This window comes from Nostoc sp. DedQUE08 (genome assembly GCF_034530895.1).
In the GTDB taxonomy this organism is placed as follows: domain Bacteria; phylum Cyanobacteriota; class Cyanobacteriia; order Cyanobacteriales; family Nostocaceae; genus Nostoc.
The window spans coordinates 57,672-110,520 of the sequence record NZ_JAVRCD010000003.1 but is presented as its reverse complement, the minus strand read 5'-3'; the positions used below and the strand labels follow the sequence as shown (position 1 = coordinate 110,520).

The 52,849-nt window shown below is 41.9% G+C and carries 45 protein-coding genes and 1 pseudogene (1 of these 46 running past the window's edge); 16 read left to right on the top strand and 30 right to left on the bottom strand.

Annotated elements, in window-relative coordinates:
• Positions 1–129: 129 nt before the first annotated feature.
• A complete protein-coding gene (locus RMY64_RS03020) occupies positions 130–501 on the top strand; it encodes a hypothetical protein (RefSeq protein ID WP_322686203.1) in 372 nt (123 codons plus the stop codon).
• A 48-nt stretch (positions 502–549) separates the two neighbouring features.
• Here the strand turns inward: RMY64_RS03020 and RMY64_RS03015 are convergent, their stop codons facing one another.
• From RMY64_RS03015 to RMY64_RS02955, 13 genes are all read right to left on the bottom strand, one after another.
• Entirely contained in the window at positions 550–1,488 is a 939-nt protein-coding gene (locus RMY64_RS03015; RefSeq protein WP_322699269.1) for a cation diffusion facilitator family transporter, read from the bottom strand.
• 318 nt (positions 1,489–1,806) lie between these two features.
• A complete protein-coding gene (locus tag RMY64_RS03010; protein WP_322699268.1) occupies positions 1,807–3,171 on the bottom strand; it encodes a hypothetical protein in 1,365 nt (454 codons plus the stop codon).
• Between the two features lie 130 nt (positions 3,172–3,301).
• Positions 3,302–3,667, bottom strand: coding sequence for a hypothetical protein (locus tag RMY64_RS03005; protein ID WP_322699267.1), 366 nt, complete (start codon positions 3,665–3,667; stop codon positions 3,302–3,304).
• 188 nt (positions 3,668–3,855) lie between these two features.
• On the bottom strand, positions 3,856–6,069 hold the full coding sequence (locus tag RMY64_RS03000; protein ID WP_322699266.1) for a xanthine dehydrogenase family protein molybdopterin-binding subunit: 2,214 nt from the start codon (positions 6,067–6,069) through the stop codon (positions 3,856–3,858).
• Complete coding sequence (locus tag RMY64_RS02995; RefSeq protein ID WP_322699265.1) at positions 6,066–7,049, bottom strand: xanthine dehydrogenase family protein subunit M; 984 nt, start codon at positions 7,047–7,049, stop codon at positions 6,066–6,068. The genes RMY64_RS03000 and RMY64_RS02995 overlap by 4 nt, the downstream gene beginning before the upstream one ends.
• On the bottom strand, positions 7,036–7,659 hold the full coding sequence (locus RMY64_RS02990) for a (2Fe-2S)-binding protein (protein WP_322671617.1): 624 nt from the start codon (positions 7,657–7,659) through the stop codon (positions 7,036–7,038). Before RMY64_RS02990 ends, RMY64_RS02995 begins: the two co-directional genes overlap by 14 nt.
• Positions 7,660–8,424: 765 nt before the next feature.
• Positions 8,425–8,766 (bottom strand): cupin domain-containing protein, encoded by a 342-nt coding sequence (locus RMY64_RS02985; RefSeq protein WP_322699264.1) that lies wholly within the window; start codon positions 8,764–8,766, stop codon positions 8,425–8,427.
• A 20-nt stretch (positions 8,767–8,786) separates the two neighbouring features.
• Entirely contained in the window at positions 8,787–9,971 is a 1,185-nt protein-coding gene (locus RMY64_RS02980; RefSeq protein WP_322699263.1) for a Gfo/Idh/MocA family oxidoreductase, read from the bottom strand.
• Between the two features lie 161 nt (positions 9,972–10,132).
• Positions 10,133–11,302, bottom strand: a complete 1,170-nt coding sequence (locus RMY64_RS02975; RefSeq protein ID WP_322671620.1) for a zinc-dependent alcohol dehydrogenase — start codon at positions 11,300–11,302, stop codon at positions 10,133–10,135.
• A gap of 164 nt (positions 11,303–11,466) precedes the next feature.
• A complete protein-coding gene (locus RMY64_RS02970) occupies positions 11,467–11,856 on the bottom strand; it encodes a hypothetical protein (RefSeq protein ID WP_322699262.1) in 390 nt (129 codons plus the stop codon).
• Between the two features lie 63 nt (positions 11,857–11,919).
• Positions 11,920–13,089, bottom strand: a complete 1,170-nt coding sequence (locus tag RMY64_RS02965; protein ID WP_322671622.1) for a zinc-dependent alcohol dehydrogenase — start codon at positions 13,087–13,089, stop codon at positions 11,920–11,922.
• A gap of 52 nt (positions 13,090–13,141) precedes the next feature.
• Positions 13,142–13,840 (bottom strand): SRPBCC family protein, encoded by a 699-nt coding sequence (locus tag RMY64_RS02960; protein ID WP_322688690.1) that lies wholly within the window; start codon positions 13,838–13,840, stop codon positions 13,142–13,144.
• A gap of 105 nt (positions 13,841–13,945) precedes the next feature.
• Positions 13,946–15,043: a DJ-1/PfpI/YhbO family deglycase/protease gene (locus tag RMY64_RS02955; RefSeq protein WP_322699261.1), complete on the bottom strand. Its 1,098-nt coding sequence runs from the start codon at positions 15,041–15,043 to the stop codon at positions 13,946–13,948.
• A 476-nt stretch (positions 15,044–15,519) separates the two neighbouring features.
• Between RMY64_RS02955 and RMY64_RS02950 the strand changes: the two genes are divergently transcribed.
• Positions 15,520–15,918, top strand: coding sequence for a DUF6335 family protein (locus RMY64_RS02950; RefSeq protein WP_322671625.1), 399 nt, complete (start codon positions 15,520–15,522; stop codon positions 15,916–15,918).
• Here RMY64_RS02950 and RMY64_RS02945 read toward each other — a convergent pair whose 3' ends face one another.
• From RMY64_RS02945 to RMY64_RS36740, 3 genes are all read right to left on the bottom strand, one after another.
• Positions 15,919–16,335 (bottom strand): response regulator, encoded by a 417-nt coding sequence (locus RMY64_RS02945; RefSeq protein ID WP_322671626.1) that lies wholly within the window; start codon positions 16,333–16,335, stop codon positions 15,919–15,921.
• Positions 16,336–17,099: 764 nt separating this feature from the next.
• Entirely contained in the window at positions 17,100–17,897 is a 798-nt protein-coding gene (locus RMY64_RS02940; protein WP_322699260.1) for a peroxiredoxin-like family protein, read from the bottom strand.
• A 206-nt stretch (positions 17,898–18,103) separates the two neighbouring features.
• Positions 18,104–18,295, bottom strand: a complete 192-nt coding sequence (locus tag RMY64_RS36740; RefSeq protein WP_416212131.1) for a transposase — start codon at positions 18,293–18,295, stop codon at positions 18,104–18,106.
• Positions 18,296–18,718: 423 nt separating this feature from the next.
• On the opposite strand from RMY64_RS36740, the gene RMY64_RS02935 reads away from it, so the two are divergent.
• Complete coding sequence (locus RMY64_RS02935; RefSeq protein ID WP_322671628.1) at positions 18,719–19,081, top strand: DUF2809 domain-containing protein; 363 nt, start codon at positions 18,719–18,721, stop codon at positions 19,079–19,081.
• 61 nt (positions 19,082–19,142) lie between these two features.
• Here RMY64_RS02935 and RMY64_RS02930 read toward each other — a convergent pair.
• The 4 genes and pseudogenes from RMY64_RS02930 to cobJ all read right to left on the bottom strand — a co-directional run.
• Positions 19,143–19,248, bottom strand: a pseudogene (locus RMY64_RS02930) (ISKra4 family transposase); the annotation flags it as partial.
• A gap of 129 nt (positions 19,249–19,377) precedes the next feature.
• Positions 19,378–20,424 carry a glycosyltransferase family 2 protein gene (locus RMY64_RS02925; protein ID WP_322671629.1) on the bottom strand — a complete coding sequence of 349 codons (1,047 nt, stop codon included), beginning with the start codon at positions 20,422–20,424 and terminating at the stop codon, positions 19,378–19,380.
• Between the two features lie 533 nt (positions 20,425–20,957).
• Entirely contained in the window at positions 20,958–21,200 is a 243-nt protein-coding gene (locus RMY64_RS02920) for a hypothetical protein (protein WP_322686229.1), read from the bottom strand.
• A gap of 41 nt (positions 21,201–21,241) precedes the next feature.
• Positions 21,242–22,960, bottom strand: coding sequence for a precorrin-3B C(17)-methyltransferase (cobJ, locus tag RMY64_RS02915; protein WP_322699259.1), 1,719 nt, complete (start codon positions 22,958–22,960; stop codon positions 21,242–21,244).
• A gap of 73 nt (positions 22,961–23,033) precedes the next feature.
• Between cobJ and RMY64_RS02910 the strand changes: the two genes are divergently transcribed.
• Positions 23,034–23,495: a PH domain-containing protein gene (locus RMY64_RS02910; RefSeq protein WP_322671631.1), complete on the top strand. Its 462-nt coding sequence runs from the start codon at positions 23,034–23,036 to the stop codon at positions 23,493–23,495.
• Here the strand turns inward: RMY64_RS02910 and RMY64_RS02905 are convergent.
• From RMY64_RS02905 to RMY64_RS02895, 3 genes are all read right to left on the bottom strand, one after another.
• Positions 23,492–23,713 carry a type II toxin-antitoxin system HicB family antitoxin gene (locus RMY64_RS02905; RefSeq protein WP_094351377.1) on the bottom strand — a complete coding sequence of 74 codons (222 nt, stop codon included), beginning with the start codon at positions 23,711–23,713 and terminating at the stop codon, positions 23,492–23,494. The genes RMY64_RS02910 and RMY64_RS02905 overlap by 4 nt on opposite strands.
• A gap of 34 nt (positions 23,714–23,747) precedes the next feature.
• Positions 23,748–23,894: a hypothetical protein gene (locus RMY64_RS02900; RefSeq protein WP_322671632.1), complete on the bottom strand. Its 147-nt coding sequence runs from the start codon at positions 23,892–23,894 to the stop codon at positions 23,748–23,750.
• 79 nt (positions 23,895–23,973) lie between these two features.
• Entirely contained in the window at positions 23,974–24,363 is a 390-nt protein-coding gene (locus tag RMY64_RS02895; RefSeq protein ID WP_322671633.1) for a hypothetical protein, read from the bottom strand.
• Positions 24,364–24,529: 166 nt separating this feature from the next.
• Here RMY64_RS02895 and RMY64_RS02890 point away from each other — a divergent pair, with 166 nt between their 5' ends.
• Positions 24,530–25,231: a DUF547 domain-containing protein gene (locus RMY64_RS02890; RefSeq protein WP_322671634.1), complete on the top strand. Its 702-nt coding sequence runs from the start codon at positions 24,530–24,532 to the stop codon at positions 25,229–25,231.
• On the opposite strand, the gene RMY64_RS02885 is transcribed toward RMY64_RS02890, so the two are convergent.
• A complete protein-coding gene (locus tag RMY64_RS02885) occupies positions 25,216–25,971 on the bottom strand; it encodes a TIGR04283 family arsenosugar biosynthesis glycosyltransferase (RefSeq protein WP_322671635.1) in 756 nt (251 codons plus the stop codon). The two genes, RMY64_RS02890 and RMY64_RS02885, sit on opposite strands and share 16 nt — an antisense overlap.
• A gap of 264 nt (positions 25,972–26,235) precedes the next feature.
• Entirely contained in the window at positions 26,236–26,724 is a 489-nt protein-coding gene (locus RMY64_RS02880; protein WP_322671636.1) for a rhodanese-like domain-containing protein, read from the bottom strand.
• A gap of 149 nt (positions 26,725–26,873) precedes the next feature.
• Here RMY64_RS02880 and RMY64_RS02875 point away from each other — a divergent pair, with 149 nt between their 5' ends.
• Both RMY64_RS02875 and RMY64_RS02870 read left to right on the top strand, forming a co-directional pair.
• Positions 26,874–27,761: a pirin family protein gene (locus RMY64_RS02875; protein ID WP_322699258.1), complete on the top strand. Its 888-nt coding sequence runs from the start codon at positions 26,874–26,876 to the stop codon at positions 27,759–27,761.
• Positions 27,762–28,096: 335 nt separating this feature from the next.
• Complete coding sequence (locus RMY64_RS02870) at positions 28,097–29,503, top strand: collagen-like protein (RefSeq protein ID WP_322699257.1); 1,407 nt, start codon at positions 28,097–28,099, stop codon at positions 29,501–29,503.
• Between the two features lie 389 nt (positions 29,504–29,892).
• On the opposite strand, the gene RMY64_RS02865 is transcribed toward RMY64_RS02870, so the two are convergent.
• The 3 genes from RMY64_RS02865 to RMY64_RS02855 all read right to left on the bottom strand — a co-directional run bounded on the left by RMY64_RS02865 (position 29,893) and on the right by RMY64_RS02855 (position 34,124).
• Positions 29,893–30,453 (bottom strand): nitrate transporter, encoded by a 561-nt coding sequence (locus RMY64_RS02865; RefSeq protein ID WP_322699256.1) that lies wholly within the window; start codon positions 30,451–30,453, stop codon positions 29,893–29,895.
• Between the two features lie 476 nt (positions 30,454–30,929).
• Positions 30,930–32,105 (bottom strand): patatin-like phospholipase family protein, encoded by a 1,176-nt coding sequence (locus RMY64_RS02860; protein ID WP_322699255.1) that lies wholly within the window; start codon positions 32,103–32,105, stop codon positions 30,930–30,932.
• Between the two features lie 699 nt (positions 32,106–32,804).
• The gene (locus tag RMY64_RS02855) at positions 32,805–34,124 is read right to left on the bottom strand and encodes a dihydroorotase (RefSeq protein WP_322699254.1); all 1,320 of its coding nucleotides are present in this window, start codon (positions 34,122–34,124) and stop codon (positions 32,805–32,807) included.
• A gap of 417 nt (positions 34,125–34,541) precedes the next feature.
• Between RMY64_RS02855 and lepB the strand changes: the two genes are divergently transcribed.
• The 5 genes from lepB to RMY64_RS02830 all read left to right on the top strand — a co-directional run bounded on the left by lepB (position 34,542) and on the right by RMY64_RS02830 (position 44,175).
• Positions 34,542–35,183: a signal peptidase I gene (gene lepB, locus RMY64_RS02850; protein ID WP_322671642.1), complete on the top strand. Its 642-nt coding sequence runs from the start codon at positions 34,542–34,544 to the stop codon at positions 35,181–35,183.
• Positions 35,184–35,597: 414 nt separating this feature from the next.
• The gene (locus RMY64_RS02845; RefSeq protein ID WP_322699253.1) at positions 35,598–36,383 is read left to right on the top strand and encodes an MOSC domain-containing protein; all 786 of its coding nucleotides are present in this window, start codon (positions 35,598–35,600) and stop codon (positions 36,381–36,383) included.
• A 534-nt stretch (positions 36,384–36,917) separates the two neighbouring features.
• Complete coding sequence (locus RMY64_RS02840; RefSeq protein ID WP_322699252.1) at positions 36,918–40,604, top strand: ATP-binding protein; 3,687 nt, start codon at positions 36,918–36,920, stop codon at positions 40,602–40,604.
• Positions 40,601–42,436: an EAL domain-containing protein gene (locus RMY64_RS02835; protein ID WP_322686182.1), complete on the top strand. Its 1,836-nt coding sequence runs from the start codon at positions 40,601–40,603 to the stop codon at positions 42,434–42,436. The genes RMY64_RS02840 and RMY64_RS02835 overlap by 4 nt, the downstream gene beginning before the upstream one ends.
• 266 nt (positions 42,437–42,702) lie before the next feature.
• A complete protein-coding gene (locus RMY64_RS02830) occupies positions 42,703–44,175 on the top strand; it encodes a response regulator (RefSeq protein WP_322699251.1) in 1,473 nt (490 codons plus the stop codon).
• Positions 44,176–44,246: 71 nt separating this feature from the next.
• Here RMY64_RS02830 and RMY64_RS02825 read toward each other — a convergent pair whose 3' ends face one another.
• Together RMY64_RS02825 and RMY64_RS02820 are read right to left on the bottom strand one after the other, a co-directional pair.
• The gene (locus tag RMY64_RS02825; RefSeq protein WP_322699250.1) at positions 44,247–44,921 is read right to left on the bottom strand and encodes a response regulator transcription factor; all 675 of its coding nucleotides are present in this window, start codon (positions 44,919–44,921) and stop codon (positions 44,247–44,249) included.
• Between the two features lie 162 nt (positions 44,922–45,083).
• Positions 45,084–46,181 (bottom strand): HAMP domain-containing sensor histidine kinase, encoded by a 1,098-nt coding sequence (locus RMY64_RS02820; protein WP_322671706.1) that lies wholly within the window; start codon positions 46,179–46,181, stop codon positions 45,084–45,086.
• A gap of 652 nt (positions 46,182–46,833) precedes the next feature.
• Here RMY64_RS02820 and kdpA point away from each other — a divergent pair.
• The 4 genes from kdpA to RMY64_RS02800 all read left to right on the top strand — a co-directional run.
• Positions 46,834–48,519 (top strand): potassium-transporting ATPase subunit KdpA, encoded by a 1,686-nt coding sequence (gene kdpA, locus RMY64_RS02815; RefSeq protein WP_322671648.1) that lies wholly within the window; start codon positions 46,834–46,836, stop codon positions 48,517–48,519.
• 673 nt (positions 48,520–49,192) lie between these two features.
• Positions 49,193–51,298 carry a potassium-transporting ATPase subunit KdpB gene (gene kdpB / locus RMY64_RS02810; RefSeq protein WP_322671649.1) on the top strand — a complete coding sequence of 702 codons (2,106 nt, stop codon included), beginning with the start codon at positions 49,193–49,195 and terminating at the stop codon, positions 51,296–51,298.
• 335 nt (positions 51,299–51,633) lie between these two features.
• Positions 51,634–52,236: a K(+)-transporting ATPase subunit C gene (kdpC, locus tag RMY64_RS02805; RefSeq protein WP_322686177.1), complete on the top strand. Its 603-nt coding sequence runs from the start codon at positions 51,634–51,636 to the stop codon at positions 52,234–52,236.
• 163 nt (positions 52,237–52,399) lie between these two features.
• Positions 52,400–52,849 carry the beginning of a universal stress protein gene (locus RMY64_RS02800; RefSeq protein WP_322699339.1) on the top strand. It continues 699 nt past the right edge of the window, so the window shows 450 of its 1,149 coding nt (coding positions 1–450); its start codon is at positions 52,400–52,402; the stop codon falls past the right edge of the window.

Here is a 52,849-nt window from a genome sequence, read left to right as displayed (position 1 = left end):
TGCCAATACATCGACCTGTTATCTTAAACTATCCTTTATAACCTTGCCCTATCTAAAAATTTCATCTTACTGATAACTTTTTTTGTTGTAATGGGTACGTTAAATGTACAACTTACTAAGTATGCATATATGCCTCCCCAAAATACAACAAACCGTTTGCGTCCTCTACTGATTAGTCAAGATATTGACTCATTCCACGGTTTACAAACCGTCAGCACTTACAACACAACTCGTGCTGATGCTTCATCTGCTAATTTACAAGAAGCTTATCAGGCAATGTTAATTTCTCAACAAACCGAAACCGAAAAATTAGCTTTATACCGTGCTGCTGCTGATGCTGCGCGATTAGCAGAATGGGAATTTCATAATGCCGTATTAGCGATGAAAGAAGTTGTGCGCGGGCAATATGGCTCAGATAGCGATCAAGCTCAAGCTGTGGGATTGAAAAAAAAATCAGACCGCAAGCGTCCTTCGCGGAAAAAGCAAGTTGCAATAGCGTAACCGCCTGCTGGAAGCGATCGCATTTGCAGTATTCGGCGTTGTATACAATTAATCTCTTGCGCTCATATCTTGCATTTGCTGATTGCTCGAACGCTCCAACTCCAAATCGTTCCAAGAAACTGGATCTTCTACAGGTTCCAAGTGAGTTGTAACGTGGGTTGAAGGCAGCACCCGAACAATAGCAAGCTCAATTGCTTCGCATAAATCATGCCCTTGTTGCACTGTCCAAGATCCAGGTACAAGAACATGAAAGGAAACAAAGCGACGGGTTCCAGCAGCGCGGGTTCGCAAGGCATGAAACTGGATGTCTTGACCTTTGTACTCGTTAAGGATGCTCTTGATTGCGTCAATTTCTTTTTTAGGTAAAGCTGCATCCAGTAAAGCGCTACTGGTTTCCCGCAGTATACGAAATCCTGTCCAAGTAATATTTGCTGCTACTATCAGTGCAATAATTGGATCGAACACGAGAGCGCCTGTTAGCTTGACGAGTAAGATTCCAACTACCACACCAGCCGAAGTCACCACATCAGTAAACAGATGGTGAGCATCAGCCCTGAGTGTGATGGAACGCAACCGTCGCCCTGCCCGTAGCAAGATAAAGGCAACAACACCGTTGATTGCAGTTGCAATGAGGGAGAGTGCCAACCCTAATCCCAGCTGTGTTAATGGTTCTGGATGCAGCAAGCGTCCCCAAGCTTCAACAGCAATGCTGATAGCGGCTATTACAATCAACGCACCTTCTGCACCACTGGAAAAGTATTCGGCTTTAGAATGCCCAAAGGCGTGTTCGGCATCGGCTGGTTTATCAGCATAGGTCAATGCCCATAGAGCAACCAAGGCTGCGACGAGATTTACAATTGACTCAATAGCATCTGAAAGCAAACCTACTGACCCGGTTAGCAGGTAAGCGCCAAATTTCAAGGCAATAGTGATGATTGCTGCTGCAATCGATAAGAAAGCGTAGGATCGGGCTGTTGGACTACTCATCTCGGTCGCGGACGTAATTACAGTGATTCCGAGCTAAGAGTACCAAATTTTACTTGAGCGGTCATCAATCTTGAGTCTTCTACTGATTGGTATTTCAAGACGCGATAAATTTAAGACGCGATAAATTTAAGACGCGATAAATCGCGTCTCTACAAGGGATCATTGCCGCGTATGAACTTCTTGCTCATACTATGTTGCGATCGCTAATCGGATGATTTAGCTTTCATCGTTTCGGCGTTGCAGTTGATGAGAGATGCGTTCGCGCTGTTCTGTAGCCAACCGTATACTTTGGTGTAATGACCAGAATAATCAGAAAGCTTATCTATTAGGTTTCCTTCTGTAGTGTGCCCTTACAGGGGTTCCATCTTCTCGATAATAAGTATCAATATATATATAATCACTTTGATTAGAAATATTCTCATATTCTTTTATTGAAACTGTTTTTTTGGTAGCAACTCGTTTAACAGATGGTTGTGGTGTTTTATAGGCGGGGCTAGTAGATTGCGCTCGATTAGTCTGGGAAAGATTTTTTATTTGTTCCTTTAAGCTAGTTATTTCATTAGATAGTGTCTGGCATTGTATTTGCAACTCTGAGTTCTGAGAATTTAATTGAGACTTTTCGCGTTGTAAATTCTTAACGTTAGATTCCTTGCTTCGGGCGTAATCACTGATATCTTGAATTCTTTTCTGTAAATCTGATTTCTGTTGATTCAGTTGAGACAATTGATTTTCTAAGTAACTAACTTGAGCTTGTTTTTGTCGATCAATGTCTTTTGAATTCTGAATATCTCTTTGTAAATTAGATATTGAATTTTGCAAGCTATCTATTTGAGCTTGTTTTTTTTGAGCTGACTCTGTTAAATCTTGGGTGTTCTTTCGTAAAACAGCTATATCAGCATCACGCTCAGATATAGCTTTATGTAGAGCAGAGATATTTTTAGTAAGATTAGAAATTTCCTGTATACGCTTATTTAAATTGTTAGTATTCTCTTGTCTACTTCTAAGTAAACTGTTAAATTGGTCAGATAAAAGACTGATTCGAGAACGTAACTCGTTAATGAGTGCTTGATAACTACTATCAGTTCTAGACCTGTCAGATCCTAAAACCAGTTTTGCTGATAAAACCTTGATTAAATCATCAATCTTATAAGCAAGACGAAGACGATATGGACTAATCTGATTAGCGTTTTGTGCTATTTCTACAGCTATTCTTTCAATTACTTCTGAAAGAATAAATTCTGAGGGTTGCTTGCTTCTTGCAAAAAGAACTAGATTAGTTACAATTTTATCGAGTCGTTCATAATCCTTTTCAGCCTGACTAGCTAAAAGAGAACGAACAACATTTTGTATACCTGCAAAAATTTGGTATCTTTTAGGTTTTCTAGGTTCTAATTCTTGGAGAATTTCGCTTCGTTTATACTCTAATGCCTCAAGTGTCCTTGCAATTTTTTCAGGATTTGCAGTAGGATCTTCACCAAAACGTTCTAAGACTCCTTCGTAAAGCCAAGCTTGAGACTCTAACTTATTCAGCTTTTGAACTTGCTGTTGATTATCTGGTTGAGAGAATATATCTGTTTTTTGTAACTTTTGTTGTAAGCTGTTAATCCTTGCTGAAATAGTACCTTTGAAACAAGCAAGCAATAACTCCAAGGCTTGACCAAAAGGAAAAGAATAGTCAGCCAACCAACCAAATAAAACCCAGAAAACTAGAGAGCCTATCAGAAATACGACTACTTTAACGTAGTTGCAAAACCTCTTAAGTAAGTTTCTATTGGCTTCCAGGTCTGAACTTTGTAGGTCAAAGTAAAACTGATTAACGAAAAAGTTGCTTACCTATTTGTTGACCTATTACCGTACCAGGATTGTTATTAACGTTGAGGTTTACACCTGATTGAGTATTCTGAGAGACATTAGAGGTATTCTGTATCTGCTGGTACTGAGTAACTAGTCTCTCTAAGTCCTCTTGAAATGTCTTGTCAGATTCAGCTTCACTCACAAGCGCAGCTTCTAAAAGCTTTGGTTCTTGTTTAGCCTTCTCAAGCTGAAGTCTCCCTTGAAATCTTGCTTTCAAGAAATCTAAGACATCTGTTCCAGCTTTCTCTAAAGCACCACCTGTAGCTTTATCAAGTGCATAAAGTACTATATTCACTGCTTGCAAAGCCAGCACAGATAAATCCATGTCTGTAGTAATCCTGATTTAAGCTCTATCAATTTATAGCACATTGCTAGTCGCCCACAGCAAACAGAGTTAAAAAGTGATTGTACCGACCGACAATGCAATCGCAAGTTAATCAACCTAATTGAGTTTAAACACAGGCGATCGCCGATCGTATGATTGAACTTTCATAGTTTCGGCGATCGCCATATCTACAGCAGCTTGTCTAAGGTAATTGGCAAATCGCGGACGCGCTTACCGGTGGCATGATAGACAGCATTAGCGATCGCCGCCGCAGTGCCGGTAATGCCAATTTCACCAATTCCTTTGACACCAAGCGGGTTGATATGTGGATCTTGTTCATCGACAAACAACACTTCAATATCAGGAACATCTGCATTCACTGGTACGTGATACTCAGCTAAATCATGGTTGACAACGCGTCCTCGGTTGGGGTCTGTTAGCGTATGTTCCATTAACGCCATGCCAATGCCATAAATAATCCCACCGATCAGCTGACTGTTGGCTGTTTTAGCGTTGAGGATGCGTCCTACGCCAAAAGTTCCCACCCAGCGCGTTATTCGCACTTCGCCTAAATCAGGCTCAACGCGTACTTCGGCAAACTGCGCTCCAAATGAGTGCATTGAGAACTTCTTTTGTTCCTCTCCAGGCTTGGCATCTGCACGCGCTTCGAGCATTTTCATCCCATGTCGTGCCAAGATTGCCTGATATGTTTCGCTAGCGGAGGATTTATTTTTTAAGAAAAAGCTGCCATCTTGAGCAATCACATCCTCAGCCTTTGAACTATAAAGCGGCGATTTTTGATCGGCAAGTGCTAGTTGCAAAAGCTGACTGCGTGCTTGATTTCCCGCTAAATGCACGGCTGAACTGACACTGGCGGCAGTTTGGGAACCACCAGAAATGGGGGTTTCTGGCATCTTGGTATCACCTAGTTCAAACCGCACTTTCTCAACTGGTAAACCGAGTGCTTCAGCTGCAACTTGAGTCATCACAGTATAAGTTCCCGTACCAATATCTTGCGAACCGCTTCGCACCACGGCTGTACCATCTGCCATAATTTGAGCGATCGCTGATGCTGGGGAACGGTTGGTAGGATAAGTAGCTGTCGCCATACCCCAACCAATCAAATAATTACCATCTCGCATCGAACGGGGCTGAGGATTGCGCTTTTGCCAGCCAAACTTTTCTGCCCCCAATTTGTAACACTCTCTCAGTGACTTGCTCGACCAAGGTATTTCTTTACTAGGATCGACTTCAGCATAGTTACGCAAACGCAACTCTACCGGATCGATATTGAGTGCATAAGCCAGTTCGTCCATTGCCGATTCTAAGGCAAACGACCCAGAAGCTTCGCCTGGGGCCCGCATATAGGTTGGTGTTCCTTGATCGACCTGAACCAGATGGTGGCTAGTTTCGATATTCGGGCTAGCGTAGAGCATTCGGGCGCTTTTACCAACAGGTTCGATAAATTCATCGAAAGTTGAAGTTTGCGAAATCCCGGTATGTCGCAAAGCAGTCAATTTGCCATCGCGGGTTGCGCCGAGAGAAACTTGTTGAATTGTCTCCGGTCGAAAGCCCACAGGCCCATACATCTGTATCCGTCCCAGAACTAATTTCACTGGGCGATTAACCTGTCGTGCTGCCATCGCCGCTAGCGGGACGTGCGACCAAGCCGACCCTTTGCAACCGAAGCCACCACCCACAAAGTAAGACATAATGCGAACTTTCTCAGGCTCAATTCCTAATACCCCTGCAACTTTTTGTTGAGCCTGAAAGATGCCCTGAGTTGCGTCATACAGCAGCAGTTCATCGCCTTGCCAAACTGCTGTTGTAGCATGAGGCTCCATCGGATTGTGATTTTCGACTGGCGTGGTATAAGTTTGCTCGACGCGGACAGCTGCCGCCGCTAGTCCCTGGCTGAGATTGCCATGCTCTAAATCGGGCGGTTCCTCTCTAGGGATTTTACCTTTAGGCAAGTATGCCTTAGCGAGATTGTCCCGCATATTAATGGTTGGTTTCTCTTCGTCATAGCGAACTTGTACCAGGGAGGCAGCATACATCGCTCGTTCAAAGGTATCGGCAACCACAACACCAATATGCTGACCGCTATACAGCACAATGTTATCTTGCAGGACTTGCAGCTTGCGACCGCCGCCCTTTTCTCCAGAAGCTTTGGGCGCGTTGAGGTGGGTAATTACTGCTAATACACCCGGTACTTGTTCCGCCGCCTTGGTATCGATTTGGGCTATTTTACCTTTGGCGATCGCACTTTGAATTGTCACGCCATAAGTCATTTTGGCGACCGGAAACTCAGCCGCGTAACGTGCGCCACCAGTCACCTTCAGGTATCCATCAACTCGATTTAGCGGTTTGCCGACAACTATATTTTTATCCCCAGTATTCATGCCATCCCTCCCACTGTTGTCAGCGCCTTAACAATTGTGCGTTTAGCCAGTTCGACTTTAAAGCCGTTGTATTTTTGAGGTTTAGCACCGGCGATCGCAGCCAATGCTGCTGCTTGAAATGTTGCTTGGTTTGCCGGCTTGTTCAAAAGTATTTTTTCCGCTTCCAAGGCACGCCAGGGCTTTGTGCCAACGCCACCAAGGGCAATGCGTGCCGAGCGAATAATTCCATTTTGAATATCTAATGCTGCTGCAACCGATGTCATCGCAAAGGCATAGGAGGCGCGATCGCGAACTTTTAAATAGTGCGATCGCCTTGCGAAGTTTAAAGCAGGTAAATCAACGGCAACAATTAACTCTCCGTGTTCTAAAACCGTCTCCCTTTCTGGCGTTTCGCCAGGTAGAAGATGAAAATCTACCAGCGGGATACTGCGCTCTCCTCTCGGCCCGCGGGTTTGCACAACGGCATCGAGTGCCACCATTGCCACAGCCATATCAGAAGGATGGGTGGCAATACAGCGATCGCTACCGCCAAGAATTGCATGGATGCGGTTATAACCCTCAATTGCCGGACAACCTGAACCAGGAACGCGTTTATTGCAGGGGAAAGCGGTATCGCGGAAGTAGTAACACCGAGTACGTTGCAGCAAATTTCCGCCGACACTTGCCATATTTCGCAGTTGCGGTGATGCCCCAGACAGCAACGCCTCTGCCAACACCGGGTAACGCTCCTGAATTATCGGATTATAAGCAACCTCGCTATTGCTTGCCATTGCTCCAATCCGCACACCGTTACCCTGCATTTCTATCTTGCTCAGTGGGAGTGGGTTAATGTCAACCAACTCTCTTGGATTCTGGACATTCAGCTTCATCAAATCGATGAGGCTAGTACCACCAGCGAGATACGAAGCTTGGGCATCTGGAGTAACCAACGCCACGGCATTTTCTGCCTGTCCTGCTTTCTTATAGCTAAACGGCTGCATCTTTTTTTCCCTCTAAGACATCGCGGACAGCAGCCACGATATTTGGATAAGCACCGCAACGGCAGATATTGCCGCTCATCAGTTCGCGAATGTCGGCATCTGATTTAGCGTGTCCCTCGTTCACCAAACCCACCGCCGAACAAATCTGTCCTGGCGTGCAGTAGCCGCACTGAAACGCATCGCGGGCAACAAACGCGGCTTGCATCGGGTGCAGATTATTTCCTTGTTCCAACCCTTCAATAGTTGTAATTTTTGCGTCGGTGTGCATAATTGCAAATGTCAGGCAGGAATTAATTCGTTGCCCATCAACCAGCACCGTGCAAGCACCACACTGGCCATGATCGCAACCTTTTTTAGTACCAATTAATCCTAGATATTCCCGAAGTGCATCAAGTAAGGTAACACGCGGTTCAATTTGCAAACTATGAGGTGTTCCATTCACTTGTAGCGTCACCTTCACAGTTTCAGAAGTGGAAGTTGCCAGCATTGGGGTAGTTTTTTTTACTTGAGTTTCTGCTACAGCTTTCTCTACAAAATTAGCGATCGTAGCCGCTACTGTGCTGAAGACCATCAATTGACCCAGCTTGCGGCGTCTTAAGACAAACCTCATTTGTTCGCTCCATTCTGTTTTTGTTAAAAATATTGAGTAATTATCTATGCTGAAATTATTGATAGAAAACCAGACTTACCAAAAAGCATTTTCTCTAAAAAGACATTGTTAATAGAATACAATTTCGTCTTGTTATGTCTCTCTATCAGAAGATTTATGCCATAAGTCTTATCTAGACCGATCAAATATAGAATTAATATCAAGTCCGGCTAATTAGTTATGATTTTTCCTCGTTCCCAGGCTTCGTCTGGGAATGCATTCATTGAGTCTCTGACTTAATATCTGACTGGAGGCAGAGCCTCTAAATCAGGCATTCCCATGCAGAGCATGGGAACGATAACAACGATAAAACAATGAAAAATCAAGCTTTTTTAGACTTATGTGTACACCGTAGCCTTATAAAGGGGAGGGAACCAAACTTCCTTAATCCCCCCTATATATTGGGGGGATTAAGGGAGGTAAAAATGTGAGAAAAATCATAGCCAAACACTTTTAAAACAACCTCTAAGCTGCAAAGCACAGTAAAAAGGAGAACAATATTCTTGTTCTCCTAAGAATGCTTTATATTCCATGTCATTGAAAGCGGCTATAGGTTTTTAGCGAGCGATCGCAAATCATATCATGTCCGCTTGATTGCTTATTAAACCCGAAGAACCCCACCCCGCCAAAGCTACGCCTTGTCTCCCCTCCCCGCCTGCGGGGAGGGGATTAAGGGGTGGGGTGCAATGACTGTGGAAATCATAACTAATTTATGCGAACATGATATCAGTTTTCGTCTCGCCCGTGAACTTGCGCAGGTGGACTAGTTGCTTCAACAGCAGTAAATGATTCTAAAATTTTATAGGTGTGACTAGCTCCTTTTGCTACTACCCAAGAACTCCCAGGTTCTAGTAAAATCGTTTGCCCTTCAATATGCAATTCTGCACGACCAGTAATTACATAACCAACAGTTTCATATTCTCTTGCTGTTGGCTCTTTAGGTTCGTTCGGTTCCTCATTTTCCCATAGGCGCATGGAAATGGTTTTGCCAGATGCAAGATATTTCTGACCAAGTTGGCCTTTAGGAGAATTGCTAGAGTCTACTTTGATAACGGTTGTATCAGACATATTTTTTGCCTCTTTTACTTTTAAACTTTGATTGTTTTGCCAGTGCGAGCTGCCTGGTAAATTAGTTGCATCAGCCTGACATCTTGCAAGCCTTCTTCTCCAGGAGTTTTGGGCTGTTTATTCGCCATGATGGACTCGGACAAATGATCCATCTCTAGGGCGAATTGGTTCTTTTCCTGAATATTCTGTTCTTCACTGCTGTTTTTGCGTTTGATTGTCAAGCGATGTTGGTAGTAGTCGGTAGCTGGATCTAACTCTAAGACTGCATCTGAACCAAAAACTTGGATACGCTTGGTATCTGCATAGCCGTAGCTTGACGTGCAGTTAGCAAGCACACCACTAGGAAAACGCAAAACGAAGTTGACATTTTCCTCAACTTCCCGAAAGCGGGGGTCGCCAGGGGTGCTGTACATCATGGCGCTAATTTCTTGTGGTTCCTCGCCTGTAATGTATCTAGCAGCATTCAAGCTGTAGATGCCTATGTCATAAAGAGAACCGCCGCCAGCTAGTTTTTTTTGTGCCCGCCAACGATCTGCGGGATCTTTGGGGTCGAGGTTGCGTCCGTGGTCAGAGGTTATGGTTTTTAGTTTACCGAGTTTGCCGCTTTGTGCAAGTTCGATCGCAGCCAGGTTGTAAGGTTCATATTGAGCGCGGTAAGCAATCATCAATTTGCGATCGCCTTTTTTGGCAGCATCAATCATTGCTTGGCATTCCTCGACAGTAATAGCCATTGGCTTTTCGCACATGATATGCTTACCAGCTTGGGCACCACGAATACTGTATTCGGCGTGTAACGCATTAGGTAAAATGATATAAATAACATCAACCTCCGGGTTATTGCGGATGGTGTCGTAGTTCTGGTAATTGTAGATATTTTTCGAGTTAACCCCGTATTGCTGGGCTATGCCTTCAGCTTTGGCGCGATCGCCACTGACTAGTGCTACCAACTTTGAACGCTTACATTCACCAAACGACGGAATAATCTGTTGCGTAGCAAATTTTCCCAAGCCAACAATAGCCCATCCTAACTTTTTTTCAGGAGGCATAGATGGTTCTTTGCCTGGTGCTGGCCCAGCTTGGGCTAAGGTACGATTAGGTTTAAAAATAGTACCTGCTACCCCAAAAGTACTGAGTGTAATTAACCCAAAACCTGCTTTGTGTAATATAGTACGACGCGTAAATTGTGATTTTAGTAAATCAAACATGGAAGGTTAGCTATTGGGGATTGGGCAAGGGGCATTTGTACTGCCCTTCAACTACGCTCAGGAACCGCGACTTGTACTGAGCGTAGTCGAAGTATGGGGCATTGGGCATTGGGCATTGGGATACTCTTGCCCATTCCCTATTCCCTACTCCCCACTCCCTATTAAGGTTTGAGTACAACTTTGATGCAGTTATCTTTCTTGTGTTTAAAAATCTCGTAGCCGTGGGGCGCTTGTTCTAGAGGTAAAGTGTGAGTGATGATAAATGTTGGATCGATATCACCGTTTTGGATGTGTTCTAGCAAAGGTTTTAGATACTTGTGGACATTCGTTTGTCCCATTTTGAAGGTTAATCCTTTGTTCATGGCAGCACCCATTGGGATTTTATCTAAAAAGCCACCGTACACACCCGCAAGTGATACATGACCACCTTTAGCAGCAGATACTATTACTTGCCGTAATGCCGTCGGACGGTCTGTTTCTAAACGTACTGCTTGCTTTACCTGGTCGTACATCGCCATAAAATCTGTGCCGTGTGCCTCCATTCCTACTGCATCAATGCAAGCATCGGGGCCACGACCGCCAGTCATTTCTTTGAGTGCTTCGCCAATATTCACTTCTTCGTAGTTGAGAACTTCTGCTTTGCCGTATTCTTTAGCCATTTGCAGACGTTCGGGAACGCGGTCAAAAGCGATAACACGTTCCGCACCTAGCATATATGCGCTTCTGATGGCGAATTGTCCGACTGGCCCACAACCCCAAACGGCGACAATATCACCGGGTTTGATGTTGCAGTTCTCAGCTGCCATGTAGCCTGTGGGAAAAATATCTGTTAGAAATAGCACTTGCTCATCCGTTAAACCATCGGGAATTTTGAACAAGCCTACATCGGCAAAAGGTACTCTTGCATACTCTGCTTGACCGCCAGCGTAACCGCCGAATAAATGAGAGTAGCCAAATAGACCTGCTGGCGAATGTCCCATTTGCTTTTCGACTAACCAAGCATTGGGGTTAGAGTTATCGCACAGCGACCATAAATCCCGATTGCAGAAAAAGCAGCTACCGCAAGATATAGTGAAGGGAACAACGACGCGATCGCCTACATTCACATTTTTAACTGCACTTCCAAGTTCTACGACTTCCCCCATAAATTCATGACCAAGGATATCGCCCTTTTGCATGGTGGGAATATAGCCGTCGTAAATATGCAAATCTGAACCGCATATTGCTGTGGAAGTAATTTTAACAATAGCATCACGTGGGTTAAGAATTTTAGGGTCGGGAACTGTTTCCACCCGCACGTCGTTTGCTCCATGCCAGCAAACTGCTTTCATAATTATTTAGTCCTTAGTTATAATTCCTGGATCGTTCGTATCAAGATAAATCCTGGATTTGTCTTAATTTTGAGACGCGATAACTATCGCGTCTCAATAACCGCTAAAAAGTTATTCAAGTATTCGACTCAAGATTTACTAACCCTTTAGCTGCTATCTCTGAGTTAGTTACTAGAAGGAGTGCGATAATAACCTTCTCTACTTCCTTCATATGATGAAGTTTTATCTGCACTTCTGTTTATACTAGGATCAAAAAACTCTTTTGTAGCTTCAGGAGGTTTTTCATCCAAGTTTAATTTTTCGCGGATATTATCAACAGCACCTTTGATTGGATTTTGTGATTTTTGGGTATTATTGATTTGGGTATCGTTTCTAATTTCACCTTGCCCATTTGGCGTTCCTTTGTAATAAGTACCCTCTGGACTTGTAACATCAGCTTGTGCTACATCAACGTAGCTAAAAGCCTGACCCAGTAAAAATATAAATCCTGCTAAGAAAACTACAAGGATTTGAGAAATACGAATATTTCGTAACCAAGAACTTAGTCGATTCATAAACAACCTCAATTGCATTATGTAAGGTGGACAAATTCAAAACACTGAATGACTATTTGCCATTTAGGGTTTAAGAACAACTTTGATACAGTTATCTTTTTTTTGTTGAAAGATGTGGTAGGCGTGGGGTGCTTGTTCTAGAGGCAATTGATGGGTGACAACGAAGGATGGATCGAGTTTTCCATCCAAAACCATCTGCAATAACAAATGCATATATTTCTGTCCATGCATTTGTCCCATTCTGAAGGTTAAGCCTTTATTAAAGGCTGCACCCAATGGTATTTTGTCTACAAAACCACCATAAACACCCATAATTGAAAGAGTCCCGCCTTTACGACAGGCGACCATCATTTCCCGCAGAACGTGGGGACGGTCGGTTTCCAATCTGAGCTTTTGTTTTGTCTGGTCGTAGAAGTCTTCTAAACCAACGCCGTGTGCTTCTAAACCAACAGCATCGATGCAAGCATCGGGGCCACGACCACCAGTCATCTCTTTCAACGCTTCGCCAGCATTAACTTCTTCGTAGTTAATCACTTCTGCTTTGGCAAACTTTTTCGCCATTTCCAGGCGTTCGGGAAAGCGATCTATTGCGATCACTTTTTCGGCTCCCATCATGTAGGCGCTAATCATGGCAAACTGTCCAACAGCACCGCAACCCCAAACGGCTACAGTATCACCCGGTTGGATATCGCATAATTCTGCACCCATATAACCTGTGGGAATAGCGTCGGAGATGAATAACAACATCTCATCCGGCAAATCTGGCGGAACTTTGACGACACCCACATCAGCAAAGGGTACACGGATATATTCGGCTTGTGCGCCTGCATAACCACCCAACATATGGGAGTAGCCATAAATAGCTGAGGTGATATTGCCAAACAATTTTTCTTGAATCCAACCTTTCGGATTGGAGTTATCGCACAATGACCACATATCACGTTGGCAATAATTGCAATTACCACAGCCAATTGTGGAAGGAACAACAACGCGATCGCCTATTTTTAAATTGTTGACTCCTCTGCCAACTTCCACGACTTCCCCCATGAATTCGTGACCAATAATGTCACCCTGTTGCACTGTGGGAATATAGCCGCCATAAATATGTAGATCGGAGCCACAAATCGCCGTGGAAGTAATTTTAATAATTGCATCACGCGGGTTAAGAATTGTCGGATCTGGTACTGTCTCTACCCGCACATCATTAGCACCGTTCCAGCAGACTGCTTTCATAATTATTAATCATTGGGCATTGGGCATTGGGCAAAGGACAAAGAACAAATAACTACTTACGTCCAGAAGGTTGACCTTCAGTTGTGGCGATTTCGCCTGCTTCCATTAGCATTTTGAAGCGGCGCAATTCATCACCAATTTGTTGTTCTGGTTCTTCACCAAAAAGTTTAGCTACGGTAGCTGCCAATGCTCCGCCTGGTGGGTTATACTCCAAAACAACCTTGACTTCCGTGCCGCGATCGCCTGGTGCTTTTTTGAAACGGACAAAACCAGAATTATCAATGTCTGCACCTTCTACTGAAGCCCAAGAAATAAATTCATTTTCCCGGTCTTCGAGAATATCTGCATCCCATTCTACGGTATTATCCAAAGGTGCATTGGCAATCCAATGAGAACGTTTTTCGTTGTACACCTTGACAGATTTGAGATGCTTCATAAAGGTGGGCAAATTCTCAAAGTCGTGCCAAAAGCGATACAATTCTTCTGCCGATTTATTGATAGTTACCGTCTTTTCAACTTTGATCGGCTGGTTTAGACCTATTGCTTCCTGTGCTTTCTGGATTGTGCTTTGCTTGGTTGCACCTTGATAAACCAAACCACCACCAGCTAAAGCCGTCAGCGCTCCTCGCAATGAACCTTGTCTTAAACCCATCAGCACCATCGCACCGCCACCGATAAGGGAAGCCCAACGCTCTACTTCACTAGCCTCTGGCTGGTTTGTACTTGATTTATCCCCTGATGTTGAAGTCACTTTTTATATCTCCATTACTGTAAATTCACCATAGAGGCGCAAATACCCTCTTCTTTCTTATGTGTTATTTGCGCCTTTTCGGTAGCCATCTACGTTCAAAAAACCTTACATTGACACAGCAGCCCCTGTTGTCGGCTTAGGAGGCTGAATCTGAGCGCCTATCCGCGCTCGATATAGTTCTACCAATCGTTGCTCATATTTCGATGAATCTTGGTAAATTTGTTTGAAAATAGCTGTTGCTACTGGGTCAGTGTACATTGCACACAAATTGCCAATATCGCCGATACCGGTTTGCACATCACCTAGAGCAGAACGTAACTGATATATATCATCACTTCCTGTCATGGCAGTTTTCACTTTGGCATACTGATTGGCAATATTTGCCCCTAAAGAGGGTTTTTCACCCAATCGGTCAAGATAAGTTTCTAGTTTTTCAATGTGGCGCTGTTTATGAGCAATTATTTCTTGGAAAACTGATTTTACTTCGTTATCTGATTCCTTTTCAAAGTAGTTCTCAAATGCTTCTAAAGAATAACGTTCACCAGCAAGAGCAGTATTTAAACCTTTGGCAATATCACCTTTAGTTGAGCCACCCCAAGCATCAGCCAACTTCCACCATTCAGCACTTGTGTCTTTTTCATTTGGCAATGCAGCATCTTTGCCACCATAACCCAAACGGCTTAAAATAGCTGTAGTGAAAATTGGCAAGTCTCCGGGTTCACGAGATGTAATCAAATTTCCGTCAACTACCACTGGCTCATCTAGATAATTTGCGCCAGCGTTAATCATGTCTTTGGCAATAGCGCTAAAACTAGTGGCTTGCTTACCTTTGAGCAAGTCACCTTCAATCAAAACTTGTGGGCCGTGACAAACAGCAGCGACTAATTTTCCTTGTTGTATAGCTTCTTGGACAAAGCGGACTGTGTTGATGTTTCGCCGCATTTGATCGGGAGCCATCCCACCGGGAATCACCACTGCATCGAATTGGGCTGCGATCGCTTCCGTTGTGGTACCATCGGCTTGTATGCTAAGTTTGCCGCGTTTCCCCTTATATTTTTCATTCATTCGGGAACCAAGGACTACTACCTCTATTCCTGCTTGTTTCAATCCATTATATGGAACTGTAAATTCTGCATCCTCTACTGCTTGTTCAATGAGGATAGCAACTTTTTTCTTACCGGAGTTATTGTTATGTTCAGTCATAAAATGGTATTACGTTTGTATTCTCTAGTCTTTAACTAACTACAACAAAAGTTAAATAAACAGATTATTTTTTGAATAAATAATCTTGAATTACTTATCATATTATCTGCCTTCACTACTCAAATAAGTTTGAGTATTCAATTGGTTATTTAGCATTCAGATATTTAAAAAGTATGAAAACGAGTTAAAATGCTAAACTTATCATCAAAATTTTATTTTGGTTGCCTATTTTTGCCAAACAAGAAATAGTTATGAGTGAAAAGTTCGCCAATGAATAATTTTGGTTTGATAACTTATAACTCATAACTTCAACTACAAGTTCCTTGACCATGAATTCATAGCTACAATCTTATGGCGCGATCGCTAGTTTAGCTTCGTACCCAGGGGATAGATTATTTTCTTAGCTATACACCTCTAGTTAGACAAATTGCTGACAAGAAAACGTTATTGTGAGAATGCAGAAAAGAGCTAGGATCATGGCAGAAAAAAATCATAATGACAAAATTAAAAGTAATGATTTGCCACAAGAGATTACCGAATCCTACGGTACTGGTGTAAAAGACTTGCCGGGATACAACATTGGCGGACGCTCAATAAAAGCAGAAAGAGACGAGTACACAGAAACTAGTCCTGAACTGACTGGTGGGGATGTTGATGCTTATTGGCAAGATGCAGATGCAGTTGGAGATGAAGCTGTTGGTGGTAGTACTTCCACTCCCGATCAAAATGTCACAGAGGACTTAGAAGCAGCAGTGGGGCTAGAAATGGCTGATTCTGAATTTCTGCATACCAACGATATTTTAGAGGATCGTGATGGCGATCGCTGGGAGTTAGATCCAAAATCTTCTGAAGATTATCAAGACCGAAGAGAATAACTACCAATTACAAGAAGCAACCAAATTAGCCACTATCTCAACTAGTTCTTCTGGAGCGATCGGTTTAGATATATGAGTGTCAAAGCCAGCTTCCAAAGCACGGATACGAGCCTCACTATCAGCAAAGGCTGTTAAAGCAATAGCCGGGACTCGTCCACAATTATTTGCTTTGAGCGCACGGAATTTGGAAATGAAAGTGTAGCCATCCTCCCCAGGCAACCCGATATCACTAATTAAAACATCGGGTTGCAATTCAGACAATACATTGCGTGCATCTGCTGCTGATATCACTGCTATAACTGTTGCTCCATCCATTTCCAAGACAGTAGTGATAAAAAAGCGAGTATCATCATCATCCTCAACTACCAAGATATCTAAACCAGTAAGAGTTCCAGAAGTTTGCATAATAAATGACATTTTATTTATCCTTACTTGCTATATTCGTAATTCGTAATTAAGAGAGTACAGAGCAAGCAGTGATTACAACTACGAATTACGTTAGCGAGTCCGCAAGCGTCATTATCAATTACGAATTATTATGACTTTTATACCCATTAGAGCTTCTTTTAGAGCAGATTTTAGATTTACAAAAGTAGATTGATGTGTTCAGAATATTGATGAGATACCGAAGCAGGCTCTTTTAACAAAAAATGATTTAATACCATAATTTCAAACATATAGCTTGATGGTTACTACTCCTTTATCTATTTTCCTACTGGAAGACCACTTCGCACAAATGAAATTCAAGTGTCGTTAGAAAAGTCCTCACTTATCTTGATTTTCAGCATAATTCAAAATTCAAGAGTCAGGAGCGATGCCCTGAGTCTGCTGTTCGCGGAGCGTCTGAACAAGAGGGTTTAAAACCCTTATTAAATCAAACGCGAACAGCGTCTCTAAAAGAGAAGATTTAGTCGTTTTCAATCAACGGCGGGTTTGTAGCGAGATCCCGCAGGGTATGCCCCACTCGTAGCGCGCCCATAGTCAAAGGCGGGCAAGATGCCCACTCTACAAGATTGGATAATTTATTTCTTGGAAGTCCCTTAAAAGATATATTTATGTTTATGTAGGTTGGGTAGAGTGAAACGCAACCCAACATTACCACCTTATTTATATGTTGGGTTACGCTATCGCTGCATCCAACCTACAAAACTACGGTTCTCAAGGTAGACAAGGTTTAGGAATTAGTGAGTTGAAGTAAAGCTATCCGTTTCAATCGAGGATAAAAATGATAAGGGCTGACTCATATTAGCAGCAAAGCCTAAAATTCCTGGATCTCGATGTTCGTAAAGTAACTGGCCTTTGGTATCAAACAGAAAAGTTCCACCACGCTGAGTTAAGTAGGCAGAATTAGGTACATAAGTATGCCAATTGCTGAGAACTTCAACCATATTCCGTAGCCGTAGAGTAGCCAATTCAAAGGGACGTTGAAACCCACTTCCGCCAGCTAATTGGAAAAACGAGCCTTTAAAAGCAGGTAAAGGAGTACCTTGAATAACTTCATCATCTTCAATAAGTTGAGGGGCTTGACGATCTCCCCTGTATCCCCGAAAAACTTCTTTTAGCGTTCCAGGACTTCCAAAGCCTGCACACATTAACACTAGATTTAGCCAAGCTTTGTGAGCAGGGGAAAGTCCAGGGAGAGGAAAATTGAGACCTGAATAAAGTTTGAGTTGGTGATGTAGTTCTCCATTAGGTTCAACAAATAAATTTTCCGGTGGAAATCCTGTATATTCACAAAATCTTATTCCAGAGGCGCGATTACCAATTCCCACTGCACGAATAGCGAGTTTTTCATCTGACAATTTTTTAGCTTCGCGCTGTAACCACCACGCATATTCAAGACTATCAAAATCCCCAAGTTGGGGCCAGACTAAAACCAGGGTATATGAGGCAGGCTCGCAATTTTCTAGTAGGGGGCGGATCATGCCATCACTAACACGCTGAAGTCCTGTCCGATGGAGGATAGTGTAAGGATTCATGACAAATGATTACTCGGATATCTGGGGTATCAGTGACACAGGATGTACTAAAGCATTAATATGCCATCATCTCAGGTTTGTGAATATTTTGTTATACTAGTTAACGGAAGTTCATATTTAGTTTGATACCGCTAAGTAAGGCAATACTTAGTAGGTCGCTTGATGAGTATATTACTACTAACAGCAGCTAAATATGAAAGCTTCTTCTAAAGATTGTCAACATTGACCGATAAGTAATCCCATCTACTACACCATAAGCATTTACTGACACCCCAGCCATTCTCTGTCTTGCCTAAATTCCCGGTATATTGGCGAGTCACGTAATCTGTTGATTTTCCCTTTTTCTTGTCTCCTGTTTTGTCAATACATAAAATTATTTCTCTTTCTCCAATCAACATTTTTGTTAACCACAGCCTCATTTCTTTTAATTTTTTGATATTCCACAGTGCATCTCTGGTAAAAATGATGACGGGAATTGACCATCTTTTAATCCTGCTGTTTTCGCTATCTCTGGTAGCGATTTGGCTCGGATTTCTGATAACATTCTCAAGTGTAAATACTTGAATGCCTCAAAATGTCTCACATCCTCAAATATTGAATAATAGTGTTGACAATAGTTATCTATGAAGCCGACTGTATTTACTGCTTCCCTGCGCTACGTAACCATCAGAGTTACTTACTGTTTCGGTTTTTCTTCCTGATTATACTCTCCCCGTAGTAACAAAAGAGGGATTAGTAATAATAGAATTTTTAACAGAGTCTATCAAAAATTAAAGAGGTTGATAGTCAAAGTAGGTATTTTTTGAGCGCTATTGATTGCCATGTTTATCTTCAATAAAAAATATTTTTACCTGACACTTTTACTATTTTTAATAGAGGTATGTATTGCAGTTTTTATAAATGATAGTTTTATTCGTCCTTTTATCGGTGATGTTTTAGTAGTTATATTAATTTATTGCTTTGTCAAAGCTTTTTGGAATATACACTCATCGATAGTCGCTTTATCAGTTTTTGCCTTTTCTTGTGCAATTGAGATTCTGCAATATTTTAATTTTGTAAATAATTTAGGATTACAAAAATACAAGATTCTGGCTGTTGCTTTGGGAAGTGTATTTGATTGGAAAGATATTATTGCTTATGCAATAGGTATCATAATAGTTCTATGGTTGGAAAATAGGACATGATTACTCGATCGAGTATTTCGCGGCGTTCAATAGGGAGAGTAAATTCACGAATAATATTCTAAATTCCATCATGTCCATCTCCAATACAGGTCAGTATAGGAGCTATGATTTGGCTGTTAACCAAATTAGACTACAAGATTATTTTCTTGGAATGAGGCTGCGTAGGCGCAGCCCGCCGTAGGCATCGCAACCAAGTTAGAAGACGTACAGCTTTATAATCTTTATAATCTTTCTAGTCACAGGGTTGTCCGATTACTCCCTTACCTCATATTTTTGTAACAATCTTTTGGTCTTACTTATTTATTATTTTTGGAAGAATAAAAATTGGGATGCGTTGATTTTCTTCGTTTTATTTGGAGATTATAAGGCATTTCAAAAACTAATTTATTACCCATCACATAGTATTGAAATCGACGTTTAATAATATTGTTACATCTAGAAATAAAATCATAAAAAACGCTCGGTTTTTTTGTGAGTTCTTTCAATGCTAATAACCAATTTCCTTGCTTGAGAGGCAATAAAACTTGATAGTAAGCTAAAGTTCTGTTGTAAACTGCAAGATTATAAGACAGAGCACGCATTAAAGCTGGATTTTTTTCCACAACTTTTTGCTGCATGAAAGAATCAGTAGATATGCAAGATTGATTTAGACGTTTTAATCGGCTTTCACGTACAAGAGAAGAAGAGCGTGAACGGTAGAAATAATAGGCTTCTGGCACTAGAAAAAAGCGAGCGCCATTAATTAAACATTTCATATCAAGCCAAAAGTCCTCAGCTATGCTTAGGCTTTCATCGTACTCAATGCTGTGTTTAACCAAAAATTCTCGTTTGAACAGGGGCTTGCTTAAACCAAGATGTAGTCCTGCTTTTCCATAAACATCAGTTTTTACAAAATAAACGATATCAATTTGGAGAATTTTATCTATATGTTCTCCACTTTCTTGAATCAATGTACTCCAAGGAGATGTTGCACCATCTTTGATAAAATAAACATCATCTGCAATCATATCTGCATTTGCTTGTTCTGCCAGCAACACAAGCTTTTCTAATCTTTCATGAGCATACCAGTCATCTGAATCAAGAACAGCAATCCATTCTCCTTGGGCTGCTTTGATAGCAAGATTACGCGCAGCAGAAACCCCAAGGTTTTGTGGATTAACTATCACTTTGAGACGTTCATCGGTAAAACTCTTTGCAACTTCTACAGTTTTATCAGTTGACCCATCATCGACAACGATAACTTCAAGCTCAGTGAGTGTTTGATTTAAGACTGACTCTATTGCCTTCTTAATATAAACTTCAGTATTGTAGGCAGGGATAATTACAGAGACTTTAGGATTCATCAAACTAAACTCCTGACTAATCGCTATATGCTTAGATTACAATGTTAAAATTCCAATGAAAATTTGTTGAAGTCAAAATTCAGAAGTCAAAATCAAAACACTTAAGGATTCCTTGGCGTTGCCTTAGTGTCTCTGAAAGAGAAGCCTTTCGTAGAGAAAGAGCTTCGTTATCAATCGGGGATTTAGACCCATTAATGAATTCTTGCATCACCAAATTTTCTTGTTTTGTGAGATTCTGAACCCGATGATTCCTCCGCTATTTGTACAGAATTCAGAATAAATTCTGACTTTTGACAAATGTATTCTGTTTAATAATTTATTTTTTCATAGCGTAATCATCAATGGTTTTTACTCATTTATATTGCAGATAGGTGAGACTTATTGGGATTTTCGTTTGAATGAACTACATACACGAGTTGTATAGTAGCACAACTATGACTGCTGTTGTGGAAATTAAAAATTTTGATGATGTACCAGTTGCTGTTGCACGCTTTCGGGAACTTTTATGCATGTTTTTCAGATTTTTATGTGTGTTAATAGCCTGATAATTGATGAATTGAACAAAAAGTAATGTTGGGCACATTTTCCACAGCTGCTTGTGTTTCGTTCCCTTGATGTACATACCATTCAAGAATTTTAACTCGCTTGATTTGTCCTATTTCTAAAGCATAAAGAGTAGCGTAGACGCTTTGCGGCTTGTCGCTAGACATCGCGGCATTACAGAAAATGCAAAATCCCATCCCTTTATCTTTGAGTGCCTTTAAAAAAGTGTTTATTTTGCCTTTTTTGCTCTCTTCGGTGACAGCGCCAATCGTGCCTAATATTCGGTATAGCGACGCGGCGTATAAACCCAGATATTACCATCGCGGCGCTTGATAGTTCGGGTTTTTGTGGAACCAACGAGAATAATTGTCCGCATATCAGCGCTTGCTGGTGTTAACTGCTCAAGTGCGATCGCTTTTACCGTTTGTCCTGGGCGGCCGAGATTCCGGGCCAATACTACTGGTGTATCTGGTGTTCGATGTTGCAGCAAAATATTTCTCGCTTCTGCCAGTTGCCAAGTACGCTCTTTAGAAACAGGATTGTAGAAAGCAATGACAAAATCAGCCTCAGCAGCAGCCGCAATTCGTTGGGCGATCGCAGACCAAGGTTTCAAGATATCGGAGAGGGAAATAGCACAGAAATCATGCCCAAGGGGCGCACCAATGGCTGCTGCTGCTGCCTGCATTGCAGAGATGCCTGGGGCTACATGAATGTCGATACTGTCCCATTCTGGTTTAGCATAGCGATCGCATACCTCAAAAACTGCTGTTGCCATTGCATAGATACCGGGGTCGCCAGATGAAACTACAGCTACATATCGTCCAGATGCAGCCAAATCAAGGGCCATCTTTGCCCGTGCTTCTTCTTCGCGGTTATCAGACTCATGCCGTTGCTTGCCATCAGCCAGAGAACCAACTAAATCTAAATACGTTTTATAACCCACTAAGTCAGTTGCCGACTTGAGTATCTCCTTGACTTCGGGAGACATCCATTGCGAACCACCTGGGCCCGTGCCAATAATCGCTAATTTTCCGCGTGGTTGACCGATGGTGTTGGGGTCGATTGCTTGAGGGGCAATAGCGATCGCAATATCGGGAGATGGAGATAGGGGGGATGTCCCAGTGGCGGCGATCGCTGCGGCTTGGACGGGGCTATAACCTTGTGAAAGTAGACTTTCTAACTGATTTGGGGTAAAAAAGCGAGTGGGCACTTTTAAGGCGCTAGCTACCGCGTGGATTGCGGGATCGGCGGCGGCGGCGATGGGTGCAAATATCCCGGCGACTGATGCTTTTTCTAGTTTGGCATCAGCTAGTAGCTGGTGTACTAAAGCTACTGCATCATCAATCATGCCACTCATTGCGATCGCGATCGTTGCTGGGTGGTAGACAAGACAGTTAGCTTTAGGAATCACCAAACGTTCTGTAACTTGGATGGTCAAATCTCCCTTTGGGTCTATAGGCAGTTTACTATTGCTCAACCAAGGCGCTATTCCTTCTAGCTTGACTTGCGCCCCAGCTAGCAAATCTGAGATAAATTTCTTCGCATCGTCTGGGTTTGCTAAATGGTATCCAGGGGGAGGAGATAACAGCGTTGTGCCCAAACGTAAATCGCCTGTGGTCGTAATTGCAGGTTTGACATCCAGCGCTTCAGCAATGCGGCGTGCCAAATCGTTCACTCCACCAAGTCCGCCCAACAGGGGAACAACAGCACTACCATCTTCAGCCACAGCTAGCACTGGTGGTTCCTGTCGTTTATCCGAGATTACCGGAGCTAGAGTCCTAATTAAAATACCGGCGGCACAAATGCCAATTAGCGGTGTTCCTTGGGTAAATAACTCGCGCAGCGTCTCACCAAAGTTCGTGAAGCTGACATCAACTCCAGATGTGCGACCCTCTAGACCGTATAGCCTCGCCCCTGGTAAGACGCTGATTATCTTGCGTGCTACTGTCACGCTATTTTGACCTAGTACTACAATGGCAGGTGCAACATTCATGATCGTAAGTAGATATCTTGCAAAATTTGATATCCTTCAAATGAAACCATAGATTTAGACATACAGCGACTTTATGCGAGATGCGATCCCAAAAAAAACAATAAGCCCTGACATAATAGCTTCTATTTTTCGTCGATATAAAATCAATAGTAAAGTTATTATGTCTTTTAACAGCTTTTCTGAGGAAACGAAAGCTTATGTATTAGAAGGAGTAGCTTTAGCATCAGATGAAAAACCATGTATTTTGAGCTTTGTAAATTTGAACCATTGGTGCTTAATTACTAATGAAAGATTAATTTGGACAAATTATCAGGAATTTAATATTCTGCATTATGAGACTATTGAAACTGTAGATATAAATAAAGAAAATTTATTACGTTTAGGAGCATCCTTTAAAAGGCAGAATCAAGAAATAAATATAAAAACAGAATCAGGAAAAAACTTTATTGTTAATATAGGCGAAGCAGGTGGAAGTGTCTTTGCTTTATTAAGTGTTCTAGGCTGGGCTGTTGCTAAGAAAAAACACTGGCTTTAGCTGGCATTTGCAATTACCAATTCAACGTCTTCGGGTAGAGAACGTCCTTGTTCTTTGTATTCTTCCTGAATCATTTCAAAAACATAGACAAGTTCAGCACGAGCTTCATCTGGTGTTTGTCCCCAAGCATGACAACCGGAAATCGCTGGTATATATGCGACAAATGTACCATTGTTATCAGGACGGATAACAGTGGTGTAGTCTTGTAAAGAATTCATGGGTATAGCCGCAAGTTTGACTTATACCTTCAGTTTACAGCGATATATTAACCCAAGTTGCTGTGCGTCTACGCATTTGGGTAATTAGGGGTGCGATGTCTAGACGATCAGTTAACAGCAAGGCAATGTAGAGGCGATCGCATTCTCTCAAAAAAGTGCGATCGCTTATTAAATTGGACACTAGGGAGCAGGGCGAAAGGGGGAGAATAAAAAATTACCTCTTTCCCCTCTGCCTCTTGTGCCCAATCTCCAGTCTCAACTCAATTAGCTTTACGCTCTTTCAGCACTTGATCTAGCAAGTCTCTAGCAGGTTGTGCTTTAGCCAACGCTACTTGATGGTCATTATAAGCACGAACAAGCCGAGAAAGACTGCTCACACCTGTCTTGAGTTGCTCCAATTCTTCACCAGCAACTAGTTCGCCATCAAGCATCCGCCCAATTAACGGTTTAATATCGCCTACTTCCTGCCGGACTTTTTGGAGCTTTTCTAGAGAACTCAGTAAGGTTTTTAGTGAGTTCAATATGTCGTCAATATCTTGGGCATCCTCCACTGGCTCAGGTGGATTTTCAATTGCGATCGCATTTTTATCTGAAACTGTAGGCAATTCCTCTACAGACGTTTCACTTGTAACCCCATTTGACCGTGCCATCAACGCTTCCTCAAGGAATTTTCCTCAGTGTATCGCTGATTTCAAGTTGCCAAAGATAGTATTGTTATAATTCGTTAAATAAATACTTGTATAAATTCAAGTCTACGTTGCGATCGCGAAAGCAAAGAATTCTTTTAGCTACAGCCAACATATAAACACAGCAATAATGATTGATTTTGAACCTTGGGACAAGTTGTTGCGTCAATATGTCGATCGAGAGGGTCGTGTAAACTATATTGCTTGGAAAACTGAGCAACCTCAAGCGCTAGCTGATTGGTTGTCGAGTCAAAAAAATCTGGCTTTTACATCTAATAGCAACACTTCTGAGCAATTGGCATTGTGGATCAACCTTTACAATGCGTTCACCATTTCGGCAATTTTAGAAAGATACCCACTTGAGTCAATTCGTCCGCGAATCTTAGGCATTCCCAACTGGCTGGCTTTTTTGTGGTTCTTCCAACGTCGTGCTTATTATATATTTGACGAACATTACAGTTTAGCCCAAATAGAGAACCAAATTCTACGGAATCAATTACAGGAGCCACGAATTCATTTTGCAATTGTCTGCGCTTCAGTTGGTTGCCCGTTACTGCGGGCTGGAGCTTATTTTCCTCAACAAGTTACTCAGCAGTTAGATGAAGATACCCGTCGCTTCATTAACAATCCTGAAAAAGTCCGTTATGACTCAAATAGTAAAACGCTCTACTGTAGCAAAATCTTTAAATGGTATCGTCAAGATTTTCTTAAGGTCAAATCCTCTATTCCAGAATATATCCGCTCCTACCTAGAAACAGACCTGCCAATCAATGCCTCAACGCCGATTTCCTATCTCTACTATGATTGGAGCCTGAATCAGCGAATATCTTGATAAAATTGTTTGAGATAATTTGCATCAACGCCAATTCCCCACAAAAAACCGATATAAAGGTAGATTGCGTTTGCTTTCCAGCTACCCCATTTTGCGACGCGACGATCTGAAGAGTGAACAATGCGGTTCACCAGATAAATACGTCCTTTTTTAATCAATCTCAGGCATAAATCTCCATCTTCCATAATCGGTAATGCCTCATCAAATCCGTCGCAATCCCAAAAGTCAGTGCGACGACAAAACATTACCTGATCTCCGAACAACAGGCGCAATCCTCGAAAAAACAGGTGAGGTTTAAATAGCAGTGGTGCATAGTAGGTTTTTAAATAATTATGTAGAGAGATGCCCCAGCGAGTCGTTTGAGATCCACTCATCAGAGAAATGAACCCCCCACAGGCAATGGTTGGTTCGGCTAGAGTTTGCTCTATTACGGTGATTAAGTCATCCGGCACCCAAGTATCTGCATGAAGAAAGCAAAGAATATCTCCAGTTGCAACCGATGCTCCGTAATTCATCTGAATAGAACGCCCACGCTGTTCAGATGAGAGAACTTGTACGCATAGCGACTGATTGAATGACCCAAAGCATTGCTTTGCAACTGCCACTGTCTCATCTTCGCTGCCACCATCTACTACTATCACTTCAAAAGCAGGCGGATTAAGTAAAGTTAATTGGGCTAATGTACGCCCTAAGCTAACTGCTTCGTTTAAAGTAGGAATGACAATCGAAACTTGAGACATGCAGTATAAGTAGTTTTATCGTTGCTTTTATTCTACTTACTTAATGTTGACAAGCTCTTATATCATGTTCGCATAATTAGTTATGATTTCCACAGTCATTGCACCCCACACGCCAGATGCTCCACTTGGGGAGACCCCAAGACCGCACTGGCTCCCCTTAATCCCCTCCCCGCTCTTCGGGAGGGGAGACGAAGTGTAGCTTTGGCGGGGTAGGGTTCTTTGGGTTTAATAAGTAATGAAGCGAACATGATATTAGTCCAAAGGTCAATACTCCTGAGCATGGTAAATAGTTTTTAGCAGTTTTCCCCAGATTGCATTGTAAGGATGTACAACCTTTGTCGGATGCCTATTTTGAAAGATAGGCCTGTCTTCGTTTGCCCACTGAAAAATCCCACCACTCAAGTTATAAATGCACTTCATCCCGGCTTCATCAAGTTTTTGGGCTAATTTTGCACTCCGATAGCCAACAGCACAGTACACAACAATTGGTCTATCTTGGAAAATTGCAACTGCTGCTAAGTCCTCTGTGAGAGGATCTATGCGTACTGCTGTTTCGATATGACTAACTGCATACTCAGCTTGACTTCGTGCATCTAGCACTAATGGACGAGGCTTTGCAGAATCTGATAGTAATTGAGCTAATTGGTTGCAATCAATTTCCTCAACAGTAGGAAACTGAAATCTAATCAGAAGTTTAAGAAAGTTAAACGTGAGCGATCGCACTTGTGAAAAGACTCTTTGGTTGAGAAACAATACTTCTAATAGGAAAAAACTAGCAAAAAACAGGCGATCGCATTGGCATCAACTCTCCAAAACAAACAGATAACTCATCAAGATTAGCTTATTTGCAAGTAAATATACTTATAATAATTACAGCATTTACTAATCACATGCGATTATTTATGGCAATTCTTCAACTGATTGAACCCGAAGTTAAAAATCTGGGTGGTTTTTCTGCCCGCCGCAGTTTGCCATATCCTAATCGCCAAACGGTTGGGCCGTTTATCTTTTTCGATCATCTTGGGCCGTCCGTTATGCCCCCCAATCAAGGCATCGATGTCCGACCACATCCTCATATTAATCTGGCAACAGTAACTTATTTATTTGATGGTGCTTTGATGCATCGCGATAGTTTGGGTACTGTGCAGGAAATCCAACCAGGTGCAGTTAACTGGATGACAGCAGGAAAGGGGATTGTCCATTCAGAACGCTCACCTGATTTTGACCGTCAGCAAGAAACTACTATTCATGGCATTCAAACCTGGGTTGCCTTACCTGTTGAACACGAAGAAACCGAACCAACATTCATTCACTATCCTGCTGAAATCCTTCCCTCCTGGGAAGAGAATGGCGTTACGATCAAACTTATTGCTGGGCAAGCATTTGGCTATACCTCACCTGTAAAAATTCTCTCACCTATCCTCTATTTAGATGCAGTGTTGTCTGCTAACACCCACTTCACTATCCCTACAGATTATTCACAAAGGGCAGTATACAGTGTCACAGAGGGATTGAGGATTAATGGTGAACCGATGGAGCAATATCGTCTCGCTATTCTAGAGTCAGGCGATCGGGTTGAGGTTTCTGCTACAGCTGCTGCTCGATGTATTATTATTGGCGGTGAGCCGTTAGGTACACGCTACAAATGGTGGAATTTTGTCTCTAGCCGACCAGAGCGAATAGAGCAAGCGAAAGCTGATTGGCGCGACTATCGCTTTGCTAGGGTGCCAGATGAAACGGAGTTTATTCCACTGCCAGAAGTGGTAACAGAAGCTAATCCTTTTTCATAAGTGTGTCACACTTGGACACTCACTACCTTGCTTCAGGATGCCCAAGTTTAAGAGGTATTTGAATATAAAGTGAGTCTTTGGCGTAAACTGACCCAGTGGCTACCATGTTCTAACCAATAGAGTCAGAAAAAAATCACTATTAACCCAAGTTGCTAGTTACTCTTATGGGCGATCGCTTTGGGACAATTCCCCTCTGCCCCTCTGCTCCTCTGCCCCTAGAGCGGTCTTAATGATAAGTCTTTAACCAAACACGATCTCACTGGACAAGAGGGAGCAAATTGTTGAAACTCAGCGTCAGGAGTAGATAATTCAACTAAAGTTTTAGGTGTAAATAGATGCACAATGGTTTTAGGAGTAAACTGCCACTACTGCTGACATTCTGCTTATTTACTAGCTTTTTGCCTGCCTCTGGTTCAGTTTTATGTCCAGCCGTTGCCTCTGATGAATACTATAAAATAGCTAGAAATTATGGCAGAGATGGACGCGCCGGAACCGATGGGCGATCGGGTAGAGATGGTAGCAGCGGTGAAAACCAAAATATTTTTGTCAATGGTTCACCTGTAAATCTTGACTTGTCGGGTAAAGATGGTGAAGACGGGGAAGACGGTGAAGATGGTTATCAACCTGACTGTGGTTCCCAACGCGGCGATCGCGTCAGCCATGATATAAACGCACCAGATGGTGGTAGTGGCGGTAATGGTGGCAAAGGAGGAGATGGGGGAAATGGTGGTTCTTTGACAGTGTATTACAGCAATTTAGCAGACTTACGGAATATTTCTGTTCGGGCAACTAGTGGCGAAGGTGGGCGCGGCGGTAGAGGCGGTGACGGTACGGAAGGTTGTAACTGTCACAGACGAAGATGGGAAGTAAAAACCTGCGAGGGAACTCCTGGTAGCCCTGATTACAAGTGTACTGAAAAGGTTTATCGATGTAGCGATGGTAGCGATGGGCGAGATGGCAGCGATGGTAGCGATGGTAGCCAAGGGCGCTTAGGAACTTTGAGTATTGTCAATAGCAAGGAACCTTTGGCAGCTGATACTCCAACTGTGCAGCTAGCAATGTCAGAACTGATAAACAAACAGTTTCAACTCTCGAAGAATAAGTGGAATCAACGCATAGGGGCAGCTTCTCTACTTGCGCCTGGTTCTGCGATCGCCGATGATTATCGAGAGTTTGAACAGCGTCTAGAAGAGGCTTTTCAAATAGATTGGCAAGAAAGACAACCTATTACCAGCTTTGGCAATCAAACCGTAACACTAAATTTAACTGATAACAAACAAGTAGAAATTAATTTTTCTGAGGAATTATGGGTTGAAGGTAACAGCAAAAGTGAGGCTAACTTGACAACATTTACCGTTAACCATGCCATTCCCAAAAAAGATGTCACCCGGTTAGCTGTAGCAGAGTTTGCCGATGCCGGACAAAATCTCAACTTAAAAATAGTTGATTTGGCAGCCAAGTCTGATGCTATTAATACTCAATTTCGCGTGAAATTCCGCGCCCAAGATAGCTCGCACGGTTTTTCTGGCTACAAAACTGAATTTGAAGGGGATATTCCCACCGAACTTGTGACTCGTGACTACAACCGTTTTATTCTAGCTTTGGGCAAGCTCAAAATTCCTGACGAAGCTTTACGCCCTGGTGTCAACGTTGATATTGAAGTCGTAGCAACTCGTTCTTTAGGAATACGTTCTGCCAAGCAAACTATTAGCTGGCAGGGTGCAATCCGCAAGCCTAGATAAAGAAGAATTCAGAATTCAGAATTCTGAATCAAAACGCTCTCTACAAAAAGCTGCGCGTAGCGTCTACCTTTGGGAGAAGAGAAGGCTAGGCTTTATACCAATTCGCAATTCGCAATGACGCTCGTTCCTCGCTAACGCAATTCGCAATTGAGAAATTTAGATGCAGCAAAGCTTTCAGAGGTTACATCTGTATCAGATTTTTCGTGAAATGGTATTACGCTGCGCTACCTGCCACTCGTACACAATTCATTCTGACTCCTGACACCATTTTGAAAAATGATTGCGACAGATGGATTCACACCAAGCCAGACGCACAAGGCAATTTCCAATCCAAAATCTAAAATCCAAAATCTAAAATGGTATGACTCCTGAATTCTGCTCGATAAAGTTTAAGAAGATTTTTTTCCATCTGAAACCATTTGCGAGAGAATATAGGCTGCGAAATCTAGTAACTGATCCAGCAAAAAGCCAATAATACCGATGTATAATATTTCCTGGATTATATAATCAGTATTGCCAGCTTTATAAGCATCCCAGAGGGTAAAGCCAAGTCCTCTTGGCCCTGTTAACATTTCTGTGGCAATAACGATAAACCAGGCTACCCAAATGCTAACTTTCAAGGCATGAAATATGTGAAAAATAGCTACTCGAAAGTTATTATTCTGTCTCTTGAAATGCCGCATCCCTATTGCTGTATTAATAATCATCGTCCAAAGAGTTCCCACAAAAACTACTACAATAGCAGCCGAGTCGCTCTCTTGAAACGCAATTAGAGCAATAGGTAGCAAAGCGATAGGGGGGATACTATGAGGTATCTGAAATATCAGCCGAAATAGCTGATAAACCATGCTATTTATGCTGATGAAATATCCGATAAAACTACCCAAGACAGCGGCTGGAATATAACCGACAAATAACCGTTGTAGGCTAGCTAAAATGTCTAAAAACATATTATTTTCTCTGCCTCAGTTCTCATGGAAAACATTCGGTATATACTGCGGCAACAACACAAAACAGGGCTGAGAAAAATGTATTTGATTACACATTCTATTTTGTTGCTAAAAGATTTTTTATATCTTCTCCTGTTAATTATTAATTAAAAAACTTAGGTATTATTACGATGCGATCGGAGTAGTACAAAGAAGAGGTAAAGCTTGACTTGACTAAACTTTATCAGAAAAGCAAATTTTAATTAGTAAATTAAATACAATTTCGATAATTTATCAAAGAAGGCAGTTATTGTTATATCTGACGTGCGTAGTTTACCGCACTTCGGCAAGGCTCAGTGACCACCGTAGGCATCGCTCCTTGACTATCTAAGCTGATGCAACGAGCCAAAAAAGTCTTGAACGGTATGTAAAAATCAATTGGATGGGTATTCAAACCCCAACCAATTGTAGACAATTGTAAATAATGACACAGATGGCTAGTTATCTTTAATAAAAGACGCGATCGCCTTTTTTATTGGAGAACCGGAATCGTCTCTGGTATAGTACGTAAGACCTTCCTCAATGAATGCAGAAGTAGTATCTATTAACTGCTGAAGAATCACGGAATTAGTATTATCTATTTCTTCAGTGACTTTTTCCCCTGTAAATTTATTTTTCCGCTCTTCTGGAGGTAAGACAATGCGAGGATCTTTATAAGTCTCTTTTGGTTTGGGTTTAAATGTTTCATTTAAGTCAAACTGAAGACGTAAGTAACGTTTAGACTCATATCCACCCATAATTTGTCGGCAAATCGTACTATCAATCTCAGATGTAGGTTCCATGAAGATGTTAGTAAGATTTTTGATCCAGTCTAAACCTCTCCATTTGCTGATTTGCTTATATTGATATGGTTGACCAGTTTGACCTGTGCCAATAGAAAGGATAGAAATATCTTCTAATCGCAGATTATGTAGTTTATATTGGTGCTTGATTTCTGGAGATACTGAAGACTGGCTAATCCTCATCGCTAAACTCAAAGCTGCCAGAGCAGGGTTATTAGCAGAAACTCCTCCATCAATGTGGGGGAATTCCCAGTCACCAAATTTTTGTTTATCTACAGGTTCTAATTTATATGGTGGAAAAAAAGTAGGTGCTGAGGCAGAAGCGGTACATATTTCCCATAAATAACAGTCATCGTACCATCTGTCTCCTAAATCTGGATGACAATTTGTAAAAAAGGTAGTGTTGCGATATAGCGTATCGTAAGCAAGAATCAAAAGAATGGGTTTTTCGATATCCTTGATTCTTGTGGATTTATAAGCATCTTTGAGTACGCTAGTAATTCCATCATGAGAATATTTAGATGGGGAAAATACATCAATAATTGATTTGATGATGGACGGAAAGTTTTTGTAGCGCTCTTTTATTTCCAGAGGGAATATATCTTTACCTCTATTTTTATACATTTTAATAAGTTCATCACTTTCCTTTCCGGTAGCAATCCCTCCTGCTAATATCGAACCAGTAGACGTACCAGCAACCATGTCAAAATATTCGTGTAAAAACTCTCCTTTTCCCTGATTTCTAATTTCTTGTTCTACTTGTTGAAGTATTCGTGCTGCAACAATTCCACGAATACCGCCACCGTCTAAAGCCAAAATTTTGAAGGACATAGCAATTCTTTTTGATTATTTTTTTGTGGACAAGGATCGTGAGATGAACCACAATACAATTCCATTAGCTTGTTTACTCTTATCCGACTTATCCGATTTATCCGACTGGAAGAATACCTAAGTTTTTTTTTAACGAATTCCCTTCTCTACGAGACACTACCTATAGCTCAATACAGTTCAGTTAACGCCAAAAACCTTAAGTTGTGTAAGTTGGGCTGAGGAACGAAACCCAACACTTTCATAGCTTTGTTGGGTGAAGCAAAGCGCAACCCAACAAAGCAGTTTTCTTAACTGAACTGTATTGACCTATAGCTTGCTTATCTGTAGAGGGCGGTATGCGTAGTATTGGTGTCAACTTAACGTGAAAGCCAGCCTCAAAACCAGCTTTTAAATATTATCTCGTTCCCAGTCTTCGACTGGGAATGCCGTCCTAGAGGCTCCGCCTTGCGCAATACTGTTCGGTTAAGGCAAGAGACGCGATGAATCGCCGTCTCTACAATAGTCAATCTTTCGTCTTGACGGCAATTTATCGCGTCTTTGTGATGATTTATCACATCTTTTGCGATCTAAATAGGTAATCCGATCGCAAAAATGGAGTAGTTATTGAAGATTCAACTTGAAACACTTAGAAATACAGCAAATTTCTACGTTGTGAGGAATATACCTCATGTAGTTGCTGTAAAGTTAAATAAATATTTGCTACAAGAAAGTTAAAGGTTGACCCCGCACTTGCGTATTTACCTGGCCTTTGTCATAAACTATTTCACCGCCGACAATAGTGGTTTTAGCCCAGCCAGTCAGGTTCCAGCCTTCAAAAGGACTCCAATGGCATTTGGTTAAAAGTTCTTCGCGCTGGACTGGGCGGTATGTGTTTAAATCTACAAGCACCAAATCGGCATCGTAACCAGGGGCGATCGCTCCCTTATTCGGAATACCATAAGCCACAGCTACAGCTTTAGACATCCAGTTTACAACTTGAGCCACAGTACACTTGCCCTCCATTGCCGCAGTTAACATCAAAGCGAGGGAAGTTTCCACCCCAGGCATTCCCGAAGGGCTATTGGGATATTCTTGAGCTTTTTCTTCTAAGGTATGTGGCGCGTGATCTGTGGCAATGAAATCAATCACGCCATCGCGCAAAGCTTGCCAGAGAACTTCGTTATCGTGGGGCGATCGCAAAGGTGGATTCATCTGTGCTAATGTGCCAATTGTTTTATATGCACTAGTATTTAATAACAAATGCTGTGGTGTCACCTCTGCTGTCACCCAACTCGGTTTCTCCTGACGCAGCAAATCTGCTTCTTCGGCTGTTGACATATGGAGAATATGCAACCGACGTTGATATTTTTGAGAAAGTTTTAATGCTAGTTGGGTTGCCAGCAACGCCGCTTGATTATCTTGAATTTGCGAGTGAACGGCTGGGTCGTGAATGTTGGCAAATTCTTGGCGGCGTTGGTTGATTCTAGCTTGGTCTTCGGCATGAACGGCAATTAAGCGATCGCCTTTGGCAAATATCGCCTCCAATGCTGTTTCGCCATCAACTAGCAACTGACCATGCATCGACCCCATGAAAATCTTAATTCCCGGTGTTGGCTTTGCTAAGAGCAAATCTGGTAAACTCTCTGCTGTTGCCCCAATAAAAAAGCCATAATTAACTAAGGATTTGTGTGAGGCCCGTTCTAGCTTGTCGTCTAAAGCCTGTTGTGTCGTAGTTAGGGGGCGCGTATTGGGCATTTCTAAAAAAGAAGTGACTCCCCCTTTAGCACAGGCACAACTAGCGGTGAATAAATCTTCCTTGTGTTCTAGTCCAGGTTCCCGGAAATGCACCTGCGGATCGATAACTCCTGGCAACAAAGTTAAGCCTTCTGCGTCAATTTCAGTGGCTAGTGCTGTTTGGGAGATTTCTGGCGCAACTTCGACTATTTGGCGATCGCGCGTCAACACATCCCCAACCATCAGTTCACCATCGGGTAAGATTATGCGAGCTTGGCGAATCAGTAACATTTTTGGCGATGACATAGGGATAACCAAGTTTAAACAGCGAGCTATGTATTACAGAGAACCATGCTTTTAGGTTAAACTTATTCGCGATCGGAGTAACCAATTTTTGCCGCACCTTAAAAAAAAGTTTATTTTTAACAAGAGAGGCAGCAGGAGTTTAATTCCGCCACAAAATCTCCGATTTGGTGGACTGCAATTAGATAAGGTTGAACGCGAAAGCGTCTGTCTTATATAGAAGCCTCATCTAAATTGAAACCTACTCCTGCCCCCTGCCCCCTGCCCCCTCCCTCCTATCTCCTTCCCAATCCACAATCTCAAATTGGTAGTCAAGATGCAAACATAATTAGGAAATTAAAATTTTCCCGTTAAGATTAACAGATAAAGTCTCACTAGGCGAGTTAATTACCTACGTCTTTCGTTAAGTTAAGTAATTTCATGCATAATCAAGTGTCTGATAACAACTCTAGTCAACAACCCGATAATTCCTGGATCGCAGAGCTAGGTAGAACAATTGTATTGAGCATCGTTCTAGCTCTGGGAATTCGTACCTTTGTTGCTGAAGCACGCTGGATTCCTTCTGGCTCAATGGAACCAACTCTGCATGGTACGCCAAACCAGTGGGAGGCAGACAAAATTATTGTCGATAAGTTGAAGTATAAATTTGCTGACCCACAGCGGGGAGATATAGTAGTATTTTCACCTACGAAAGAGCTACAAAAAGAACAATATCAAGATGCTTTTATTAAACGTATAATTGGCTTACCTGGAGAGAAAATACAACTTAAGGATGGCAAAGTCTATATCAACGACAAACCTCTGCCAGAATCTAATTACCTCAGTTCTGGGCAGACTACAGTTATTGATGTTTGCCAATCAGGGCCACAGCCACCTTTTTTGGCCAAACCCCAGACTATACCAACCGATTCATATTTAGTACTGGGTGATAATCGTAACAGTAGTTATGACAGCCGCTGCTGGGGTGTTGTCCCTCGCCAGAATATCATTGGACGTGCTGTAGTTCGCTTCTGGCCTTTAAATCATGTTGGCGGAATCGATAAATCGCCAGTATATCCATAAATTAACAAACAATATTGCTCAAATAGCTCATTAACAAAAGAATTTTAGATTTTAGATTGGGTACTACTAAATCACCAATCTAAAATCCAAAATCCGTGTTGAAAAGTTCAGTTCGCTCTTTGCGAGATACTGCGACTTTTCGCCAAATCTCAAATCCAAATATTTCTATGACCGAAGAGGGAAAAGGGCAAAGGGGCAGGGGGCAGGGGGCAGGGATTGCTCCCCCTGCCCCGAAGCCGTGAAGCAAAGCGGAACATGGGTATCAAGCCCCGTCATAAAGGACGTTCTTGATTGGTCGGAGTATCAAGCTCCGTCCAATCCTCCCCCTTGCTCCCTGCTCCCCTGCCTCTTTTGACGGGTGTCTAAAATGTTTGAATGCGTGAATTTTGAATTTTTAATTCGGAGCGAAGCGACGTGACGCCTTACCTAGCTAAGATTTTACTGTATCCAGTTAAATCACTGGATGGTGTTGAAGTTGAGAACGCTAGAGTTCTTGCCAGTGGCGCACTACAGTATGACCGCGAGTTTGCCCTTTTTGACGAACAAGGTAGATTTGTCAATGGTAAGCGTCATGCTAAAATCCATTTAATAAGGGCACAATTTGCACTCTTAAATAGAACTATCTCGTTGCAAATTCCCGATCGCAACTTACAACAAATTTTTCATCTGGATGAGGAACGGCAAGCATTAGAAGCAACTTTGAGTGATTATTTTGAGTTTGCTGTCACATTAAGACAAAACTCTTTGATGGGTTTTCCTGACGATACACACTCACTTGGCCCAACGGTAATTAGTACGGCCACATTGGCAGAGGTAGCTTCTTGGTTTCCTGGTTTAAGTGTAGATGAAATGCGCCGTCGGATGCGTGCCAACATCGAGGTTGGTGGTGTACCAGCATTTTGGGAAGATCGGCTATTTAGCGAACAAGGTGATTTAGTCTCTTTTCGAGTGGGAGATGTAGACTTTTTTGGGGTTAACCCATGTCAGCGTTGTATAGTTCCAACACGCAATTCTTATTTAGGGGAAGCTTACCCAAACTTTCAAAAAATCTTTACAACCCAGCGACAAGCAACTTTGCCAAATTGGGTTGCTTCATCGCCTTTTAATCACTTTTATCGATTGAGTATCAATACTCAACTGCCGCCATCATCAGCCGAAAAAATTTTACAAATTGGCGATAAAGTAGAAATAATTATATAAAAAAGTTAACAATTTGTCAAAATAAAAAATACAAAGTAAATTTTTTATATTTTTTTTTGTTTCTGCTGTGTATTTGCATAACAATTCTAAAATTGCTGTAATTAAATATAAGTTCTTGTGCAAATCCAGAGGTTTCCAGACCAGAAAATCAACACATCAGCAATTACAAATTAAATTTAGGATTGGGTGCTAATGGCGACCTGAATTTTAGAATGGCATACTGGAGCTTATTGGTTAAATTTCAGTTCATCTGAGAAAATTTGTGGAAATAATTGCCAGATAAAATTGAGCAAATTCAAGTGCGATGGCGTATCCACATAGACGATTTCTATAGTGGACTACTCCTGTGCAAAGTTTGAAAATTAGGCGTTGGAGGAAGTTAGCCAGTCAAACAATTATAAGCATTTCGTACGATTTTATACTAAAAATATAAAATTTTCATAAAGAGCGATGTCTGCCGTAATTATACTTATATAGAATGTAGCTAGCACGGCAAAATGCACCTAGTAGATGCTGGGGAAGAATAAAACTACAATGTTATCCAAACTTCAGCCCGTCAAATCATTTAATCGCTTAGTTGGCAAAGTTTATGCCAAGATGCCCCTGAGATATGTTCTGATTGTGCCCTTTATCTTGCAAATTTGTGGTGCGGTGGGACTTGTGGGCTATCTTTCGTATCAAAACGGGCAAAAAGCGGTAAGTGAGCTTGCTAATCAATTAGAAAATGAAATCTGCGATCGCATTGAACAGCATCTCGATCGCTATTTAACAACTCCAAAGCAAATCAATCAAATCAACTTAGATGCGATTGAGCTAGGTTTGCTCAACCTTTCGGACTTTCAAACCACCGGCAATTACTTTTGGAAACAAATGCAGGTTTTCAATGTTGGCTACAACAGCTTTGCCAATTTCAAAGGTGAGTTTATTGGTGTTGAACGTCTAGATAATGGCCAGCTCTTAATTAATGAAGTTAGCGCCAAGCATGGTGTAGGCAAACTCTATGTTTATCCTACAGACAAGCAAGGAAATCGCCGCCATTTACAGCAAGTCAAAAATTACGATCCTCGCCTAGAAGCTTGGTATACAGATCCAGTTAAGAGAAGCAAACGAGTTTGGAGTCAAATTTATCCATGGGAAGATAAACCAGAAGTTTTATCCATATCTTCCAGCTATCCTGTTTACGATAAAAATCGCAAATTTGTTGGGGTGATTAGTGTTGATTTGCTCTTATCACAAATTAGCAAGTTTTTAACTAAGTTAAAAATCAAAGAGTCGGGTAAAACTTTTATTTTAGAGCGTTCTGGGTATATAGTGGCTTCTTCTACTAGCGAGCCACCATATACGATCGTTAATGGTAAAGGAAAACGTCTATCAGCATTAAATAGTCAAAATTCTTTAATTAAACTCACTACACAGTCTTTGATCGAACGCTTTGGTAGTCTGAAGTTGATTGTGGGGAAGCAACAGCTAAGTTTTACCGCCGATGGAATGCGTTATTTTGTACAGGTAAAAAGCTGGAGGGACGAACTGGGTTTAGATTGGCTAATCGTGGCGGTGATTCCCGAAGGCGAATTTATGGAGCAAATTAATGCCAACACCCGCATCACTATTTTGCTGTGCATAGTTGCTTTTTTAGTGGCTACAAGAATTGGGATTTTGACTGCTCGTTGGATAATTAAACCGATTTCACAATTAAACAGAACGGCAAAGAAAATTGCTGAAGGTGAATGGGAGGAAACACCAAACATTCAGCGTTCCGATGAACTGGGAGAACTAGCTAAATCATTTGAAACTATGGCAAAGCAACTCCAAGCATCCTTTAGTGCTTTAGAAGCAAAGAATGCCCAGATGCAAGTTTTAAATGAGGCACTATCTCATAATCAGAGTCAGCTAACTCAATTTTTAGAAGCCATACCGGTCGGTGTATTTATCATCGATGCTGAGGGTAAACCTTATTATACAAATCAGATTGGGCAGCAAATTCTCGGTCAAGGAGCGATCGCAGAAGTTAAAGTCGAAGAATTATCAGAGATATATCAAGCTTACCTTGCCGGGACAGATCGACTTTACCCCAGCGATCGCTTGCCGATTTTGAGAGCATTGCTTGGGGAAAGCATCAGGGTTGATGATATAGAAATTCGCTATTGTGGCAATATTACTCGCATTGAGGTTTTAGGAAAGCCAATTTATGATGAATCAGGGAATGTGGCTTTTGCGATCGCCACATTTTTTGATATCACCCAACGCAAACAAACAGAAAAGTTATTAGCGGAATATAATCGCACCTTAGAGGCTCAAGTAAAAAAACGTACCCAAGAGTTCCAGCAAGTTATTGAGCAACTGCAAACCACCCAAATAGAACTGATTCAATCGCAAAAAATCGCTGCACAGGAACAACAAGCAGCCGTTCGAGAAGCCGCGCGGAGTGCTGCCGCCAACCTCGCCAAAAGCGAATTCCTGGCTAACATGAGCCACGAATTGCGTACCCCACTCAATGCCATTCTTGGTTTTACCCAAGTCATGAGTCGAGATTATTCGCTATCTAGCGAACATCAAGAAAACTTGGCAATAATTAATCGTGCTGGTGAACATTTACTCAAATTGATTAATGACATTCTCGAAATGTCTAAAATCGAAGCTGGCAAAATCACTTTAAATTCCAGCAGCTTTGACTTAATTCATTTGTTGAAGAATTTAGAAGAGATGTTGCACTTGCGTGCTGCATCTAAAAATTTAGAATTACTGTTTGAATATGCGCCAGATATTCCTAAATACATAGAAACTGACGAAAATAAATTGTGTCAAGTATTGCTCAACCTCTTGGGAAATGCGATTAAATTTACCGAGAAAGGGAGTGTGACGCTACGGGTGAGACTAGGGGCTGGGGATTGGGGACTGGGGGCTGGGGACTGGGGACTGGGGGCTAGAGAGAGCGAGGAAAAATTGAATTTTTCGTTTTCACCCTTACCTCATGCTTCCTACCCGTCTGCTTCTTCAGCCCAATCCCCAATTCCTAATCCCCAATCCCTCATCTTCGAGGTACAAGATACTGGCTGTGGTATTGCCCCACAAGAACTTGACTTGCTGTTTGAGGCTTTTGAGCAAACTGAAATCGGCAGAAAATTCCAACAAGGGACGGGACTGGGTTTAGCGATTAGCCGTAAATACGTGCAACTGATGGGAGGAGATATTACTGTCAGCACGATGCCTGGTGTCGGTAGTACATTTGCCTTTGATGTTCAGATTGCTCTAACTTGCCCCAGAGAAATCCCGATCGACCAAATAAAATCACAAATTAGAGCTTTAGCACCTAGTGAAAAAGTATACCGTATCCTAGTAGTTGACGATTCCAAAGAAAGTCGTATATTGCTAGTTAAAATTCTCACATCTCTTGGCTTTGAAGTTAATGAAGCTACAGATGGTAGTGAAGCGATCGCTAATTGGGAATCTTGGCAACCACACTTGATTTTTATGGATATGCGAATGCCAGTTATGGACGGTTATGAAGCCACAAGAATTATTAAAGCTAGAGAAATCGGGCATGGGGGAGCCAATACGTCGCGGAGGTTCCCAAAATTGAAACAACTGGTATCATCGGGAAGCCAGTACCTTGCAGAGGAGTTAACCGATTCCGCCGAGGGTGAGGTTCTGAAAGTTGTATGCAAATCTTCTACACCCGAAACAACTGGTGCGATCGAAAATGATGCTTCTGGTGCGTCCACTTGGCGTAAGCGAATGCCAACAGCCTTGGCTCCTCCTGACGACTTCTCTAAAACAATGCCAGATCGCTCCAATACCAATACAATCATTATTGCCCTAACTGCTAGCGCCTTTGAGGAAGAACGCCAGAAAATTCTGTCCATTGGCTGTGATGATTTTATTCGCAAGCCATTCAAACAGGAAGTATTATTGGAAAAACTGAGCAAACATCTGGGTTTAAAATATACCAATCAAGTAGAAACCACAAACACAGTAGTTGCCGATCGAGGTACACAGATTTTTGTAAGTGTTGCCGAACTCCTGGGTCATTTATCACAAATGTCACCTGAGTGGCTCCAACAGATTCACTATGCCGCAGCTAGCTGTAGCGATGAACTGATTTTAGAGTTACTCAAAGAAATTCCATCAGATAATGCTCAAGTTTTCCAAGTTCTCAGGGATTTAGCAAATAACTACCAGTTTGAGAAAATCATGGAATTGACTACAACAAACTTAGAATGAATTACGAGCATTTAGACCCTAATAAAAAAGATATTTTGATCGTTGATGATATGGCGGATAACCTCCGGGTTTTATCCTCCATATTGACAAGAGAAGGGTATAACGTTCGTAAAGCTTTGAACTGGCAAATGGCACTGACAGCGACTCAAACATTATTACCTGATTTGATTCTACTCGATATCATGATGCCAGAAGTAGATGGATATGAAATTTGCCAGACCTTTAAAGCTTGGGATTTAACAGCCGATATTCCAGTAATTTTTATTAGCGCTTTAGACGATGTTTTTGACAAAGTTAAAGCCTTTAAAGTAGGTGGTGTAGACTACATCACCAAACCTTTTGAGTTTCAAGAAGTTTTAGTGCGCGTGCAAAATCAACTGGCATTGAGATCGGCGCGATTAGAAATATTGAAATTAAATGTTGAGCTTGAAGATCGGGTAAAACAGCGGACTGGAGAGCTAGAAAAAACTCTCCAAAAACTTCAACAAGAAATCGATTCCCGCCAAAAATTGCAAAGTCAACTGCTAGATATAGCACTGCATGATTCCCTGACTGGATTATCAAACCGAGTTTTGTTTATTAGGCGACTAGAAAATGCTCTAAATCGGGCGAAACAAGAATCTAGTTATCAATTTGCAGTACTTTTTTTGGACTGCGATCGCTTCAAAGTTGTTAATGATTCTCTTGGTCATCTGGTAGGAGATGAATTGCTGATAGCCATTGCTCACCGCTTACAAGGATGTATCATACCTGTTGATACTTTAGCACGATTGGGCGGGGACGAATTTGGAATTCTCCTAGAAAATATCACAGATGTCAATATAGCAATCCAAGTTGCAGAAAGGATTTTGCAGCAGTTATCACTTGCTTTTCAACTGTCAAGATATGAAGTATTTATGAATGCCAGTATTGGCATTAGTTGGGGCAATAAAGATTACGATCGCCCAGAGTATTTGCTGCGAGATGCTGATACGGCAATGTATCGGGCTAAGGCTCAAGGAAGAGCCAACTATCACGTTTTTAATCCAGCGATGCATCAGGAAGCTATTCAGCTTTTAGAGTTAGAAAATGACCTGCGGAGGGCTGTGGAAAGGCGAGAATTTCTCGTTTACTATCAGCCAATTATTTCCTTGGTTACAGGTAGAATTTCTGGATTTGAAGCCTTGGTGCGCTGGCAACATCCGATCCGTGGTTTGGTTTCTCCTATAGAATTTATTCCTGTGGCCGAAGAAACGGGTTTAATTAATGCGATCAATACTTGGGTATTACAGTCAGCTTGTCATCAATTAAGCATCTGGCAACATAATCCAGTCACACCAGAACCTCTAACTATAAGCGTCAATTTGAGTGCAAGGTTATTTTTACAGCCAAATTTGGTAGAGCAAATTGACCGAATAATTTATGAAAATCAAATAAATCCCGCATATTTAGAATTAGAAATTACCGAAAGTGTAATTATGGAAAATACTGATGCAATCAAAGGAATTCTTGAACAACTAAAGCAGCGAAAAATTAAGTTGATTATGGATGACTTTGGTACAGGATATTCCTCTTTAAGTTACCTGCACAGCTTCCCTTTGAATGCACTCAAAATTGATAAATCTTTCGTCAAGCGGATGCAGGAGAATAAAGAGAATATGGGGTTAGTACCAGCAATGATTGGCATTGCCAACTCAATGGGGATGAGTGCGATCGCTGAAGGTGTCGAAACACAAGAACAGTTAGCCCAATTGAGAAGTTTAAACTGTAATTTTGCTCAAGGATATTTATTTTCTAAACCCGTAGAACAACGACTGGCTGTTGAGTTGCTCGCTTCAGCACCTCAATGGTAGCTATCAAGTAGCACCTGGAAAAAATTTCATTTCGATCCTTGGCTAGATAATCTGTGAGTGCTATTTATTACAATCGTGACAACAATTCATCGTGTTGCCAAAGGTGATAAGTGGCTAATAGCTTCGATAATCTGCAAAACTCTCCAGCCACGTGAGAGTTAAACTATAAATATAAATATTTCGGTGAAATCGGTCAACAAATTTTAGGGTGATTTCAAACAAGGATTTACTATCCTCAATAATTATACGCGTAACTTTGATCAATAATGCATTTTAATCAAACTAACCATCAGAAAAGAAATATTTTGGTGGTCGATGATACCCCAGATAATCTGCGGCTTTTATCAGCGATGTTGACTGCACAAGGTTTTGAAGTTCGCAAAGCCTTAAACGGTAAAATGGCACTGACTGCATGTCAAATGGTTTTGCCCGATGTGATTTTGCTGGATATCAATATGCCAGGTATGGATGGCTACCAAGTTTGTCAACAACTAAAAGCTGACGATAAAACTAGTGAAGTCCCAGTAATTTTTATTAGCGCTCTGGATGATGTTGTCGATAAGGTAAAGGCATTTGATGTTGGTGGCGTAGATTATATTGCCAAACCTTTTCATGGTGCAGAAGTGGTATTGCGTATTGAAAATCAGATTAATTTACGCTTGCTCCAAGTTAAACTGCAAGAACAAAACTTTTTACTCCAACAGGCTCTTGACAACTTGAAAGCCTCTCAAGTTCAACAAATTCAGAACGAAAAGATGGTGGCGCTGGGACAGTTAGTAGCTGGACTAGCTCATGAGATTAATAACCCGATCAGTTTTATTTATGGAAATCTCCAATATGCTGGTCAATATGTGGAAGACCTAGTGAAGATGATTGAGGCCTATCAGCAAGAATATCCCAAACCCACACCAAAAATTCAGCAGATAGCCAAAGATATAGACTTGAATTTTATCATTAAGGATCTGCAAAATCTGATAGGTGCAATGTATAGAGGCTCCGATCGCATTCAGGAAATTGTACTGGCGCTACAACATTTTTCTCGGCATGATGAAGCAGAGATGAAACGAGTCAATATCCATGAAGACATCGAAAATACTTTAGTGATGTTACAACATCGGCTCAGGGAAACAGCCGATCGTCCGGCAATTGTTGTAGTGAAAGATTATGGTAACTTGCCCCTAGTCACTTGTTATGCAAGTGAACTAAATCAAGTATTTATGCATTTGTTGAATAATGCTATTGATGCAATAGAGGAGGGAGTAGAGAACGGAAAGTGGGGAGCAGGTAATCAATTTCCAGATGAAGCAATGGGAAATGAAGCATGGGGAATAGGGAATCAATCTTCTCCTCCCCAAATTTGGATTCATACAGAGGTGACAGACTTGAACGCAGTCAAAATTGCGATCGCTGATAATGGTCTTGGTATTGAAGAGTCGTTGCGATCGCGTTTATTTGACCCATTTTTTACCACAAAACCTGTGGGCAAAGGTAGTGGACTAGGATTATCCATTAGCTATCAAATTATCGTCCAAAAACATCGAGGAAATATAAGCTGTAACTCATCTGTGGGCAAAGGAGCGGAGTTTGCAATCGAAATTCCCATAGAGCAGCAACCTGATATCTCATCGCAATTTTCAAAATCGGAAAAGGGATTAGGGAGCAGGGAAGCAGAGCAGGGGGAGCAGGGGGGCAGGGGAAGCAGGGGGAGCAGGGGGAGCAGGGGAGGTAGGGGAGATTAATTAATACCAATGCCCAATGCCCAATGCCCAATGCCCAATGACCAATGACAAATGACAAATGCCCAATAAATCTAATTAATCAACAATTCTGGTGCTACCAATCCTTTTTGAATAGCTAAGACTGCGGCTTGAGTGCGATCGCGTACTTCTAGTTTTTGTAAAATAGCATGGACATGAACCCGCACTGTACCAGGGGCAATGTAGAGAATTTCAGCAATTTCTTGATTGCTTTTGCCAGCTGCTACCAGTGCCAAAATTTCTTGCTCCCGCTTCGTTAAAGGATTTTCTAAAGATTCCTCAGTTTTTGCAGACTGCACCGCTATCGAATTACCCTCAAAAGCGGCTCTAATTTCAGTTGTTGCCGTTTGATCCCACCAAGAAGCGCCCGCAGCAACCGATCGCACTGCTAATATCAAAGACTCAGCCGGAATACCTTTAAGGCAGTAACCTTGCGCTCCAGCAGCAATTAACCGCGAAATCAGTGGTTTTTCAGAACGAGACGTTAGAACCAAAACTGGTAAATTTGGGTGCTTCTGCTTGATTTGACGACAAGCCTCAATCCCGCCAATTCCAGGTAAACCAATATCCAGCAAGACCAAATCCAGAGGATATTGATTTGCTAATTCTACAGCTTGTTCCCCATCTTCTGCTTCTGCGACAATCTCCAAACTGGTTTCTTGTTGCAACCGCATCCGCAAACCAAGCCGAAATAATTCATCATCTTCAACTAGTAAGATTTTTGTCATTTGTCATTTGTCATTTGTCATTTGTCATTTGTCATTTGTCATTTGTCATTGGTCATTGGGCAGGAGGCAGGGAGCAGAAGTTCTTTAATCCATGAATTTTGTTAGCGCAGCGTTAGCGAGTCCGCGAGCGTCATTTTGAATTTTGAATTTTGAATTGATTTCTCATCTTCCCGGTGGCGGACAAGCTGGGAGTCGGAAACCAAACAGTGCGCCGCGTGGTGAGCGATTCTCTGCCCAAATTGTACCCCCATGAGCAGTAATAATTTGCCTGGTTAAATAAAGTCCTAGCCCAGAGCCGGTGACGTGGCGATCGCTATTTCCTTGATAAAATCTCTCAAATAAGTGAGGTAACTCTTTTTCGGTAATCCCGGAACCAGTATCGAGTATTTTTACCACTTGATCGCTAGAATAACCTTCAAATACTACTTCCACTTTACCGCCACGAGGGGTATGGTTAATGCCATTACTCAGGAGATTGCTGAAGACTCGCCCAAGTTGCAAAGAATCGCCATTTACCCAGAGAAAGCTGCGAAAATCTGATTCGCCATAGTGCAGAGAAATATAAACCTGGCGTGTTTTCGCTAGTTCTGTTAGGGTAGCAACGATTTCTTCCGCTATTGTCACCAAGTTAACTGGTGATATCTGTAGTTTCAGTCCTTCGGCATCATTGCGGTACACATCTAAAAGCGTTTGGACTAATTGCAGTGTACTCTGATGACTGCGAGCCATTGTTTGTAATACTTTTGCTTGCATGGGCGTGATTTTACCGAATTGCTCATTTTGAAAATATTTCAGCGTTTCAATTGCTCCTAATAAAGGTGTTTTCAAATCATGCGTTAGGGTAGAAACAAAATCTTCACGCATGATCGCTAGTTGTTCTTGGGAGCGTAATTGTGCTTGGGTATAAGCGATCGCTTCTTCATTGCGGTGGTTGCGGTCACTTAACCAACCCGTTACCATCAACGCCAACACTGCAATCAGCCTATTTGCCAATGTTGAGAGATAAAGTATTTCTCTTCCGGGAACAAGCAAGTCTAATAATGTTAATCCTGTAGCTGCAAGAGTGATCCCCAACACAGCACCCCGATTCAATCGTGAATTTGCTAACAAAATCGTCCCTGTGTAAAGGTAGCCAAATACGTACTCAGGTGGTGTTGAAAATTCCAACACTATCACGATCGCAAAGGCGATCGCTATTAGCCCATAAGTCTTTCCCCGCTCATTTATCGCTTCTTTCATAGTCAATAATCGACTTAACATCGTCATTTATGATTTACTAAAAAATTTTGATTTTCCAATCTGTATAACTATTTAATTGACCAATTATGAGTTATCTGCAATCTATATCTGCAAATGCCAACTTAAGAATTAACCCGAAAATTACGATTCTCCAAATGCAATAAAGAAGACTGGATAATGGAAACTGGGTAGTTGCCCACAAGAAGCGGCGTCTCTACCACTATCTTCCAAAACCCTAATCCCATTAAGAAAATACTTTATGATATTTATATTCTTTGAAAGTAGCAAACTTGCAAAATGTATTGTATAAACAAATAGTCCTAAGTAGTGAGATAGATAAATTAAGAGTCAAAATTAAATATTCTTAACGAAAACTTTAATAAGTATCTAGAAAATAGTCATAACTGAAAATATTCAGGAGTTATCTTAGCCGTAGTGGTACGTTCAGCCAGTATTGAGTAACAAGTTATGAGTAAAAATTAGTACTTATGAATCTTACTACTCTCAGCCGAGGCACTTAATACTCGGAACTGATTTGATGCTGAGTGCAATTATTGCTTTTTGTACTCAGTACTGTTTAGGAAAATCCCTTGAAATCAAATACTCCTACAGTTAATCTATTATTTCTAAGAATTGGCTTGCTACTACTTAAATTTAATTTAGCGCGAAATATATGGGACAAGGTTTTTTGCAAATTGGCTTAACGCTATGTATTGTCATAGCAATCACTCCATTATTCGGAAAATACATAGCTCGTGTCTTTTTGGGAGAAAAAACACTGCTTGATTTTTTAATGAACCCCATAGAGCGGAGTATGTTCGTATTTGCGGGTGTTCGGAGAAAAGATGACATGACGGTTTGGCAGTATATCCGGGCCATACTCTGTTTTAATTTGATTATGGGTATTTCAGTGTATTTCTTGATCTATTTTCAGAGACTCTTACCCTGGAATCTAAACGGCTTCGGTTCGCCCAGATGGGATGTATTGCTGCATACAACAATTTCATTTGTAACGAATACTGACCAACAACACTATGTAGGTGAGACAACCTTAAGCTATTTTAGCCAGGTAGCAGCTTTAGGCTTTTTGATGTTCACCTCCGCAGCCACAGGTTTAGCTGTGGGAATTGCCTTTATTCGCGGGTTAACGGGTAAAAGATTGGGAAACTTTTACGTCGATCTCGTCCGTGGAATTACGCGAATATTGCTGCCGATTTCAATTATTGGCGCGATCGCCTTACTTATAACAGGTGTACCACAAACCTTAGCTGGAACTATGGATGTGCAAACCTTAGAAGGCGGGACGCAATATCTGGCCAGAGGCCCGGTGGCATCCTTTGAAATGATCAAACTTTTGGGCGAGAACGGTGGCGGCTTTTTTGGCGTCAACTCAGCACATCCCTTTGAAAATCCCAATGGCGCTTCTAACTTGATAGAAATGCTCGCCATGATTTCTATACCAGCAGCCTTGATTTACACCTACGGTATATTTGCCAATAACATCAAACAAGCTTGGCTACTTTTTTGGATGGTGTTCGTGATTTTTGTGATTCTCGTGGGAGTGACAGCCGTAGGAGAACTGCAAGGTAATCCCCTGGTTAATACCGCCTTTGGATTAGAACAGCCCAATTTAGAGGGGAAAGAAGTTCGATTTGGTTGGGCACAAACAGCATTTTGGGCAGTGATGACTACTGCTACTATGTCTGGTGCTGTGAACGGGATGCACGATTCTTTGATGCCGCAAGGAATATTTTCGACTCTCTTCAACTTATTTATCCAGGTTATCTGGGGTGGTCAAGGAACTGGAACAGCTTACTTATTTATTTACTTAATTCTCACAGTGTTCCTGACTGGACTCATGGCAGGACGTACTCCAGAGTTTTTAGGACGCAAAATTGAAAAAAGGGAAATCGTTCTCGCCAGCGTAGTGCTGTTGATTCACCCAATTCTAGTTTTGATTCCCAGTGCGATCGCTTTGGCTTATCCCATCTCCCTATCTGGAATTAGCAACGCTGGCTATCACGGTATTTCTCAAGTAGTTTATGAATATGCCTCAGCAGCAGCAAATAATGGTTCGGGCTTAGAGGGTTTGGGGGATAACACCCTGTGGTGGAACTTGAGTACAATAGTTAGCCTAATCGGAGGACGTTACATTCCGATGATTGCTATCTTGCTGCTAGCTGACGGGATGTCTCGCAAACAACCAGTAGAAGAAACTCCTGCTACCCTAAGAACTGATTCTTTGGTATTTACTAGTATCACAGCTGGGGTAACGCTGGTTTTGGGAGTATTAACTTTCTTTCCCGTTCTGGCTTTAGGCCCCATAGCCGAGGGTTTAAAACTAGCATCTGGCAGTTAGAAAAGTTATGAGTTATAAGTTTGAAATTAAGAAAATATCAAAAAGTAATTCGGAGGCAGGAGGAAGGAGTAACCCAGACTTAAAAGTGTGAGATTTAAGCAAGAAAGGTTATATAGCTGTAGTCAGATATGATGTTAGAACAGTGTTGATTGCTCAAAACCTGGAAGCAACTAGTAGTCTGCCAAGCCAAAAATGTGCTTGTGAGGGCTGGGTAAGGGGTAAAGGGGAAAGGGTAAGGGCAGGACTTACGCACTGAAGCCTGAAACCTAGATCCCCCCTAGCCCCCCTTAAAAAGGGGGGAACTTCTAAAGCCCCCTTTTTAAGGGGGTTGGGGGATCTGAGTGCGTAAGTCCTGAAGGGATTTAAAACCTTTCTCCCTTTACCCCGCCAAGTTCATGAGAGCAAACTACTAGGTTTACTCAGCACGGGATCAACGCCTCGCTAACAGCACTCAGCTATATCTTGCACTATGCGTCTCGTACCAGTATCTTATTTTTAACTGGGTAATTACTCAGAACTAAAGTTTTCATTCATACTTATTTCCTCCTGGCTCTTGCCGTTATCTTATAAATTATTCGGTTTCGTAGGATGCGTTAGTAACGCATCCTACAGGTTGGATATTTTTTTATTAGAAGTTCCTATAACTCCTAACTTCTCACTGCTAACTTTATTTATGAATCAAGTGGCAACTAACTTCAAAGCTAGACGCCCAAGTTCTCGTTCTGGCGATCGCCGCCAAAAACGTAAAAAGACTAGGGCAAATAATAAGTGGCTGTACTTAAGAGCAATTAGAGATGCTTTTGTCAAGCTCAACCCTAAGTATGCAATCAAAAATCCAGTAATCTTTGTGGTTTGGGTAGGTACAATCATCATCCTATTGCTAACGATCGATCCCAACCTATTTGGCCCAACTCTTCAAAAGAACCCACAAGGTTTCAACGCCTTGTTATCGGGGATTTTATTCTTTACAGTTTGGTTTGCCAATTTTGCCGAAGCAGTGGCAGAAGGGCGGGGTAAAGCCCAAGCCGATGCCTTGCGGTTAACAAAGTTAGAGGCGATCGCTAAAAAACTTGCTGCCGATGGCACACTTAGCGAAGTTTCATCCACCAGCCTTAAACAGGGCGATACCATCTACGTCGTTGCTGGCGATATCATCCCCGCCGATGGTGAAGTCATCATGGGTGTTGCTTCAGTGGATGAATCGGCAATTACTGGAGAATCTGCACCAGTATTAAAAGAATCAGGCTCCGATGTTGCCAGTTCCGTCACTGGTGGAACGCGGATTATCTCAGATGAACTAATTATCCGTATAACTACTGACCCAGGTAAAGGCTTTATTGACCGGATGATTGCCTTGGTAGAAGGAGCAGAACGCAGCAAAACACCCAATGAAATTGCCATCACGGTATTGTTGGCAGTTCTCAGCTTAGTGTTTTTGTTAGTCGTAGTCACCTTGCCTGCACTTGCTTACTATGTCAACAGTCCAGTCAGCGTCCCAATTTTAATTGCCCTATTAGTAGCGTTAATTCCTACCACCATTGGCGGCTTACTAAGTACCATCGGTATTGCTGGTATGGATCGAGTTGCCCAATTTAACGTCATTGCCACATCAGGACGAGCAGTCGAAGCCTGTGGTGATATCAATACTTTACTTCTCGACAAAACAGGTACAATTACCCTCGGCAACCGTCTGGCGGAAGAGTTTATTCCCCTCAACGGTCATTCAATGTCAGAAATTGCTAATGTTGCTTGGGCGGCTAGTGTCTTTGACAATACACCAGAAGGAAAATCCATTGTCCGACTAGCAGAACAGTTAGGCGCACGGTTTGATTTTGATTCCACTCAGGCAGAAGGAATCAGTTTTTCTGCCAAAACTCGGATGAGTGGCACAAATTTACCTGGTGGGTATGAGGCCAGAAAGGGAGCAGTAGAAGCCATTAAAGGATTTGTCCGTTCCCGCAACGGACGCGATACGCCAGAATTGGATGCTGCCTACGAACGAGTTTCCCGCTTGGGAGGTACACCCCTAGCAGTTAGCTTAGATAACGAAATTTATGGGATTGTTTATCTCAAAGATATAGTTAAACCTGGTATCCGCGATCGCTTTCTTGCACTGCGACGGATGGGAGTACGTACCATCATGCTAACTGGAGACAACCGAATTACCGCTTCTGTCATTGCTAAAGAAGCTGGGGTTGATGACTTCATTGCCGAAGCCACACCAGAAGACAAAATCAGTATCATTAAACAGGAACAAGCCGCAGGCAAACTAGTTGCCATGACGGGAGATGGAACTAACGATGCACCAGCATTAGCTCAAGCTAACGTCGGCGTGGCGATGAATACAGGAACGCAAGCTGCAAAAGAAGCCGCTAACATGGTCGATTTGGACTCCGATCCCACAAAGCTACTCGATATCATTGGTATTGGTAAGCAATTGTTGATTACTCGCGGGGCATTGACGACATTTTCCATCGCTAATGATATTGCTAAATACTTTGCAATTATTCCAGTGATATTTGTCGCTGCTAATTTGCAAAGCCTGAATATTATGAATTTGACTAGCCCTAAATCTGCTGTACTCTCAGCATTGATTTATAATGCTTTGATTATTCCTGCTTTGATTCCCTTGGCATTAAAGGGTGTGAGGTTTAGACCGCTGACAGCTAATCAGTTACTCCAACGCAATATCTTAATTTACGGCTTAGGTGGCGTGATTGCACCGTTTATTGCAATTAAGTTGATCGATGTACTGATTACACTTGTAGGTTTGGCTTAAGGATAGCAAAAGTAGAGACGCTGAGAAACGATCGCATCTTGACCAAAGTAAAATAATAAACATTTTTACTTTTACCTGTTGATAGGAGGGACAAGAAGAATATGAATAAATATCGTTTTCATTCAGCACTGCTTTGGCGATATCCTTTGTTTAGTCGCAATGGCATAAACAACATCTACCACTCGCTATTTTTATCTTGCTGTGCTTGAATGTGGTAACTGTCCCAGTTGTTTATGCTGTTGCTAACAGCATCTTGTAACATCCTGTTAGGTGGGCAAAAGAATTAAAAATTAAAAATTAAAAATTAAATTCTAGGCGCAATTGGAAAACTTTTTATGGCTATTATTCGAGAAACTATCAGAGCAATTTTTATAACTCTAATGCTTTGGTTGTTAACTGCAATCATCTATCCGCTGGTAATTCTTGTAGTGGGTCAAGTTTTTTTGCCCTATCAAGCGAATGGCAGTATCGTGCGGAATCTAAGTAATGAACCAATTGGTTCGGCTTTAATCGGTCAGGTATTCACATCTGAGCGATATTTCCATTCTCGTCCTAGTACTGTTAGATATAGTCAAGGAAAAAAAGCCAAGCCGACCGGCATATCTGGAGCTAGCAATCTCGCTGCCAGCAATCCAGAATTACTGAAGCGGATTTTAGAAGAGGCAGATAAATTGCGAGAGGAAAATCTTCAACCGATAGCTGATATAATTTATACTTCTGGTTCGGGTTTAGATCCGCATATTTCCTTGAAAGCAGCACGGCAGCAATTGACACGGGTTGCTGGTGCGCGGGGAGTAAAAGAAGATGAGATTTTACGTTTAATTAATAAGTATACTGATGACAGATTTTTATGGATTTTTGGCGAACCAGGAGTCAATGTTCTGCGATTGAATTATGCTCTTGACTTGCAAGATATTAATCGTCAGCAAAATCAGTAAATGGGCATGGGGCATGGAGCATTGGGCATGGGTAAAGCGCTGTTTTCGTTTCCGATGAAGTAGGAGTACTAAGTAAGTGGGCGGGAATAAACCAAATTATGCTACGAAACGAAAATAGGCTTAAAATCCTTACCAATGACAAATGACCAATGACAAAGGACAAATGACCAATACTGGTTCGGCTGGGAATGCGCCTTTAAATTCTGCAAGTTACTCGCTTTATCCGGCACGACGGCGGGGTAAGCATAAAATCTTTATTGGCATGGCTCCTGGAGTAGGCAAAACCTACCGAATGCTGGAAGAGGGACACGCATTAAAACAAGAAGGAATTGATGTTGTCGTTGGGCTTTTGGAAACCCACGGACGCAAGGAGACGGCTGAGAAGGCAGAGGGACTGGAAATTATACCCCGTAAGCAATATCCTCGCGGTGAGTTGACGCTAACGGATATGGATACAGATGCTATTTTAAAGCGATCGCCACAATTAGTTTTAATCGATGAACTTGCCCATACCAATGTCCCTGGTTCTGCACGTGAAAAGCGCTACGAAGATGTCGAAGTAGTTTTGACAGCTGGGATTGATGTCTACTCCACCATGAATGTGCAACATTTG

What these genes read in the sequence shown, in the direction of transcription:
- RMY64_RS03020 (WP_322686203.1), top strand. Translation starts at nt 130, where the DNA reads ATGCCTCCCCAAAATACAACAAACCGTTTGCGTCCTCTACTGATTAGT.
- RMY64_RS03015 (WP_322699269.1), bottom strand. Translation starts at nt 1,488, where the DNA reads ATGAGTAGTCCAACAGCCCGATCCTACGCTTTCTTATCGATTGCAGCA.
- RMY64_RS03005 (WP_322699267.1), bottom strand. Translation starts at nt 3,667, where the DNA reads ATGGATTTATCTGTGCTGGCTTTGCAAGCAGTGAATATAGTACTTTAT.
- RMY64_RS03000 (WP_322699266.1), bottom strand. Translation starts at nt 6,069, where the DNA reads ATGAATACTGGGGATAAAAATATAGTTGTCGGCAAACCGCTAAATCGA.
- RMY64_RS02995 (WP_322699265.1), bottom strand. Translation starts at nt 7,049, where the DNA reads ATGCAGCCGTTTAGCTATAAGAAAGCAGGACAGGCAGAAAATGCCGTG.
- RMY64_RS02990 (WP_322671617.1), bottom strand. Translation starts at nt 7,659, where the DNA reads ATGAGGTTTGTCTTAAGACGCCGCAAGCTGGGTCAATTGATGGTCTTC.
- RMY64_RS02985 (WP_322699264.1), bottom strand. Translation starts at nt 8,766, where the DNA reads ATGTCTGATACAACCGTTATCAAAGTAGACTCTAGCAATTCTCCTAAA.
- RMY64_RS02980 (WP_322699263.1), bottom strand. Translation starts at nt 9,971, where the DNA reads ATGTTTGATTTACTAAAATCACAATTTACGCGTCGTACTATATTACAC.
- RMY64_RS02975 (WP_322671620.1), bottom strand. Translation starts at nt 11,302, where the DNA reads ATGAAAGCAGTTTGCTGGCATGGAGCAAACGACGTGCGGGTGGAAACA.
- RMY64_RS02970 (WP_322699262.1), bottom strand. Translation starts at nt 11,856, where the DNA reads ATGAATCGACTAAGTTCTTGGTTACGAAATATTCGTATTTCTCAAATC.
- RMY64_RS02965 (WP_322671622.1), bottom strand. Translation starts at nt 13,089, where the DNA reads ATGAAAGCAGTCTGCTGGAACGGTGCTAATGATGTGCGGGTAGAGACA.
- RMY64_RS02955 (WP_322699261.1), bottom strand. Translation starts at nt 15,043, where the DNA reads ATGACTGAACATAACAATAACTCCGGTAAGAAAAAAGTTGCTATCCTC.
- RMY64_RS02950 (WP_322671625.1), top strand. Translation starts at nt 15,520, where the DNA reads ATGGCAGAAAAAAATCATAATGACAAAATTAAAAGTAATGATTTGCCA.
- RMY64_RS02945 (WP_322671626.1), bottom strand. Translation starts at nt 16,335, where the DNA reads ATGTCATTTATTATGCAAACTTCTGGAACTCTTACTGGTTTAGATATC.
- RMY64_RS02940 (WP_322699260.1), bottom strand. Translation starts at nt 17,897, where the DNA reads ATGAATCCTTACACTATCCTCCATCGGACAGGACTTCAGCGTGTTAGT.
- RMY64_RS36740 (WP_416212131.1), bottom strand. Translation starts at nt 18,295, where the DNA reads ATGTTGATTGGAGAAAGAGAAATAATTTTATGTATTGACAAAACAGGA.
- RMY64_RS02935 (WP_322671628.1), top strand. Translation starts at nt 18,719, where the DNA reads ATGTTTATCTTCAATAAAAAATATTTTTACCTGACACTTTTACTATTT.
- RMY64_RS02925 (WP_322671629.1), bottom strand. Translation starts at nt 20,424, where the DNA reads ATGAATCCTAAAGTCTCTGTAATTATCCCTGCCTACAATACTGAAGTT.
- cobJ (WP_322699259.1), bottom strand. Translation starts at nt 22,960, where the DNA reads ATGAATGTTGCACCTGCCATTGTAGTACTAGGTCAAAATAGCGTGACA.
- RMY64_RS02910 (WP_322671631.1), top strand. Translation starts at nt 23,034, where the DNA reads ATGCGAGATGCGATCCCAAAAAAAACAATAAGCCCTGACATAATAGCT.
- RMY64_RS02905 (WP_094351377.1), bottom strand. Translation starts at nt 23,713, where the DNA reads ATGAATTCTTTACAAGACTACACCACTGTTATCCGTCCTGATAACAAT.
- RMY64_RS02895 (WP_322671633.1), bottom strand. Translation starts at nt 24,363, where the DNA reads ATGGCACGGTCAAATGGGGTTACAAGTGAAACGTCTGTAGAGGAATTG.
- RMY64_RS02890 (WP_322671634.1), top strand. Translation starts at nt 24,530, where the DNA reads ATGATTGATTTTGAACCTTGGGACAAGTTGTTGCGTCAATATGTCGAT.
- RMY64_RS02885 (WP_322671635.1), bottom strand. Translation starts at nt 25,971, where the DNA reads ATGTCTCAAGTTTCGATTGTCATTCCTACTTTAAACGAAGCAGTTAGC.
- RMY64_RS02875 (WP_322699258.1), top strand. Translation starts at nt 26,874, where the DNA reads ATGGCAATTCTTCAACTGATTGAACCCGAAGTTAAAAATCTGGGTGGT.
- RMY64_RS02870 (WP_322699257.1), top strand. Translation starts at nt 28,097, where the DNA reads ATGCACAATGGTTTTAGGAGTAAACTGCCACTACTGCTGACATTCTGC.
- RMY64_RS02865 (WP_322699256.1), bottom strand. Translation starts at nt 30,453, where the DNA reads ATGTTTTTAGACATTTTAGCTAGCCTACAACGGTTATTTGTCGGTTAT.
- RMY64_RS02860 (WP_322699255.1), bottom strand. Translation starts at nt 32,105, where the DNA reads ATGTCCTTCAAAATTTTGGCTTTAGACGGTGGCGGTATTCGTGGAATT.
- RMY64_RS02855 (WP_322699254.1), bottom strand. Translation starts at nt 34,124, where the DNA reads ATGTCATCGCCAAAAATGTTACTGATTCGCCAAGCTCGCATAATCTTA.
- lepB (WP_322671642.1), top strand. Translation starts at nt 34,542, where the DNA reads ATGCATAATCAAGTGTCTGATAACAACTCTAGTCAACAACCCGATAAT.
- RMY64_RS02840 (WP_322699252.1), top strand. Translation starts at nt 36,918, where the DNA reads ATGTTATCCAAACTTCAGCCCGTCAAATCATTTAATCGCTTAGTTGGC.
- RMY64_RS02835 (WP_322686182.1), top strand. Translation starts at nt 40,601, where the DNA reads ATGAATTACGAGCATTTAGACCCTAATAAAAAAGATATTTTGATCGTT.
- RMY64_RS02830 (WP_322699251.1), top strand. Translation starts at nt 42,703, where the DNA reads ATGCATTTTAATCAAACTAACCATCAGAAAAGAAATATTTTGGTGGTC.
- RMY64_RS02825 (WP_322699250.1), bottom strand. Translation starts at nt 44,921, where the DNA reads ATGACAAAAATCTTACTAGTTGAAGATGATGAATTATTTCGGCTTGGT.
- RMY64_RS02820 (WP_322671706.1), bottom strand. Translation starts at nt 46,181, where the DNA reads ATGTTAAGTCGATTATTGACTATGAAAGAAGCGATAAATGAGCGGGGA.
- kdpA (WP_322671648.1), top strand. Translation starts at nt 46,834, where the DNA reads ATGGGACAAGGTTTTTTGCAAATTGGCTTAACGCTATGTATTGTCATA.
- kdpB (WP_322671649.1), top strand. Translation starts at nt 49,193, where the DNA reads ATGAATCAAGTGGCAACTAACTTCAAAGCTAGACGCCCAAGTTCTCGT.
- kdpC (WP_322686177.1), top strand. Translation starts at nt 51,634, where the DNA reads ATGGCTATTATTCGAGAAACTATCAGAGCAATTTTTATAACTCTAATG.